Genomic DNA, 57,070 nt, shown 5'->3' with positions numbered 1-57,070 from the left:
CCTGGCCGTGCGAAGGATCGTCGCGGTCCTCGCCGCCGCGTTCGCCGCACCGGATGCCTCGCGTGCCCCAACCCCGATGCGATCTGAGGAGGTCACATGAACAGAACACGAGTCGCCTCAATGATCCAGGGTGGCCTCAACTGGGAAAGCTTGCCGCTCAAGCTCTTTGCGGGTGGCAACGCGAAGTTCTGGAATCCGGCCGACATCGACTTCTCCCGCGATCGCGAGGACTGGGAACGCCTGACCGACGACGAGCGCCACTACGCGACCCGGTTGTGCGCCGAGTTCATCGCCGGCGAGGAATCGGTGACCCAGGACATCCAGCCGTTCATGGCCGCCATGCGCGCCGAGGGCCGGCTCGGCGACGAGATGTACCTGACGCAGTTCGCCTTCGAGGAGGCCAAGCACGTCCAGGTGTTCCGCATGTGGCTGGATGCCGTCGGCGTCACCGACGACCTGCACCCGTTCATCGACGATGTCCCGACGTATCGCGCGATCTTCTACGAGGAGCTGCCGCAGTGCCTGAGCGTGCTGGCCGACGATCCGTCGCCGGCCGCCCAGGTCCGTGCGTCGGTCACCTACAACCACATGGTCGAGGGGATGCTCGCGCTGACCGGCTACTACATCTGGCACAAGATCTGTGTGGAGCGCGGCATCCTGCCCGGCATGCAGGAGCTGGTACGCCGTATCGGCGACGACGAACGCCGCCACATGGCCTGGGGCACCTTCACCTGCCGGCGGCACGTCGCCGCGGACGACGCCAACTGGGGCGTGTTCGAAACGCGGATGAACGAGCTGATGCCGCTGGGACTGCGGCTGATCGAAGAGGGCTTCGCCCTTTACGACCCGATGCCTTTCGGTCTGTCGACGGAGGAGTCCATGGCCTACGCCTCGGACAAGGGGATGCGCCGCTTTGGCACCATTGCCAGCGCCCGCGGGCGTCCGCTCGGCGAGATCGACCTCGACTACTCGCCGCTGCAGCTCGAGGACACCTTCGCCGAGGAGGACCAGCGGGCCCTGGCCAGCGTGTAACGGCACCAAGACCACGGGTGTGGGCCTTCGGTACGAAAATTACGGACGTCCGCAGGCCCCGCTCTCGGCGCGAAGGCTATTCGACCTTGGTGCCCCCACCGGAATCACCGCTTTCGGGTTGGCCCACCCAGACGGTCTTGGCGTTGCAGAATTCGCGGATGCCCAGGCCGGCGAGTTCGCGGCCGTAGCCGGAGCGTTTGATGCCGCCGAAGCCCAGCTCGGGGTAGGACACCGTCATGCCGTTGATGAAGACCTGGCCGGCCTCGATCTCGTCGATGAAACGCTGCTGCTCGGCCTCGTCGTTGGTCCAGGCGTTGGACCCCAGCCCGAAGGTGGTGGCGTTGGCGATCTCGATGGCTTCGTCGATGCTGGCGGCGCGGTACATCGAGGCGACCGGGCCGAATACCTCCTCGGTGTAGAGGGCCATGTCCTTGCCGATCTCGGTGACCACGGTCGGCGGGTAGAACCAGCCCGGCCGGTCGGGAACCTCGCCACCCAGCCGCAGCTTGGCGCCGGCCGCGACGGCGTCGTCGACCTGCTTGGCGATCTCGTCGCGCCCCGATTCGGTGGCCAGCGGGCCCACGTCAGTGTCCGGGTCGGTCGGGTCGCCGACCTTGAGCGCGCTCATGCGTTCGACGAACTTGTCGACAAAGGCGTCGTAGATGTCGGTGTGCACGATGAACCGCTTGGCGGCGATGCAGGATTGACCGTTGTTCTGCACGCGGGCGGTCACCGCGGTCTTGACCGCCTCGTCCAGGTCGACCGACGGCATCACGATGAACGGGTCGCTGCCGCCGAGTTCGAGCACGGTCGGCTTGATCTCGTCGCCGCAGATCGCCGCGACGGATTGGCCGGCCGGCTCGCTGCCGGTCAGCGTGGCCGCGGCCACGCGCGGGTCGCGCAGGATGCGCTCGACCGCGCTGGACGACACGAGCAGCGTCTGGAAGCAGTCGGGCGGGAACCCGCCGCGGGCGATGACATCGGCGAGATACAGCGCCGTCTGGGGCACGTTGGAGGCGTGTTTGAGCAGTCCGACGTTGCCGGCCATCAATGCCGGGGCGGCGAACCGCACCGCCTGCCACAGCGGGAAGTTCCACGGCATCACCGCCAGCACCACTCCCAACGGCTGGTAACGCACGAAGGCCTTTTTCGCCCCGACCTTGTCCGCCTCGGCCGGTTCGTCAGCCAACAGCTGCTCGGCGTTTTCGGCGTAGTAGCGAAAACCCTTGGCGCACTTGAGCACTTCGGCCTTCGCCGATTTCAGGGTCTTGCCCATCTCCAGGGTCATCATGGCCGCGACCTCGTCGGCCTCCTGCTCCAGCAGGTCGGCGGTCGCCGTTGCCCATTCGGCACGCTGGGCGAAGGTGGTGTTGCGGCGGTAATCCTTGAACCGTGCGTACGCCCGCGCGATCGCGGCGTCGACATCGTCATCGGTCGCGGAGGTGAAAGTCTTGACTGTCTCACCGGTGGCCGGGTTGATCGTCGCGATTGACACGCTGACATCCTTCCCTTGCTGTCTTTTCTCTGTCTTTTCGCCAAGGTGACAAAACGTTCAACACCTAGCCTGCCACTATCGTTCCCTATAGGGAGGTGGCGGATGAGCACTGCGGCTCAGCTGATTGTCAAATGCCTGCAGAATGAGGGGGTTGCCGTCGTCTTCGGCATCCCCGGGGAGGAGAACATCCGGTTCGTCCAGGCGCTGGCCGCGTCCGGCATCCGCTACATCCTGACCCGGCACGAGCAGGGCGCGGCCTTCATGGCCGAGATGTACGGCCGGGTGACCGGACGCGCCGGGGTGGTCTCGGCGACCCTGGGGCCCGGCGCGATCAACATGCAGCTGGGCGTCGCCGACGCCACCACCAACAGCACCCCGCTGGTCGCGATCTCGGCACAGGTCGGACAGGACCGCGAATACAAGGAGTCCCACCAGTACGTCGACCTGGTGTCGATGTACGCGCCGATCACCCGATGGTCGGCCCCGGTGCCGACCGCACGGGCCATACCGGAGATGGTCCGCAAGGCGTTCAAGGTCGCCGAGACCGAACGGCCGGCCGCCGTGTACCTGGCGGTGCCGGAGCACATCGACGAGGACGACGCCGATTACGAGCTGGAGCCGTTGCCGCGCAACGTGGTTCGTGCCGACGCGCCGGCCGCTCGACAGGTGGCGCGGGCCGTCGATATCCTGCGGAGCGCGCAACGTCCGGTGCTGTTGGCCGGGCACGGGGCCGCGCGCAGCGACGCGACGGCGGCGTTGGTGCGCTTCGCCGAGGAACTCGGGATCCGGGTTGCCAACACCTTCCACGGCAAGGGCGTGATGCCCGACGATCACCCCAACAGCATCGGGACCGTGGGGTTCATGCGGCACGACTACGTCAACTTCGGGTTCGACAACGCCGACGTGGTGATCGCCGTCGGCTACGAGTTGCAGGAGTTCGACCCGGTCCGGATCAACCCGCAGGGCGACAAGAAGATCATCCACATCCATCGCTTCCCGGCCGAGGTGGACGCCCATTACTCGGTCAGCGTCGGCATCATCGGGGATATCAGCGACTCGTTGAACCAGCTGGCCGACGCGCTGTCGGGTTGCAGCTTCGACGGCGCCGAGGTGCCGGGATCGGGTTTGTTGGACGAGGAATTCGCTCGGGGGCAACAGGATTCACGATATCCGCTGGCCCCGCAGCGCGTCGTCGCCGACACCCGGGCGGCGCTGGGTCGCTCCGACGTGGTGCTGGTCGACACGGGTGCGACCAAGATGTGGATGGCCCGGCTGTATCCAACCTTCGAGCGCAATACCTGCCTGATCTCAAATGGGTTGTCCACCATGGGTTTCGCGCTGCCCGGCGCATTGGGTGTGCAGCTGGCGCAACCTGACGTCAAGGTGCTGGCGGTGGTGGGTGACGGTGCCTTCCTGATGAACTCGCAGGAGATCGAAACGGCGGTGCGGGAGAAGATCCCGCTGGTCGTGCTGATCTGGGAGGACGGCGGCTACGGTCTGATCGAGTGGAAGATGGACCTTGAACTCGGCGAGCATCACTACGTGCGTTTCGGTAATCCCGACATCGTGCAATATGCGCAAAGCTTCGGCGCCAAGGGGTATCGGATCTCTCACGCCGACGAGCTGCTGCCGACGTTGCGGGCCGCGCTCGACGACGACGGGGTGTCGCTGATCTGCTGCCCGGTCGACTACTCCGAGAACCTGCGGCTCACCGACCGCCTCGGCGAGCTCGACGAAACCCTATAGGGCGCTGCGTTTTAGCCAGGGCCGCCAGCGATCAATGCTGCCTGGTCCGGTCGGTCGCGGCAGAGGACGATGTCGACCGCATCCCAGGACAGTACGCGCTCAACTCTGTACGCAACGTGCGGTGCCTGCCGGATCGAAGCGCCCGAAGCGGGCCTGCCGCTAACAGCTAAGAGCCTTGTCCTATCAAACTCGGTCAGCGCCAAGAGCTTTCGCTCATTCGATGCGGGCGTCGCAGGATCGACGCAACCGCACCCATCGCGAGATTGGGCTATCGTCGGAGATACAGCTGGTCGAAAAGAAGCCGCGTGACAACCGGTTTGCACCACTCGAGGGGAGAGGCTATGGACGCATTGCCGGGCGTTGACCTCACTGGCAATTTGGCCGGTGACTTGCACGGGGTGTTACGCGAGGCCGCGCGGCGCGGCCCGTTGGCCAGGGATGAGATGACTGGGGCCATTGTCGCGCTGCGCCAGCGCGATGTTGAGCTATTGGTGCGTGACAAGCGGCTCAACGGCATCGGCTTGACGTTGTTCGACATGATGGGCATCACCGACGGGCCGTTACGGGATTGGTATGCCCGGTTGATGTTTACCACCGAGGGCGACTATCACCAGCGGATGCGAGCACTCGTCTCGCGTGCCTTCACGCCGCGGGCCGTCGCCGCGCTGCAGGATAGCGCGGCACAGCTGGCCGCCGCGGCGATCACGTCGGCCGGCCAGAGCGGGGATATGGTTCCCGCCGGTGCGGCCGTGGCGGCCGGATTGACCTGCCGTCTGCTCGGGGTGCCAGATGGCGATGTCTCGATGTTCGCGCGCTGGGCGGACGCCCTGAGCCCGGTCTTCTTCGTGATGACCCCGGAGCAGATCGATGATGCGACGCGCGCTGTGGTGGAGTTGCAGGGCTACGTTCGCGACCTGATCGGTCGGCGCCGCGGGGCCCCCGGATCAGATCTGATTACCAGCCTGCTCGACGCCGAGGTCGAAGGGCAACGGCTTACCCATGACGAAACGGTCGTCATGATCTCTAACCTGCTTGTGGCAGCGCACGATACGACTGGAAGTCAAATTCCCTGCAGTATCCTGGTCGCCCTGCGGCACCGCGACCAGCTGGACGGCGTTGCGGAGGATTCGGCGCGTCTTTCCGCGGTCGTCGCCGAGACGATGCGGATGGAACCCAGCGTCCCCCTGATTCCTCGCACTGCCGTTGCGCCGATCGATTTGTATGACACGGTCATCCCCGCCGGAGCGATGGTGTTTCCGTGCATTGCCGCGGCCTGTCGTGACGAGTCGGCATGGGAGGATCCCGATCGGTTCCATCCCGATCGCTTCATCCGCCCGGGGACCCCGAGACCACTGAATTTCGGTGCCGGCACGCACTATTGCCTGGGTACCGCGCTTGCGAAGCTCGCAGTGGAAGAGTGCATACGGGCGGTGTTGGCAGAAGTGCCGCCGCTGTACCTAACCGAGGATCCCGCTGCCATACCGTGGCGACAGGTGCTGGGTCGTAGTCCAACCCGACTCCTGGTCGGTTCCGAGCGGCCGGCCTTACGGTAAGGAGCCCAGACATCAACATCGACGACTACCTGGGCCTGTTCGGCGAACCCGGCGCTGCGCTCACCGAAACGGCCTGGGTTGCCCACGCCAACGAGAACTTGACGCCCAACCTCGCGGCGTTGAACGCGCGGTTTCTCGACGGGTCCCGAGATGAGCGCTGGTTGCGGATGTCGTACGAACCCGGCCCCGGGGCATACAATTTCGCGCAACTCAGCGGTGGGTCGATGGCCGAGATGCTGGATCAGACGGCCACCCATTGCGGCTCGCTCGCCACGGGATGTCCCTGCCCGACGCTGAGCATGTCGGTGACGATCCTGCGCGCGGGAACGGCGAAAAGCTATGTGGCGACGGGCCGGATCTTAAAGCTGACGAAGACCAACGCCGTGCTGGGCGCTGACCTCGATGACGATTCCGGCCGCCGGATCGCCACGATCACGGTGGTGTCCCAGCTCATCACGGACCTCGGCCGGCTAGGTTAGCGAACGGACGTCGGCGGAACGTACTGGCCCACCAGCGTGCGGTGCCACCACGCCCGGTCGCGCCGCAACTCGGCCGGTGAGGTGAACCGGTACGCAAACAGTCGCGCCCGCACGTACTGCGGCGGGGCGTCCGGGAACGGGTTGTGCCGCAACAGCCGCAGCGTGGGGCGGTCGTTGCGCAGCAGGCGCTGCATAAACGGCGCCAGCCACGGTTGGGCGTACCCCGGCGAGATTGCGGCGAACCACATCAGCCAGTCCAGCCGCAGGTGATACGGCGCCCACTGGCGGGGTAACCGGGTCACCGTGCCGGGCTTGCCCTTGAACTCGTATTCCTTCCAGACGGTCTGCGGGCTGATCCGGGGTTCGCCGGTACCCTCGATGACCACCTCGTAGCGGGTCCGGCCGATGGTGCCGAACGCGCCATAGGTGTTCACCAGATGAAAGGCATTGAACGACATGTTCATTCGCTGCTGGCGAGACAGCATGTTGCGCACCGGCCAGTATGTCAGGATCAGCATTGCGCCGGCGACCGCGGACACCAGGGCGACGAACCACGGCGGTGACGCCGCCGGCGGCGCATGCCCCGGTATCGGCAACAGCCGCGCCACCGCGGCGTCGTCGATCGCGCTGAATGCCAGCACGATCGTCACCCAGTTCAGCCAGGCGAAATTGCCCGACAGCACCAGCCACAGCTGCGTGACGACGACGATCACCGCGGCCACGCTGGCCACGGGTTGCGGCGCGAAGAGCCCGAACGGCACCACGAGTTGCGCAAAGTGATTGCCCGCCACTTCGATCCGGTGCAATGGTTTCGGCAGGTGGTGGAAGAACCAGCTCAACGGACCCGGCAGCGGCTGGGTCTCGTGGTGGTAGTACAGACAGGTCAGATCGCGCCAGCAGGGGTCGCCGCGCATCTTGATCAATCCCGCGCCGAACTCGACCCGGAACAACAGCAGCCGCGCCAGCCACAACGTCAACATCGGCGGCGCGACCCGGTCGTTGCCGAGAAGGACCATCAGGAATCCGGTTTCCAGCAACAACGATTCCCACCCGAACGAATACCACGCCTGCCCGACGTTGACGATCGACAGGTACAGCGTCCACACCGTCAGCCACAGCACCATCGCCGCCCACAGCGGGACCAGGTCGGCCGCCCCGAGCGCAATCGCCGCCGACAGCGCCGCACCGCACCAGCACACACCCGCGAACAGCCGGTCGGAATAGTACAGCTGAAAGATGCTTGGTACTCGCCAAAATGACTGCCGCGCCAGGTACTTGGGTACGGGCAGCATTCCGTCGGCACCGATCAACGCCCGGAATTGTCTGGCCGCGGCGACGAACGCAATCAGGTAGATGACCGCAATCCCGCGTTCCAGCACGAATCTGCCCACCCAGTAGTCGGGTGCAGAAAACCATCCCATGGCCATCACTCCTTGGGCGCCCGAAATGTCAGTCGCCGGGTGCCGCACCTCGCCGCCTGGGCAGCACGACCGCCGACGCGGCGACGGCGGCGACCGAAATCAGCGCGAGCAGTTGCACACTCGCAGAATGCCCGGCATAGCCGTCGACCGCGCGCCACGGGTGTCGCGACAGTGCCGCTCCGGCCAGAATCAGCCCGCCGGATGCCGCCGCGACGGCGGTCCGATCGCGCCATCGGTCATGGCGCCGCAGCGCGTAACCCAGGCCCAGCATGCCCGCGACCACCACGACGCCGGCCACTCCGGCGATCAGCGCCGCGGCCGCCGCGACGGCGACGGCGGCCCAGGGGCCGGGGGACCAGGGCGTCGCCGGCGGATCGTCCGAACGTCCCCGCCGGGTGCGCCACGACGCCAGCAGCGTCAACAGCGGCAGCAGCGCCAACCCGAAGGCCAACCCGGCCCGGTACAGGCCGTTGGACGCGAACGTCAACGTGATGGTGCCGGGATCTCCCGGCGGCACCAACCAGCCTTGCTGCCAGCCGTTGACGGCCACCGGAGTCAGCCGGGTCCCGCTGCCGGTGCGGGCCGCCCAGCCCGGGTTGATGCTTTCGGGGATCACCAGGACCCGCGAGCGGGCCGAGGCCGCGGCGCGCACCTCGCGGTGATCGGGACCCCACCGCTGGGTCACCGCTGCTGTCCTGGAACCGCCTGCGGCGCTGGGCAATTCGGCCAGACCGGTGGCCAGCAGTTGTGCCCCGTCGACGACGAATGCAGCGCCGGGGCTGACCAAGAATTCCTGCTGGCCGGTCGGCAGCGCGATCGGGTTGCGATCGCACGGCGCGACGGGAACCGGCGCCCCGTCGAGCAACGCGGCCGCCGTGGTGCGGATCGAGGTGTGCACGAACCTTCCGGCGACCGCGATCACCGGGCCGTGGTCGCAGTCGACGACGATTTCACGCGACCGGTTGCGGGCCGCGTCGGCGGGGGCGACGGGATGGCCGTCGGTGCCGAGCACCGCGATCTCGGCCAGGCCCGGCGGCTTGAGCTGGTCGAACCCCAGCGCGTTGCGGTCGATGATGTCTTGCCAGTCCAGCAGGCTGACCGTCACGGTGTCGGTCACCCGGGACCGCAACGGCAGCGTCGCAGCGGCGCCGTCATCACCGGGCAGCACTTGGCGAACCTGCGGGCCGTCGCCGAGGTCGACAGCCACCATCGTCGGCCGGGCGGGCAATGTCGAGCGGCTCGGCAGCAGCCGCAGCCCGGTGACCTCGGTGGGGCGCGGCAGCGTCAACGTCAGCGTGGGCGCCGTCTTGTGTTGCACCACCCGTTGCGGCGCGGTCCAGGCCGTGGCCGGGTCGCCGTCGGTGGCCGCGAACGCCGAACCGAGGATGTCGACGGTATCGGAATCACCTTGGGCGCGAACGGTATTCGGCTCAGCGACCAGGTCGGCCAGCTTGGGGCCCTGCCGCGGGCGGACCCACACCCGCGGTGTCACCGCCACCGGCGTGGGCACGGTCAGGGTGCGGCTGAAGTTGACCGGCTCCTCCGGGGCCAACGACATTGACGGCGCGCAGCGCACGCTGTCGGCCGCGGCCGCGCAGCCGGGCCGGCCGAGTAATTCCGAGCCGAGGTCCCAGCCCGCGATCGCCGAGCCCGGCGGCGGCCCCGGCACCCGCACGGTGTGCCGCAGGTCGACCGGGTGCGCGAACCCGGAGGCGTCGTACTGGGTGATGGACAGGTCGGTGATGCCGAACTGCACTCCGCTGGATCCGTCGTCGGTGCCGGCGGCGGTGATCCGCACCCAGGGGGTTTCGCCGTAGGGCAGTGCGGCGGTCAGCGGCGTGCCGGGCTGGTCGAACCGCAGCGTGGTGCTGCCGGTGGCGGTGTCGATCACGATGCGGCGAACCTGGGAGCCGACGGCGGTGGCGCTGGGGGTCAGGGTGATTGCTGCGTTGGTCACCGGGTGGTCGAAGGTGACCTGCAGCCATTGCCCGACGGCGGATTGCAGCGCGTTGGTCACCCAGGCCGTGGCCGGGTCGCCGTCGACCGCCGCCGCGGGGGAGGTCGCCGGTGCGACGTCGGGCATGGCGGTGGAGTCCGAGGACGAACTCGATGCCGTGATCCGCCCGCCGTTCCAGCCGCCGACGACCGGGGCGGCGCCGGGGACCGGATAGTCCGGCACTCGGTTGAAGGTATGCCTGCTGTCGCCGTCGGCCCGCACCGCCGACGCATGCTCGTCGACCCGGCCGTAGTCGGTCTCGCGCGCCACCGGGGTGTCGGTGACGGTGACCGCGGCACCGGGGGGCAACGGCAGGCCGGCCGCCCGGGCGTCGGCGGTCATCAGCACCGGACCCAGCGGCGGCTGGCCGAGCAGTCGGCGCCGCTCGTCGAGGCGCAGCAGCACTTCGGGCCCACCGTCGACGCGGGCCAGCCCATCCGCGTCGGCAAAGTAGGGCGCGCCGGGTGCGCCGGGTATCGACACGCGGTAGATCTGCACCGCGGGGTAGCGCGGGCGCAACCCGCTGTCGGTGACGAACCCGGTCACCGTACCCGGGCCCACCGGCTCGCCGAACTGTGCCACCTTCTGCAGTCGTGGGGAGCCGTCGATCGCGCGGTGCACCAGGATCGGGCGGGCCGACCGCGACGAGTCCGGATCCAGATCGTTGCGCACTACGACGTACGAAATACCTTGGCGGGCAAGGGTATCCGCGAGGCCGGCGGACGGAATCCCGGCGGCGAAGAGCCGCTGCACCGAGTCCAGCGCCCGGATGGTCTGCGGCGGCGTCAGCGGGATGGAGTCGCGCACGCCCCATGGGCTGGTGCCGAGTACCTGGAGTGGTTCGTCGTGCGTGGTGCCCCAAACCTGGGTGGCGAACGGAGCACCGGGAACCACCAGCACGCGGCCGGGGGGCGGCCCGCCGGCAGGCGCGGCGTTGTGCGTGCTGAGCCAGTCGGCGGCGTCGTGCCAGTAGCGCGGGATGGCGTCGAACGTGCCCGGCGGTGTGAGCCGGGCGGTCCACGCCAGCGAGGTGCTGACCATCAGTGCGGTCAGCACCACCACCGTCACGGCGACCCGTTTGTCGCGCTCGGGATGGGCGAACGCAGGCAACCACTGTGCTCTTGGCGCGCTGCCCGGAAGCGGCACTCGGCCCAGCAGCTCGGCGACACCGAGCACAATCGGGATGCGGATGACCGATTCCAGCTTGTGCACGTTGCGCAGCGGCGCGCCCGCGGCGTCGAGAAACAGTTGCACCTGATGGGCCAGCGGCGAACCCAGCCCCCCGGAGTAGCCGACGGCCATCAACACCACCCCGACCAGCAGCATCGTCGCCAGCCGTCCGCGCGCCGGCATTCGCGGGCTGGCCAACCCGGCCAGCCCGGCGGCGGCGACCAGGCAGGTCGCCAGGATGGCCGCGGACCCGGTCACCAGCGGGGCGCCCGCGGTCGCGGTGGGCGCCACGAACGGGGTCCAGCTGTCGGTCCCGCGCAGCATCTCGACCAGCGAGGACCACTGCGTCGTCACCCCGGAAGACTCGATGAAATCAAGGAATGGGGGGCTGACGTTGCGCAGCAGGACCAGCGCCACCACCCACCACAGCATGGCCAGCGCCAGGCTCACCGCCCACCACGCGGTGTAGCGCCACCACACCCGGTTGGGCCGGTGGCACGCCCACCAGATCACGGCCGGCAGACAGCCGGCCAGGGTGGCGATCGCGTTGACCGCGCCCATCAGCGCGACGGCCAACCCGGCCTGCGCGGCCAGCGCGCGCACCGAGCGGCGGCCGCGGGCTTGCAAAGCCAGGATCGTGGGCAGCAACACCCAGGGTGCCAGCATGATCGGCAGCGTCTCCGAGGAGATGGATCCGAGGGTGGTCAACACCCGCGGGGACAGCGCGAACGCGGTCGCGCCGATCAGCCGCGACGTCGGACTGCCGATCCCCAGCGTCTCGGCGACCCGCAGCACGCCCCAAAAACCCACCGTCAGCAGCAGCGCCCACCACAACCGCTGCGTCATCCAGCCCGGTACCCCGAGCAGATGACCGATCAAGAAAAAGGTGCCGTGCGGAAACAGGTAGCCGTAGGCCTGGTTCTGGGTCTGCCCGAACGGCAGCTCGCTGTTCCACAGGTTGGTCGCGCGCAGCAGGAAGCGCACCGGGTTCGCGGTGAGGTCGAGTTTGGTGTCGGGCGAGATCTGCCCGGGCGATTGGGCGAACGTCAACGCCAGCGAGATCGCGCCGACCAACAACAGCCAACGGCGGGACACGGGTGTGGCCGGCGAGCTCGGGGCGGATTCCGGGGCTGCCGCTAGCGCGTCTTGCGGTGGTGACGACCCGCTGCGCCCGGCTACGCCGCTAGCTACGGTTGCCGTATTCCACCCGGTTGAGCACTGACGACTGCGGATCGCCCCCGGGCAGTGGCGGCTTCGTGTCCTGTTGCACCATCAGGGTGACCCCGAAGATCGCGGCCGCGCCCAGCAGCAAACCAACCACCACGCTCGCGGCGGCGGGCGCAACGATCCGGTTCATCGGTCACTCCTCGGGTTTGGTGGATGTCACGGGGGACTACCCAAAAGTCAACCTAGCAGAACGGCCGTCACGGCCAGGGGATGCAATGTCCGTGCCAACACCGCTCGCCATAGTTGACCAAATACGGCCCGGTCGGGCTCCGGGTGGCCGGCGCGGCCGGCTCGTGCATCGTGCCGTGGTCCTGGACGGCCAGCGTGATGCCGACGGTGGCGGCGGCACCGATCATCAGGCCCGCCACCACCCCGGTGACCGCGGCCAGCGCAAACCCCGTCATCGCTGGCTCCTCCCTTGCCAGTCATTGGGTCCACGGTCAACCTAACCGCCGCTCGCCGCCACGGCGCGTCAGGTGGTGCCGCCCGGCGTGCCCACCGGCCGTGACAACATGTCCCGATGGCTTTTTCGCGCACCCTGGCCCTGCTGGCGGCCGTGTCGACGCTGGTGGCGGCCTGTGGTCACGACACCGCCCGGCCGCCCGCGTCCACGGCAACCAGCAAGCCCGCCGCCGCGCCGCCCGCACCCCAGGTCTGCGGCGACCCGACGGCCAAGCTGTCCACCCGCGACAAGCTGGCCCAGTTGCTGATGGTGGGCGTGAAGAACGCCGACGACGCCCGCGCGGTGGTCAACGGCTACCACGTCGGCGGGATTTTCATCGGCAGCTGGACCGACCTGGGCATCTTCCAGGGTCCGCTGGCCGACATCGCGGGCCAGGCCGGTCCGCTGCCGCTGGCAGTCAGCGTCGACGAAGAAGGCGGCCGGGTGTCCCGGCTGAAGTCGCTGATCGGCACGGCCCCGTCGCCGCGCGAGCTGGCCCGGACCCAGACCCCCGATCAGGTGCGCGCGCAAGCGAACGAACGCGGTAAGAAGATGCACGATCTGGGGATCACCATCGACTTCGCACCCGTCGTCGACGTCACCGACGAGTCCGACGACAGCGTGATCGGGGACCGCTCGTTCGGCGACAACCCCAAGACCGTCACCGACTACGCCGGGGCCTACGCGCAGGGGCTCCGCGACGCCGGGGTGCTGCCGGTGCTCAAGCATTTCCCGGGCCACGGCCACGGTTCCGGCGATTCGCACAAGGGCGGGGTCGTCACGCCGCCGCTGCCCGAGCTGATCAACGACGACCTGGTGCCCTACCAGACCCTGGTGACCCAGGCCCCGGTCGCGGTGATGATCGGCCACCTGCAGGTGCCCGGATTGACCGCCGACGACGAGCCGGCCAGCCTGAGCCCCGCCGCGGTCAAACTGCTGCGCGACGGCACCGGGTACGGCGGCCAACCGTTCAACGGCCCCATCTTCAGTGACGACCTGTCGAGCATGGCGGCGATCTCGGATCGCTACGGGGTGGCCGAAGCGGTGCTGCGGACCCTGCGGGCGGGCACCGATATCGCGCTGTGGGTCACCACCGACGAGGTGCCCGCGGTGCTGGATCGACTCGAAAAGGCTTTGGCCGCAGACGAACTGGCGTTGCCCTCGGTGAATCAGGCGCTGCTGCGGGTGGCCACGATGAAGGGCCCTGGTCGGTCGTGTGAACATTGACCCGCAGCTCGATCGTTACCCTGGAGTCGGATAAGCGGCTTGAAAGGTACAGCGATGGCAGGTGGCACCAAGCGGTTACCGCGCGCCGTGCGGGAACAGCAGATGCTCGACGCCGCCGTGCAGATGTTCTCGGTCAACGGCTATCACGAGACCTCGATGGACACCATCGCGGCCGCGGCGGAGATCTCCAAGCCGATGCTGTATCTGTATTACGGCTCGAAAGAGGACTTGTTCGGCGCCTGCCTGAACCGCGAAATGACCCGCTTCATCGACGCGGTGCGCGCCGACATCGATTTCACCCAAAGCCCACGGGACTTGCTGCGCAACACGATTGGGTCGTTTTTGCGTTATATCGACGCCAACCGGGCGTCCTGGATCGTGATGTACACCCAGGCGATCAGCTCGCAGGCCTTCGCGCACACCGTCCGGGAAGGCCGTGAGCAGATCATCGAGTTGGTCGCGGGTCTGGTGCGGGAGAACAGCCGCACCCCGCGTACCGACGCCGAGCACCAGATGATGGCGGTGGCGCTGGTGGGGGCCGGGGAGGCGATGGCGAATCGGCTGTCCACCGGCGACATCGACGTCGACGAGGCGGCCGAGCTGATGATCGACCTGTTCTGGCACGGTCTGCGCGGGGTGCCCGAGAAGCAGGAAGCCGGGCCCGCCCAGCGGCCCGCGTCCTAACGGGGGCCGGCGCGCTGCTCGCGGGCTAGATTCGTGCCGTGGTCCGCTCGCCCGCCAGCTCATCGGGTCGTAACGTCGACTTCTTCTGCGCGGTCGTCATCGTCGGATTGCTGGCAGGCGTGGCCGGGTTGTCGACAACGTTCGTGCTTCGTTTCATTCAGCACCTGACCTACAACTACAGTTTCGGCGCCCTGCTGGCCGGCGTGACCGGCAGCAGCCCGGTGCGTCGGGTGCTGGGGCCGATGGTGGGTGCCGCGCTGGCGGGTCTGGGTTGGTGGCTGCTGCGGCGTCGGGCCGAGGTACCGCCCCTGGCCGGTACCATCGCCGCCCACGGGCCGATACCGCGGCTGGCGTGGAGTGTCGACGCCATGCTGCAGGTGCTGCTGGTCGGCTCGGGGGCGTCGTTGGGCCGGGAGGGGGCGCCGCGCCAATTCGCCGCGGCGCTCGGTGATTTCGGGACCGGATGGTTGCGGCGGTTGGATTCCCGCGACCGGGAGATCCTGCTCGCCTGTGCGGCCGGGGCCGGTCTGGGCGCGGTGTATGCCGTGCCGCTGGCCGGGGCCTTGTTCTCCGCCCGCATCATGCTCAACACCTGGCACCCGCGCGCGCTGGGCGCGGCGTTTCTCACCTCGAGCCTGGCCGTCGCGATCGGCTCGGCCAGCACCGGTGATCACGCCAACCTGGACTGGCCGATCGGGGAGTCCACCTATTTGCTGACGGCGCACGGGCTGTTGGTGGCCCCGTTCGCGCTGGCGGTGGGCCTCGCCTTCAACCGTCTGATGGCGGCGGCGCGGCCGGCGCGGGAGCCGCGTGGCTGGATGCTGATTCCCGCCCTGGCGGGCGCCGGGCTGGTCATGGGCATCTGCTCACATTGGCGGCCCGAGTTGCCGGGCAACGGCCGCAGCATCCTGACCGTCAGCCTCGCCAGCGGACTCACCCTCGCCGCGGCGGCGGCGATCCTGTTGCTGAAGCCCCTGCTGACCGCGTTGTTCCTGCGGGCCGGTGGTGCCGGCGGGTTGCTCACGCCGTCGCTGGCCACCGGGGCGGCGACCGGTGCGCTGCTGGTGCTGACGATCAACTGGATGGCCGGAACAGACCTGCACGTTCCGGCGGTCTCGCTGGCGGGGGCCGCCGGGGTGCTCGCGGTCACCCAGGGCTCGCCGATCTGGGCCGCGATCTTCGTCTGGGAGCTGGCCCGGCCGCCGCTGTGGCTGTTCTTGGTGTTCCTGATGACCTCAACCGGTGCACACGGGCTGAACAGGCTGCTGAGCGTTCGGGTGCTCAAGCGTGACGAACGAGTCGGCTGACCCGGCCGCTACAGCGGCTCGACGGTCCCGGTCAAGTGCGGGTACCCCTTGGCGATGTTGCGCAAGGACAACTCGAAGCGCTGATGATCTTTCTCGTCGATGTACAGGCCCGCGGTCGCCGGCAGGATGAGCGGCTTGCCGAACCGGGCCGAGTACCGCACCGCGTCCGGGAGCCGGGCTTCGATGTTTGCCAATACCGCTGCGGCGCTGAACATTCCGTGTGCGATGACGGTCGGGAACCCGAAGAGTTTGGCGGCTATCGGGTTGGTGTGGATTGGGTTGTGATCACCCCCGACGACGGCGTAACGGCGGATCTGGCCCGGGGTGACGCGCAGCACGGCGCCCGGCGGCGCAATCTTGGGCTGTTTCTGCGGGGGTGGTTTGGGCTCGTCGGACAGGCTGGTGCGCTGCTGATGCAAAAAGGTTGTCACCTGGTGCCAGGCGGTCTCGTTGCCGACTTCGACGTCGGTGACCAGGTCGACCAGCAGGCCCTTGCGGTGCTCACGCAGATTCTCGGCGCGCACCCGCACCCCGACGGTGTCCGTGACCGCGATCGGCCGATATTGCGTGATGTGGTTTTCGGTGTGCACCGAACCCATTGCGGCAAAAGGAAAGTCGAACCCTGTCACCAACGACATCAGCGCCGGAAAGGTCAACGCGAAAGGGTAGGTAAGCGGCACGTTGTTGCCGAAGCGTAATCCGGTGATCGCCGCGTACTCGGCCACGTTGGTCCGGTCGATCGGCAGTTCCTCGACGGTCACCGTCCGGCTGGGCAGCTGGTCGGTCCGGGGCACCACGGGTAGTGCCCCGGCGGCCGCGCGCAGCATGTTCCGCAGCCCGCTGGGTTGATTCATCGCGTTCTCCTCGAGCTTCGCCTGGCTTGTCAGGCGCCCAACATTGCCTGGCCGCAGACGCGAATGACGTTGCCCGTCACCGCATTCGACGCTGGGCTGGCGAAGTAGGCGATGGTCTCTGCGACGTCGACCGGCTGGCCGCCCTGCAGCAGCGAGTTCATCCGGCGGCCCACCTCGCGGGTGGCGAGTGGGATCGCCGCGGTCATCTGCGTCTCGATGAAGCCCGGTGCCACGGCGTTGATCGTGATGCCTTTCTCGTAGAGCTCCGGTGCCAGCGCCTGGGTCAAGCCGATCATCCCGGCCTTGGTGGTGGCGTAGTTCGTCTGCCCGCGGTTGCCGGCGATGCCGGCCATCGACGACAGCCCGATCACCCGGCCGCCCTCGCCGATGCTGCCGTTGCCGACCAGACCCTCGGTAAGACGTTTCGGGGCAAGAAGATTGACCGCCAATACCGCGTCCCAGCGGGCGTCGTCCATGTTCACCAGCAGCTTGTCCCGGGTGATGCCGGCGTTGTTCACCAACACGTCGGCGCGTCCGGCGTAGTGGTCGCGCAGGTGTTCGGTGATCTTGTCGATCGCGTCCGCGGCGGTGACGTCGAGCCACAGCGCGGTTCCCCCCACCCGGCTGGCGGTCTCGGCCAGGGCCTCGGCCGCAGATTCCACGTCGATCGCGACGACGCGCGCACCGTCGCGGGCGAACACCTCGGCGATCGTTGCGCCGATGCCGCGCGCGGCACCGGTGACGATCGCGACCTTGCCGTCCAGTGGCCGGTCCCAGTCGGCCGGCGGGGTGGAATCGGCGGCCCCCAGGTAGAACACCTGGCCGTCGACGTACGCCGACTTCGCCGAAAGGATGAACCGCATGGTCGATTCCAGGCCCGTGGCGGCCGGTTTGGCGTCCGGTGACAGGTAGACCAGCGCGACGGTGGAGCCGTTGCGCAGCTCTTTGCCCAGCGACCGGGTGAAGCCTTCCAGCGCGCGCTGCGCGATCCGCTCGTCGGTGCTGGCCGCGGCGTCGGGGGTGGTGCCGACGACGACGACGCGCGCGCAGTGGCCCAGGTTCCGCAGCAGCGGGGTGAAGAAGTCGTGCAGCGCCTTGAGGCCGTCCGGCGTGGTGATGCCGGTTGCGTCGAACACCAGGCCGCCGAACTTGTCGGCCCAGCGGCCGCCCAGGTTGTTGCCGACCAGGTCGTAGTCGCCGCTCAGCGCGGCCCGCAGCGGCTCGACGATCCGGCCCGGCTGCTCCTGCGGGCCGCCGATCAGCAAAGACCCCGCCAGCGGCGGATCGCCGGGAGAGTAGCGGCGCAGATTCTCCGGCTGCGGGACCCCGAGTTGCTTCGCGAGGAAAGATCCGGGGCCCGAGTTGACCACTTGTGAGAACAGGTCGGAGGGACGATTGGGAGCCACTGAGCTGCCTTCCGTTGTCTTTCTGAGTCGAACATGTCGGACAAACCAACGGTATCGGGGACGAACTTACTGCAGAGTAAGAACAGTCGGTAGTATGGGTGCCAACGGCCAATCCCCCATACTGATAACCGGAGATGAACGTGGCCCCTGCAAGTTCCCAGACAACTGACCAAGCAGCTCAGACAAGTTTGAACTCCCGGCGGCGCGTCGCCGTGCTGGGCGGCAATCGCATCCCGTTCGCGCGGTCCGACGGCGCCTACGCCGAAGCGTCCAACCAGGACATGTTCACCGCGGCCCTCGGTGGGCTAGTGGATCGGTTCGGGCTGAAGGGCGAGCGCCTCGGCGTGGTCGTCGGCGGCGCGGTGCTCAAGCACAGTCGCGACTTCAACCTCACCCGCGAGTGCGTGCTGGGATCCCAATTGTCTTCGTATACACCGGCATTCGACATCCAACAGGCCTGTGGTACCGGCCTGCAGGCGGCCGTCGCGGCCGCCGACGGCATCGCCTCCGGCCGCTACGAGGTCGCCGCCGCGGGCGGGGTGGACACCACGTCCGACCCGCCAATCGGCCTGGGCGACAACCTGCGCCGCCAGTTGCTGAAGTTGCGGCGGTCGAAGTCCAACGTGCAGCGGCTCAAGCTGCTCGGCACGCTGCCCGCGGCGCTGGGCATCGAGATCCCGGCGAACAGCGAGCCGCGCACGGGGCTGTCAATGGGCGAGCACGCGGCCATCACCGCCAAGCAGATGGGCATCAAGCGGGTGGATCAGGACGAACTCGCCGTCGCCAGCCATCACAACATGGCCGCCGCCTACGACCGCGGGTTCTTCGACGACCTCGTCACTCCCTTCTTGGGGCTGTACCGCGACGACAACCTGCGTGCCAACGCCAGCGTGGAGAAGCTCGCCTCGCTGCGCCCGGTCTTCGGGGTGAAGGCCGGCGACGCCACGATGACGGCGGGCAACTCCACTCCATTGACCGACGGCGCCTCGGTCGCCTTGTTGTCGACCGAGCAGTGGGCGGCCGATCACTCGCTGCCCGTACTGGCCTATCTGGTCGACGCGGAGACCGCCGCCGTCGACTACGTCAGCGGCCGCGACGGCCTGCTGATGGCCCCGACCTACGCGGTGCCGCGGCTGCTGGCCCGCAACGGCCTGAGCTTGCAGGACTTCGACTTCTACGAGATCCACGAGGCCTTCGCGTCGGTGGTGCTGGCACACCTACAGGCGTGGGAGTCCGAGGAGTACTGCAAGGAACGGCTGGGCCTGGACGCGGCTCTGGGCTCGATCGACCGGTCGAAGCTGAACGTCAACGGTTCTTCGCTGGCCGCCGGACACCCCTTCGCGGCCACCGGCGGACGGATTCTCGCGCAGGCCGCCAAACAACTTGCCGAAAAGAAGAAAGAGGCGAACAAGGGTGGGGCGCCGCTGCGCGCGCTGATTTCCATCTGCGCCGCGGGTGGCCAGGGTGTGGCCGCGATTTTGGAGACGTGACCTGCGCAGATGCCGTAAATCGGGCCATGGTTGCCGACTGTGGATGAAGTTGATCACAGCTGATTAGTAACGGCGGGGGATGGGTAGACGAAGAGCGGATTGTCCCGTGTTGTGGTCTGACCCCCCGACCCCGACGGCAACGCGGGGCATCCCAGGTTCGAGCGCCGGTACAAGTTACGGGCGTACGGAATAGGCCGCCGCTGGAGTGAGGGGATCCAGCGGCGGTCTTTTCGTTGTCGCCCACCCATGCAAAATCCCCCGCTTCTCGTCAAAGCGGGGGATTTGCGTGTGGCCGGACCGGATATGCGGCCTAGAAGCGGCTAGAACGCCGCCTCATCGAGTTCCATGATCTCGTTGTCCAGCGTTTCGATCACCTCGCGGGTGCTGGCCAACAGCGGCAGGAAGTTCTTCGCGAAGAACGACGCCACCGCGATCTTGCCCTCGTAGAAGGACCGCTCGGCGCCACTGGCACCGCCGTCGAGCGCCGCCACGGCGACCGCCGCCTGACGCTGCAACAGCCAGCCGATGACCAGGTCACCGACGCTCATCAGGAAGCGCACCGAGCCCAGCCCCACCTTGTACAGGCTGGTGACATCCTCCTGCGCGGCCATCAGGTAGCCGGTCAGCGTGGCCGCCATGCCCTGGACGTCGGCCAACGCCTTGGCCAGGTGCTCGCGCTCGGTCTTCAGCCGTCCGTTGCCGGACTCGCTGTCGACGAACTTCTGGATCTGCTCGGACACGTGCGCCAGGGCCACGCCCTTGTCGCGGACGATCTTGCGGAAGAAGAAGTCCTGCGCCTGGATGGCCGTAGTGCCTTCGTACAGAGAGTCGATCTTGGCGTCCCGGATGTACTGCTCGATCGGGTAGTCCTGCAGGAAGCCGGAGCCACCGTAGGTCTGCAGGCTCTCGGTCAGCTTGGCATAGGCCTGCTCCGACCCGACACCCTTGACCACGGGCAGCATCAGGTCGTTGACCCTGACCGCCAGCTCGGCGTCCACCCCGTGGATGGCCTCGGCGACCGCCGCGTCCTGGTAGGTGGAGGTGAACAGGTACAGCGCGCGCAACCCCTCGGCGTAGGCCTTTTGGGTCATCAGTGACCGGCGCACGTCCGGGTGGTGGGTGATGGTCACCCGCGGGGCGGTCTTGTCCGTCATCTGGGTCATGTCGGCGCCCTGCACCCGCTGCTTGGCGTAGGCCAGCGCGTTCAGGTAACCCGTCGACAGGGTGGCGATCGCCTTCGTGCCGACCATCATCCGGGCCTGCTCGATGACCTCGAACATCTGCGCGATGCCGTTGTGCACCTCGCCGACCAGCCAGCCCTTGGCGGGCACACCGTGCTGACCGAACGACAGCTCGCAGGTCGCGGAGACCTTCAAGCCCATCTTGTGCTCGACGTTGGTGACGAAGGCGCCGTTGCGCTCGCCGAGTTCACCCGTCTCGAAGTCGAACAGGAACTTCGGCACGAAGAACAACGACAGTCCCTTGGTGCCGGGGCCGGCACCCTCCGGGCGGGCCAGCACCAAGTGGAAGATGTTCTCGAACAGGTCACCCGAGTCGGCCGAGGTGATGAACCTCTTGACGCCCTCGATGTGCCAGGAACCGTCGTCCTGCTGCACCGCCTTGGTGCGGCCCGCGCCGACGTCCGAACCGGCGTCCGGCTCGGTCAGCACCATGGTGGAACCCCAGCCACGCTCGGCGGCCAGTACGGCCCACTTCTTCTGCTCCTCGGTACCGAGGTGGTACAGGATGTTGGCGAATCCGGCGCCGCCGGCGTACATCCAGACGGCCGGGTTGGCGCCGAGGATGTGCTCGTGCAGCGCCCACAACAGCGCCTTGGGGGCGGGCACGCCGCCGAGGGCCTCGTCGAGGCCGACCTTGTCCCAGCCACCCTCTTGGACTGCGCGGACGGATTTCTTGAACTCTTCCGGCAGCGTCACCGAGTGCGTCTCGGGGTCGAAGACCGGGGGATTGCGATCACCCTCGACGAACGACTCCGCGATCGGCCCCTCGGCCAGCCGGCTGATCTCGTTCAACATTTCAGTGGCGGTATCGACGTCGAGGTCGGTGTACTCGCCTTGGCCTAATGCCTTGTCAACGCCCAGCACCTCAAACAGGTTGAACACCTGGTCGCGGACGTTGCTTTTGTAGTGGCTCACTATTCTCCTCCTCGTTGAGAACGCCACGTGTGGTTGGGTACTTTGGGCTAAGTTACCCACCAGTAACACCGCTAAAATATCCCGCGGCGTCAGATCCGCGCAAGGGACTGTGACCTAAATTTCATTGCCTAATTAACCAACCGGTTGGCAAGTGCCTGCCAACGCCTTCGACGGCTCGTCTACCTGCGGCGATAATGGACACGTGACGGGTGAGGGAAGCGCTGCCGCGGTGCCGGTGGTGGATTTGCGGGCCGGTGCCGAGCAGCTGCGGGCGGGCCTGCGCGAAGCCGCACATGAGGTGGGTTTCTTCTACCTGACCGGCCACGGTGTGTCCGAGGCGTTGACCAACCGGCTGCTTGAGGCGGCCCGGAGCCTGTTCGCGCTGCCCGACGCCGACAAGGACGCCATGGCCATGGTGCGCAGCCCGCACTTCCGCGGCTACACCCGGATGGGTGGCGAGCGGACACTCGGCCGGGTGGATTGGCGCGAGCAGATTGATATCGGCCCCGAACGGCCCGCCATCGGCGGCCCGGGCAAGCCCGACTACCTCTGGCTGCAGGGTCCCAACCAATGGCCGGCGGCGTTGCCGGCGTTCCCGGGCCTCATCGCGGAGTGGGACGCCGCCCTGTCCCGGGTCGCCCGCGCGCTGCTGCGGCACTGGGCCGCGTCGCTGGGCAGCCCGCCGGATGTGTTCGACGACGCCTTCGCCGAGACGCCGGCCACCTTGATCAAGGTCATCCGCTATCCGGCCCGCGCGGCCACGGCTGACGGCGGCGACCCGCGGCGCCCGGCTTCGCCGCGCTTGCGATCGCCGCTGACGCAGGGCGTGGGGGCGCACCGCGACTCCGGGGTGCTGACGCTGCTGCTCGCCGAGCCGGGCAGCCGGGGCCTACAGGTGCGGCGGGGTGCGCCGCACGACGATTGGGTCGATGTCCCGCCGGTGGACGGGGCGTTCATCGTGAACATCGGCGAGCTACTCGAGGTCGCGACCAGCGGCTACCTGCGCGCCACCGAACACCGGGTGCAGCTCGACGAGCAAACCGGCGAGCGCATCTCGGTGCCCTACTTCTTCAATCCCCGGCTCGACGCCCAGCTGCCGGTGCTGTCGCTACCGGGCGAACTCGCCGCGTGCACCGACCGCTCCTGGAATCCGGCGCACAAGCCGTCCGATCCGATCTTCGCGGTCTACGGGCGCAACGCCTGGAAAAGCAGAGTGCGCGCCCACCCCGACGTCGCCGAGGCACACGGATACTCGGCAGGTAATGTCACACGAGCGAATTTGTCGTCGGCGACAAGGGGCGAGTGAAGTCCAGTGAACGCATCGAACAAGCTGACCGCTTCGACACTGCGTGAAGCTTTCGGGCACTTCCCGTCCGGCGTGGTGGCGATCGCCGCGGAGGTTTCCGGTGTCCGCGTGGGGCTGGCGGCCAGCACCTTCGTGCCCGTCTCGTTGGATCCGCCGTTGGTGTCCTTCTGCGTGCAAAACACCTCGACCACCTGGCCCAAGCTCAAGGACCTGCCGATGCTGGGCATCAGCGTGCTGGGCGAGGAGCATGACGAGGCCGCCCGCACCCTGGCCGCCAAGACCGGTGACCGGTTTGCCGGGCTGGAGACGGTGTCGCGTCGCTCCGGGGCGGTGTTCATCAAGGGCACCGGCCTGTGGCTGGAGAGTGCGATCGAGCAGCTGATCCCCGCGGGGGATCACACCATCGTGGTGCTACGGGTCAACGAGGTGACCGTCGACGCCGAGGTGGCGCCGATTGTCTTCCACCGCAGCGCATTTCGGCGCCTGACGCCGCACTGATTTCACGCGTCCGCTCGCGCCGAACGTGCTCTCCCGGTGCAACAGCGGCGGGCCAAAATCTCACCATCGGAGCACGTTCGGCGACAACGCGAAGGCTCGCGGCTAGCGCCGGAACAGCTTGTTGCCCAGCCAGACGATCGGGTCGTACTTGCGATCGGCCACCCGCTCTTTCATCGGGATCAGCGCGTTGTCGGTGATCTTGATGTGCTCGGGGCACACTTCGGTGCAGCACTTGGTGATGTTGCAAAAGCCCAGACCGTGCTCCTCCTGCGCGTCGTTGCGACGGTCGCGGGTGTCCAGCGGGTGCATCTCGAGTTCGGCGATGCGCATCAGGTAACGCGGTCCGGCGAACGACTTCTTGTTCTCCTCGTGGTCGCGCACCACGTGGCAGACGTTCTGGCACAGGAAGCATTCGATGCACTTGCGGAACTCCTGGGAACGCTGCACGTCCACCTGCGCCATCCGGTACTCGCCGGGCTGCAGGTCCTTGGGAGGCGCGAAAGAGGGGATCTCCCTTGCCTTCTCGTAGTTGAACGAGACGTCGGTGACCAGGTCACGGATCACCGGGAAGGTCCGCAACGGGGTGACGGTCACGGTCTCGTCCTCGTCGAACGACGACATCCGGGTCATGCACATCAGCCGCGGCTTGCCGTTGATCTCGGCCGAGCAGGATCCGCATTTGCCGGCCTTGCAGTTCCACCGCACCGCGAGGTCCGGCGTCTGTGTCTGCTGCAAGCGGTGGATGATGTCGAGCACCACCTCACCCTCGTTGACCTCGACGGTGAAGTTCTCCAGCGCGCCGCCGGCTTCGTCGCCGCGCCACACCCGCATCGTTGCGTTGTAGCTCATTAGCTCTCCGTCCTCGAGGTCCGTCCTGGGTGATCGGCCAGCTCTTCATCGGTGAAGTACTTCTCGAGCTCCGAGATCTCGAAGAGCTCCATGAGATCCGGTCGCATCGGCACCTGGTCTTGGCGGGTGATGGTGATCTCGGGAATGACGTCTTCGCTGTTGACGGCGCGGCACACCAGCAGGACCTTGCGCCACGCGGAGTCCATCCCGGGGTGGTCGTCGCGGGTGTGTCCGCCACGGCTCTCGGTGCGCTGCAGCGCCGCCTTGGCGATGCATTCGCTGACCAACAGCATGTTGCGCAGATCGATGGCCAGGTTCCAGCCCGGGTTGTACTGCCGGTTCCCCTCGACCTTGATGTTCTTGAACCGCTCGCGGAGTTTCACCAGCCGGTCCAGCGCCTCGGTGATCTCCTCCGCCTTGCGGATGATGCCGACGAGGTCGTTCATCGACTGCTGCAGCTCCAGCTGCAACGTGTACGGGTTCTCCGGGGTGGAGCCGTCGGTGGGTCCCTCGAAGGGGGCCAGTGCGCGTTGCGCCGCCGCCTCGATGGCGGCCTCGCTGACCGACGGCCGGCTGGCCAGGGCGCGCGCGTAGTCGGCGGCGCCCAATCCGGCGCGGCGCCCGAAGACCAGCAGGTCCGACAGCGAGTTGCCGCCGAGCCGGTTGGAACCGTGCATGCCGCCGGAGCACTCGCCGGCGGCGAACAGGCCGGCGACGGTGGCCGCTCCGGTGTCGGGATCGACCTCGACACCGCCCATCACGTAATGGCAGGTGGGCCCGACCTCCATGGGCTCCTTGGTGATGTCCACCCCGGCCAACTCCATGAACTGGTGGTACATCGACGGCAGCCGCCGCTTGATCTCGTCGGGCGTCAACCGAGAGGCGATGTCGAGGTAAACCCCGCCGTGCGGGGTGCCACGACCCGATTTGACCTCCGAGTTGATCGCGCGGGCGACCTCATCGCGGGGCAGCAGGTCCGGGGTGCGCCGGGCCGAGTCGTTGTCCTTGAGCCACTGGTCGGCCTCTTGCTCGGATTCGGCGTACTGGCCTTTGAACACCGGCGGAATGTAGTCGAACATGAAGCGCTTGCTGTCGGAGTTCTTCAGCACTCCGCCGTCGCCGCGCACACCCTCGGTGACCAGGATCCCCTTCACGCTCGGCGGCCAGACCATGCCCGTCGGGTGGAACTGGATGAACTCCATGTTGATCAGCGTCGCCCCGGCGCGCAGCGCCAGGGCGTGGCCGTCGCCGGTGTATTCCCACGAGTTGGAGGTCACCTTGAAGGACTTGCCGATGCCGCCGGTGGCCAGCACCACCGCGGGCGCCTCGAACACGACGAACCGGCCGCTCTCGCGCCAGTAGCCGAAGGCGCCGGCGATCCGCCCCTCGTCTCCGGAGCCGTCCTTGATCAGCTCGGTGATGGCGCATTCGGCGAACACCTTGATGCGCGCCTCGTAGTCGCCGAGCTCGGCGAAGTCCTCCTGCTGCAGCGAGACGATCTTCTGCTGCATGGTGCGGATGAGCTCCAGGCCCGTGCGGTCACCGACGTGGGCGAGCCGGGGGTAGGTGTGGCCCCCGAAGTTGCGCTGGCTGATCTTGCCGTCCTTGAGGCGGTCGAACAGCGCGCCGTAGGTCTCCAGCTCCCAGACGCGATCCGGTGCCTCTTTGGCGTGCAGTTCGGCCATCCGCCAGTTGTTGAGGAACTTGCCCCCGCGCATGGTGTCGCCGAAGTGCGTCTTCCAGTTGTCCTTGGGGTTGGTGTTGCCCATCGAGGCGGCGCAGCCGCCTTCGGCCATCACCGTGTGGGCCTTCCCGAACAGCGACTTGGTCACCACGGCGACCCGCAGGCCGCGTTCGCGCGCCTCGATGACCGCGCGCAAACCTGCGCCGCCGGCACCGATCACTACGACGTCGTAGGAGTGCCGCTCGACCTCAGCCATAAATCCCTCGCTAGCTCAATTCAGATTTTGTTTGAAATGGCTATTCAGCCAACAAATCTCGGGTCATGAATAGCGCCGCTGGCCACCAGTGCGATGTAGAAATCGGTGACCATCAGGGTGCCCAGCGTGATCCAGGCGAACAATTTGTGCCGGGTGTTGATGTTGCTGACCTGAGTCCAAATCCAATACCGCACAGGGTGCTTGGAGAAGTGCTTGAGCCGGCCGCCGGTCACGTGCCGGCAGGAGTGGCAGGACAGCGTGTAGATCCACAGCATGATGACGTTGCCGAGCAGGATCAGGTTGCCCAGGCCGAACCCGAATCCGCCGGGTCCGGTGTCGGAGTGGAACGCGACGATCGCGTCGTAGGTGTTGATGATCGAGATGATGCCGGCGATGTAGAAGAAGTACCGGTGGGTGTTCTGGATGATCAGCGGGAACCGGGTCTCGCCGGTGTAGTGGACACGGGGCTCGGCGACCGCGCACGCGCTGGGCGACTGCCACACCGTGCGGTAGTAGGCACCGCGATAGTAGTAGCAGGTCAGCCGGAAGAGCAGCAGAAACGGCAGCGACAGGGCCGCGTACGGCAGCCACCACACGTCGGGCAGGAACTGTGGCCAGATGTCGCCGGCCTCACCGCAGCCCTTGCTGACGCACGGGGAGTAGAACGGCGTCAGGTAGTGGTACTTGGGGACGAAGAAGTAGTTCTGCTGAAATGCCCGTGCCGTCGCGTAGATGATGAACGCGGCGAAGCCGAGGTCGATCCGCAGCGGCGACATCCACCAGCGGTCGGTGCGCAGAGTGCGTTGCTGGATCCTGGCGCGCGTCGGGGAAAAAACTCCGGACGCAGGACGGTTCGCCGTGGGTGCGCTCATCAAGTGTTCCTCTTCGAACGGGCTGTTGAACGAAGCTGTTGGTCGAAGGGTACACAGAGAGGCCCCCCGAATTTTCGGGGGGCATGGCTGTCAGGATCGGTGGTGGCCCCCGACGCCCTCGTCGTCGACATCGCGCCAAAAATCGCTGTCGTACTGGGTATCGGGAATGGTGATCTTTTCACCGGAGTGCTGCACCGTGGCGCGCGCCAAGTCCAATTCGGAAACATCGGAGTCGAGTAATTCGACATCGTTGAGGATCCGGTCGGCGTCGATGACGATGCGCCGCATGGCCGGGCTGTCGCCGTAGCGTGACCGCAGGGAGTTCACACACCGACGCAGGCCACCGATGAGATCGTGCAGTTCGGCGAGTTCAGTCGTGGTGGTCAAGAGATCTCCTAAATCCGACGGTGTCACAAATCACAATGTGTTTCTCGATACTATCCACTGCGCACCGATGGTGCCGGGCAGACGACTCGTCGGGGAACACGGAGCAAATACCCATGCCACGTCAGATCACGACCGCCGCGCGCGCGGCGGCGTTCCTGGAATTGCATCGGCCCGGGCACCCCGTCGTGCTTCCGACCGTGTGGGACGCTTGGTCGGCGCGTCTGGCGACGGGGGCCGGTTTTGCCGCCCTGACCGTCGGCAGCCACCCGCTGGCCGACTCGCTCGGCAAACGTGACAACGAAGGTATGTCGTTCGACGACGTGCTCGCCGGGGTCGCCCAGATCACCGCGGCGGTCGACGTGCCGGTGTCGGTGGACATCGAATCCGGCTACGGCCAATCCCCGCAACGCCTGATCGACGGGCTGCTCAGCGTCGGTGCGGTGGGCCTCAATGTCGAGGACACCGTGCACTCGGAGAACCGGCGGCTGCGATCCGCGCGTGAGCACGCCGATTTCGTCGCGGCGTTGCGGGCGGCCGCCGACGCCGCCGGGGTGCACGTGGTGATCAACGCGCGCACGGACCTCTTCCTGCGCGGGGATGCCGGCGGCGTGGATCTGGTCGAGCGCGCAATCGAGCGGTTGACCGAGGCCGCGGGCGCCGGCGCCGATGTGCTGTATCCGGTGGGGCGCCACGATCCGGAGACGTTGCGGCGCTTGGCGACTGAGCTGCCGCTGCCGATCAACGCGATCGCGCTGCCCGACCAGGACGATCCGGCGTCATTCGGCCCGTTGGGCGTCGCCCGGATCAGTTTCGGCCCGTTTTTGCAGGCCGCATTGTCGAGCCGGGCCACCGAACTGCTGGCGCGCTGGGGTTGAGCGGCTAAATCGCCTCCAGCATTCGGTGCGGTCGGCGCAGCGCTCGGCTGACCGGATCGTCGCCAGCCGAAGTCCGCAGGCGCCGGGGCGGATGCGTGATCAGATCGGCGACGTCGGGCGTCTGACCACAGCGATCGCAGCGGCCGTCGGAGTCGATGACGCCGTCGCAATCCGCATGCACATAGGTGCGCCGCCTTGGCTTTTCCACGTAATTCTCGTCGCCCCAGCTGATCATCGACCACAGCACCGGCCACAACCGATGGCCCTTGGTGGTCAGGGTGTAGTCACCGTCGTTCTTGGCCAACACGCCCTGGGCGACCAGTAGCGCCAACCGCTCGGATAGCACGGCCTTGGGGATGTTGAGGTGACTGCGGAAATCGCTGAAGCGCCGGACCCCGAAGAAGGCGTCGCGCACGATCAGCAGGGTCCAGCGCTCACCGATAATCTCCAAAGACCGCGCGATGGGACAGTTTTCGTTCGGATATTCGCGGGGAAGCGCCACCTGGTCATGCTACCCCTTGTTGGTTCATTCAATGAACCCTATACTCGAGAACATAAAGTTCATTCACCGAACCATCGCCGCGGGGCGCGACGAGGGCGATCCGAGGAGTGCGATGACAAGTAGCGTGAAAACGGCGAAGTATGACGTGGTGTCACACACCGTGAACCGCATCGACGTTGCCACCGGTGTCGAGTTCGACGAGTTCATCGCCGAGTTCGAGGCGGCCGCGCCGGTGGTCGACCGGGGCGTGGTGAGCGAGATCGCCAGTCGGGGCGGCACCTGGGACGACGTGCTTGCGGCGGCGGACGCCAACGCACCGCACGGCCTGATGGTTTACGGGAAGATCGACGTATTGCCGTTCTTTTCCATCGCCGGCCACACCACCAAAGCGGTGGAGTACTTGCTGGGCAACCACACGATCGCCGAGACGATGTTTCGTCATGACCCGAAGGCCATGCTGTATGCGCCATTACGACTGTTGATCCACGCTGACGCCGACGGCAACGCGGTGCTTACGATGGATCAGCCCAGCGCGGTGTTCGGCAGCCTCGGCATCACCGAGGTGACCGCGGTCGGCTACAGCCTGGATCGCAAGGTGGCAAACCTGTTGCGCGTGATCGGGATTGACGCCGACGAAGCGTTCCGCTGATGCCTTGAGACGCGACCGGCGAAGCCCGTGGGCTCCGCCGGCCGCGTGGTTGTTCGTCCGGCTTACTTGGTGATCGCGATGCGCTGCGCCTGCGTGCCGGCGTAGGCACCGGCCACGCGCACCGTTAACACACCGGCGTCGTAGGAAGCCGTGATGGCTTCGCGGGTGACGTGCGCCGGCAACTGGAACGAGCGGCGGAACGAGCCGTAGCGGATCTCCCGCACGGTGCGCCCGTCTTTGTCGTCGGCGAACTCGTCGCGGTGTTCACCGTGGATGACCAGCCGGCCCCGGTCGAGCTCGACGTTGACGTCCTTTTCGACATCGACACCGGGCAGCTCCAGACGTACCACCGCGTCGTCGCCGTCCTTGACGACCTCCGCAGCGGGGCTAAAACCACTGGCCGTGGGCTGGAACCAGTCGGCTACCGCGGCCGGTCCGAAGAAGTCGCGTAGCCATCGGTCGGTGTCCCAGGCCGGACGTGACCACAATGCGAGATTGCTCATGATCTCTCCTCGTTGCTTCCTTATGTTTGGTTGTGAATGTGCTGTGCCCGGCTCGCTGGTGGCCGGCTATACAGTGAAACTTGAGCGAACCACGCTTAAGTTCCACTCGACCGTTCGCCACCAGAGAACACACATCACACAGGAAGTTGTGAGGTGTGAGAGCCACGTCATACGCGCGATACATTGCGCGATTTTCAGTTAATTTCTTGCCTCTAATCTCTTGGCATGACCCCAACACCCAAGACGCAGGAGCACTGTGCTGCACGTCACTTGGTGGTGGTCGGGCATGGCATGGTCGGCCACCGACTGGTCGAGGCCCTGCGAGCCCGCGACGCCGAGGGTGCTTGGCGTATCACCGTTTTGGCCGAGGAAGCCGACGCCGCCTACGACCGCGTCGGACTGACGTCGTATACCGAAAGCTGGGACCGTGGGCTGTTGGCCCTGCCCGGCAACGACTACGCCGGTGACGATCGGGTGCGGCTGCTTCTGAACGCGCGTGTCACCGAAATCGACCGTGCGACAAAGTCGGTGGTGACTGCCGACGGCCAACGCTACGACTATGACACCCTGGTCTTGGCGACCGGTTCGTACGCTTTCGTTCCGCCGGTGCCCGGCCACGACTTGCCCGGATGTCACGTCTACCGCACCCTGGACGACCTCGACGAAATCCGTGCCGCCGCCGAGGCGGCGCGGGACGCCGGTCACGACGCGGCGGGAGTGGTGATCGGTGGCGGCCTGCTCGGTCTGGAAGCCGCCAACGCCTTGCGGCAGTTCGGCTTGCAGACGCACGTCATCGAGATGATGCCGCGACTGATGGCCCAGCAGATCGACGAGGCCGGGGGCGCGCTGCTCGCCAGGATGGTCTCCGAGCTTGGCATCCGTGTGCATGTCGGCACCGGCACCGAAGCGATCGAAATCGTCGAGCGCGCAGACGGTTCGGCGTCGACCCGGGTCCGGCTGACCGACGGCGACGAAATTGACGCCGGCCCGGTGATCTTCGCGGCCGGGATCCGGCCACGCGACGAGCTGGCTGCTGCCGCGGGCCTGACCCTCGGTGAGCGCGGCGGCGTGCTCACCGATCTTTCCTGCCGCACAAGCGATCCCGACATCTACGCCATCGGCGAGGTGGCCGCGATCGAGGGACGGTGCTACGGCCTGGTCGGGCCGGGCTACACCTCGGCCGAGGTGGTGGTGGACCGGCTGCTGGGCGGCGCCGCGGAGTTCCCCGAGGCGGATCTGTCCACCAAACTCAAACTGCTCGGCGTCGACGTCGCAAGCTTCGGTGACGCGATGGGCACCACCGAGAACTGCCTCGAGGTCGCCATCAACGACGCGGTCAATCGGACCTACGCCAAGCTGGTGCTCTCCGACGACGCAAAGACACTGCTCGGCGGCGTGCTGGTTGGCGACGCGTCCAACTACGGCGTCCTGCGGCCCATGGTCGGCAGCCAGCTGCCGGGCGACCCGCTCGCGCTGATCGCACCCGATCAATCAGGCGGCGGCGCTTCGGCTTTGGGTATCGGGGCGCTCCCGGACTCGGCGCAGATCTGCTCGTGCAACAACGTCACCAAGGGCGATCTGAAGTGCGCCATCGCCGACGGCTGCGGGGATGTTCCGTCGTTGAAGTCGTGCACCGCGGCCGGCACCTCGTGCGGATCCTGTGTGCCGTTGCTCAAGCAGCTGCTGGAAGCCGAGGGCGTCGAACAGTCCAAGGCGCTGTGCGAGCACTTCAGCCAGTCGCGCGCCGAGCTCTTCGAGATCATCTCGGCCACCGAGATCCGGACGTTCAGCGGCCTGCTGGAACGGTTCGGTCGCGGAAAGGGTTGCGACATTTGCAAACCGGTGGTCGCATCGATCCTCGCGTCGACCGGTTCGGACCACATTCTCGACGGCGAGCAGGCCGCGCTACAGGACTCCAACGACCACTTCCTGGCCAACATTCAAAAGAACGGCAGTTACTCCGTGGTGCCGCGGGTGCCCGGCGGCGACATCAAGCCGGAGCATCTGATCCTGATCGGTCAGATCGCGCAGGACTTCGGGCTCTACACGAAGATCACCGGCGGACAGCGCATCGACATGTTCGGCGCCCGCGTGGACCAGCTGCCCCAAATCTGGAAGCGGTTGGTCGACGGCGGCATGGAGTCCGGCCACGCGTACGGCAAGGCGTTGCGCACGGTGAAAAGCTGCGTCGGTACGGACTGGTGCCGTTACGGGCAGCAGGACTCGGTGCAGCTGGCCATCGACCTGGAACTGCGCTACCGGGGCCTGCGGGCACCGCACAAATTCAAGATGGGCGTCTCCGGCTGCGCCCGCGAATGCGCCGAGGCGCGCAGCAAGGACGTCGGCGTCATTGCCACCGAAAAGGGTTGGAACCTCTACGTCGGCGGCAATGGCGGCATGACACCCAAGCACGCCCAGTTGTTGGCCAGCGATCTCGACACCGAGACCCTGGTGCGCTACATCGATCGGTTCGTCATGTACTACATCCGCACCGCGGATCGGCTGCAACGCACCGCGCCGTGGGTCGAATCCCTGGACGGCGGCCTCGATCATGTCCGCGAGGTCGTCTGCGAGGACTCGCTGGGCCTGGCCCAGGAATTCGAGGCCGCAATGGAGCGGCACGTGCAGAACTACAAGTGCGAGTGGAAGGGCGTGCTGGAGGATCCCGACAAGCTTTCGCGGTTTGTCTCTTTCGTCAACGCGCCGGACGCAATCGATTCGACCGTGACATTCACCGAGCACGCCGGCCGCAAAATCCCGGTGTCGATCGGGATGCCGCGGGTCCGTTCTTAGAGGCTGGAGGGCTAGAGCGAGCATGACAATTCTCAACGACGTTCAGGTGTGGACCACCGCCTGCTCCTACGACCACCTCATCCCGGGCCGTGGCGTCGGCGTGCTGCTCGACGACGGCTCGCAGGCGGCACTGTTCCGCTTGGACGACGGATCCCTGCACGCCATCGGCAACATCGACCCGTTCTCCGGTGCGGCCGTGCTCTCGCGCGGCATCGTCGGTGACCGCGGTGGTCGCGCCACGGTGCAATCGCCAATCCTCAAGCAGGCGTTCGCACTCGAGGACGGTTACTGCCTCGACGACCCGCGAGTCTCGGTGCCCGTGTACCAGGTGCGTGTCACCGACGACGGTCAGATCCAGATCGGCCGGTTTGCCGGCTAGTCGATCTCGCCGACCAGGTACCGCTGCATCGTCGGCCCAATGGCGTCGACGAGGGCGTCCACCGACATGGAGTGCAACGGTTCGGAGCGCACCCCGTAGCGCATGATGCCGAGGCCGACCAGTTGTGAGGCGCACAGCGATGCGCGCACGGCAGCCTTGTCCGCGCCCAGCAACTTCAGCATCGGGCCGAAAATCGGTCCGATGAAGGCACTTTGCACGACCTCCGCGGTCTTCGCCATTCCGGTGGAAGCGATGGCACCGGCTGCGAAGGGTCCGCCGCCGGCGGCGTCCCAGGTGGTGATCAGCATGTACAACGTTCGGCGGCCGACCTGGTTGACCCCGCCGGTGATGATGCGATCAATGAATTCCGGTGTGCCGAACGGCAACCGCAACATCTTCGCTACCGGATCACGTAGCCCACGCGATGGCTCTTCGCGACGGGGCATGTTGCCAGGATCACTCGTGTGCGGTCAAAGATCAAGCATTACCCGTGTCGGCGCGCCCAGCCGGTAGTGGCGCATCGGGTGCCGGGCGGCCGGCACGGCCCGGCGGAACCGGTTCGCGACCAGCCGGGCCAGCCGCGGATGCGTCCCCAACGGGCGGCTGACCACGTCGGCGCCGCAGTCCTGTAGCCGCTCCTGGAACAGCCCGTCGGCAAGCAGGTAGGACGCGATCGCGACGCGTCGCGCCCCCTGCGCCCGGGCCATCGCCACGGCCTGGCGGATGTCCGGGTCGCCGGTGGCCGCGAAGCCCAGCGTCACGCGCGATCCGGTCAGCGCCGACAGCAGCGTGGCGGTGGTGTGCAGGTCTCTGCGGGCGATCGGGTCCGATGTACCGGCCGCGCCGAGGATCACCGAATCACGTGGACGCCAACCCGATTGAGCCAGTTGATCGGCGACGATACGTGCAATCTCGCCGTCCGGACCCAGGGCCGCGGTGACGACGACATCCGGATGTCCGCTGGCCGCGACGTGATTGGGCACATCGGTGCGCACGTGATAACCGCGGGACAGGAACGCCGGCACCACGATGGCGCGCTGGCTGCCGGCGGCCGAAAGCACCTCGCTGGGGGTGGGTCCCAGGACGTCGACGAAGGCGACCCACACCGTTCTGCCCAGCAGAACGCTCACCTGCGTGGCCAGATCGCCGATCATCGCGACGCCACCGGGTCGGCGCGTCCCGTGTGCGGCAAGAATCAGGCTCACGACACACCCGCCGGCTCATCGATTGCCAGCCGATAACCGCGCTTGACGACGGTCGCGACAATGTTTTTGTCGCCCAACGCTGTTCGCAGGCGTAACACCGCGGTGTCGACGGCGTGCGGGTCGTTGCTGTTGCCCGGCAGCACCCGTAGTAGATCGCCGCGGGCCACCACGTCACCGGGACGCTGGGCCAGCGCGCGCAGCACCGCCATCCCCGATCCGGACAGCGATTGCACCGACCCGTCGACCAGGACGCAGTTCCCGCGGATCTCGACCACGTGTCCGGCGGCCCGCACGGTCGACGACCCCAGCAGCGGAAGCTTCTCGGCGATGTGACGAGCCAAGGCGCCCAACCGCATCCGTTCCGGTGCCGAGGTCGGAATTCCCTTGCGGTGCAACGGCTGCGCCGTCACCGGGCCGACGCACATCGCATGCACCTCGGTGCGCAGCGCCTCGATCACCTGGGCCTCGATGTTCAAGTCGCGGCTGCGTTCCAGGACGGCCGCCGCGGCCGGCGCCGAGGTGAAGCTGACCGCGTCGAATTGCCGGCGGGCAATGCCGGTGACCAGTTGATCGAAGTTGCCGCCCATGGGGGTGGACTTCCAGCGGTACACCCGGATGGGCACCACATCGGCGCCCGCGGCGCGCAGCCCGCCGATGAATTCCGGGAACGGATCCCACGCATCGGCAGCGCCGTGTAACTGGACCGCGATCCGCTGGCCGCTCACCCCGGATTCGAGCAGATACCGGAGCAGCTCTTGGGAGGATTCGGATTTCGGTGACCACTCCTCGTGCAGACCCGCGGCGCGCAGGGCGCCGGTCGCCTTCGGGCCCCGCGCCAGCACCCGCGCGTTGGACAACGAGGCGATCAGCTGGTTGGACAGTCCCCAGCCCTCGGCAGCGGCCACCCAGCCGCGAAAGCCGATGCCGGTGTGGGCCACCAGGATATCGGGCGGATCCGCGATGACGGCTTCGGTAGTGCTTTGCAGTTCTTCATCTTCGGGCAACGCGATCATGTTGATCGCGGCGGCGCTGGATACCTCGGCGCCCTGCCGGCTCAATAATGCGCACAGCTCTTCGGATCGGCGCGAGGACGTCACCGCTACCCGGTAACCGGTGAGCGGCGCCGAGTCGGGCCGGTCCATACGACCTGTGTAGGCCCGCGACGTTTCGGCGATGTTACCCGGCGATTGCTGGCGCATTGCTCGCGTTGCGGTAGTCATCACACTCGCGCCGGTTCGGCGTCGAGGGCCGGGTTCTTCGGGCTCGCCGCCCCGGCGGGACGGCGCACATACACCGTCCACGTCAGCGCCGCGGCCACGACGTAGGACACCAGGAACAGCCAGTAAGCCGACGTCTCGGTCCCGCTGTGCAGGTAGGACTCGCGCAGCGCCAGGTTGATGGCGACGCCGCCGAGCGCCCCGACCGCCGAGCAGATCCCGATCAACGAGCCCGACTTCGCCCGCGACCAGTCTCGGCGCTCGGCCTCGCCGACGTCCAGCGAACGGCTGCGCGCCTCGAAGACGGACGGGATCAGTTTGAATACCGATCCATTGCCCATGCCGGACAAGACGAACAGCGCCAGAAACGCGACGACGGAGCCGATCAAAGCGATGGATGTGGTGCCGCCGTGGCGGTCGTCGAACGTGCTGAGGCCCACCAGCAGGCCGGCCGCCGCAATCATGCCGCCGAGGACGCCGAGGGTGACTCGGCTGCCGCCGCGCCGGTCCGCCAGCCGGCCCCCGTAAATCCGCGACAGCGAACCGAACAGCGGTCCGACGAAGGCGATTTCGGCCGCGTGTAGCGACGCGGCGGCAGCGCTTTGGCCGTCGGCCACAAAGTTCACCTGCAACACCTGGCCGAAAGCGAACGAGAATCCGATCCAGGAGCCGAAAGTGCAGACGTAGAGCAAGGAAATCAGCCAGGTGTCGCGCTCGAACAGGATCGAGCGCATGTGGTTGAGCTCGATGCGGTGCTCGAGGTTGTCCATGAACAGCGCCGCGGCGATGCCGACGACGGCCAGCAAGACCAGGTAACCGGCGCATACCCAGTAGGGGGCTTGGTGTCCCGCGGTGGCCAGCGCCAGCAGGCCGACCAATTGGATGCCGGCGACGCCGAGGTTTCCGACGCCGGCGTTCACCGCCAACGCGGTGCCCTTGAGACGCTGCGGGTAGAACGCGTTGACGTTGGCCAGCGATGCCGCGTAGTTGCCGCCGCCGAGGCCGGTCAGGGCCGCGCACACCAGGTACGGCCACAGCGGCAGCCCGGGATTGGCCAACAACACGATGGTGCCCGCCGTCGGGATCAGCAACACGAACGCGGAAAAGACGGTCCAGTTACGGCCGCCGAACCTGGCGATGCCCAGGGTGTAGAAGATCCGCGCGCACCCGCCGACCAGGGTCGCGACCGCGCCCAGCAGCAACTTGTCGCTGGCACCGAAGCCGTACACGGACATCGGCATGAACAGTGCCATCACCGACCACAGGGTCCAGATCGAGAAGGCGACGTGATCGCCGGCGATCGTGCACAGCAGATTGCGGCGGGCGATCCTGTTGTTGCCGGCTGCCCAAGCGGCGGTGTCCTCTGGATTCCAGTCCGTGATCCGGTGCGTGCGGCCCATGCGATCTGTACCTTTCGTGACGGAGCGGTCGAATCGTCTGGGCGTCAAGCGGCTCCCCGTGACGGAATGAGCTGCGGTGAGTCTGACTTTGAATGCCCTTGCGGCCGCCCCGAATTGAAAGAGGACGCCGTGCGTTGTTCCGATGCTCACATTCGGAACCGAACTCCGTCAACTCATTTCGGCCTATTTCCCCTGTAAGTTGAATCCTAGTTATCTGGCAGAAACCTGAACGGAATTTGCTGATGGAAAGTCACAGCTCAGAGCGGTGCGGACGACAATACGGGCGGGCCCAGACGAGGTAGTCGGCGACCACAGCAGCCCGTCACCGAATTCGAAGTGAGGTGCAATACATTTCGCGTCGACGGAGATTTTCTCATTGAATTTGTCCAGCGTCGGGCTACACGTGTGCCAGCGCTGCGGTCTCGCTCGGTGTGATGACCTCGACCGGGCGGCGGATGTACACCGCCCAGGTCAGCACCGCGGCCGCGACGTAGCAGAACATGAAAGCCCAGAACGCCGATGTTGCGGTACCGCTATGCAGATACGACTGGCGCAGCGCGAGGTTGACGCCCACACCGCCCAGGGCGCCGATGGCGCCGGCCACGCCGATCAGCGCGCCGGACATGGACCGTGACCACTGTCGGCGCTGCGCCTCGCCGATCTGCAGCGCGTGGCTGCGCGCCTCGAAGATCGACGGGATCATCTTGTACACCGAACCGTTGCCGATGCCGGACAGGATGAACAGCGCGACAAATCCGATCACGTAGCCGACCATCGTCGCCGGTGGCGTCCGGTGCGCGCCGTGGCCGCCGAAAGTGCTTGCGGCGACGAGGATTCCCGCGGCCAGGATCATCGAGCAGAAGACGGCGAGGGTGACCCGGCCGCCGCCGATGCGGTCGGCCAGCTTCCCGCCGTAAACGCGCGACAGTGACCCCAACAACGGCCCCAGGAAAGCGATCTGGGCGGCGTGCAGCGACGCCTGCGCTGTGTTCTCTCCGCTGCCGAGAAAGTTCATCTGCAGCACCTGGCCGAACGCGAACGAGAAGCCGATGAACGAGCCGAAGGTGCCGATGTATAACAGCGCGATCACCCAGCTGTGTGGTTCGCGCAGCACCGCCCGCATGGTGTCCATCTCGATCCGGTATTGCGGCAGGTTGTCCATGTACAGCGCCGCGCCGATGCCCGCTATCGCAAGCAGCACAAGGTAAATCGCGCACACCCAGTACGGCTGGCGCGCGCCCGCGGTCGCGATCACCAGCAGCCCGACCAGTTGGATCAGCGGCACACCGAGGTTGCCGCCGCCGGCGTTGACCGCCAGTGCCCAGCCCTTCAGTCGCTGCGGGTAGAAGGCGTTGATGTTCGTCATGGACGACGCAAAGTTGCCACCTCCCAAGCCGGCCAGCGCGGCGCACAGCAGATACGGCCAGAGCGGCAGACCGGGGTGGGCCAACAGTCCGATGGTGCCCACGGTCGGGATCAGCAGCACCACCGCGGAGAACACCGTCCAGTTGCGGCCGCCGAACTTCGCGGTGGCAAAGGTGTAGGGGAAGCGCAGGCATGCGCCGACGAACGTTGCGATGGCGCCCAGCAAGAACTTGTCGCTTGCGGAGAACCCGTAAACCGACGCTGGCATGAACAACACCATCACCGACCAGATTGACCAGATCGAGAAACCGATGTGTTCGGCGAACACCGACCAGATCAGGTTGCGGCGGGCAATCTTGTCGTTGCCGGCCTCCCAGGCCGCGGTGTCCTCCGGGTCCCAGTCCGAAAGGACATGCGAACGGCCCAGCGAGATTTTCATGGGACTCCAATCGTCATCGCTCTTGCCGATCACGGTAGGAATCCTTTGTTGCCCGGGCGATGCCCGCAGTGTCCCGGGCGTGAATTTCCGCTCACCCATCCCGCGGTGGCCATGTGAGGGCGCTCAACGCGTGTGGCGCACACCACAACAATGGGGCCGACCACGTTGCAGAATCACAGCGTACTCGACCGCACTGTGATGAATCACGTTGTCAATAACGAGATTTCGACCACACCGGGGGCTACCAGACGTCGCCGGCGCGCCAATCGCACATCAATTCCGCCGACGTGTCCAGACTCGTCACGATCGGCAGGACGAACAACGTCGCGTCGTCGTCGGGCGTGCGCACTCGACCGGTCGGGGTCAGCACCGACGTGGGGCCCCGCCACGGTAACCAGCCGCGCGCCACGAAAAGGTCGCGGGCCGGCAGCGACGAACTCGAGGCGCCCATTTGATACGCGCCCCGCATCACCTGCTCGATCCCGTCCAGTAGGGCGTGCGCGAGTCCCCGGCCGCGATGGTCCTCACGCACCGCGACCCCTTCGACATAACCGCAGCGCAGCGCGGTGCCCTCGTAAAACAGTCGACGTTGCACCACTGCGGCGTGGCCGATGATCGCGCCGTGATCCCAAATCAGGGCGTGCATGCCGCCGAGGGTGTGCTCCCAGTCCTGGTCGCTGAAATCACCTGCGAACGCATCGGTGACCATCCGGTGGATGCGTTCCCGAGTGTCGTTGTCGAGATCGGCGGTATGGACCAGGCGGGCGGTGTGTACCTGGGTGTGCACACCCCATGTCTACCGTCTTATCGCCGCGCCCGCATCAGGAGAGCGCCGCGCCGGCGTGAGCGTGGGCTCCGAACGGCCCGCGGGGTCGCGCCCAGTGCAGCCGCACGTGCTGGCCCGCGCGCACCTGGGCGACCTTGTCGACGTCCTCGTCGATGACCACGCCGATGACGGGGTAGCCCCCGGTGATCGGGTGGTCGGGGCCCAGGATTACCGGTAATCCGTTGGGCGGCACCTGGATTGCACCTCGAGTGGTGCCTTCGCTGGGCAATTGCCGGTCCGGGACGCGGTATTGCAGCGGGCGGCCCAGCAGCCGCATCCCGACCCGGTCGCTGCGGTCGGATGCCACCCAGTCGGTGTGCACCAGGACGTCGGGATCGACGAACCAATCGTCGCGCGGTCCGGGAACCACCAACAGCTCGACGGTGTCGCCGGTGATGGCCGCCACGGGCGCCTGATCGAGTTCGGGGTACCGCTCGGTGTGCTGGCCGACCGGCAACTGGTCCCCGGCCGACAGCGGCGCGGGACCGATCGCCGACATCACGTCGTAGCTTCGCGAACCCAACACCGGCTCCACGCAGATGCCGCCGCGCACCGCCAGATAGGTCCGCAGGCCCGCGCGCGGGGTGCCCAGCGAAATTACTTCGCCGTCCCGGACGTGGTGAATGCTGTTGGTGCCGAACTTGATTCCGTTGACCGACGGGTCGGTGTCGGCACCGGTCACCGCGATGTCGAGGTCGCCGCCGCGTACCCGGGCCGCGAAACCGCCAAACGTCACTTCGATGGTCGCGCGGTCGTCGGGGTTGGCGACCAGCCGGTTGGCCAGTTTGTGCGCACGGCGGTCGGCGGCGCCGGACCGGCCGACGCCGAGGTCGGCCTGACCGACCCTGCCCAGGTCCTGGACGACGGCGAGCGGACCGGTACGCAGAATTTCGAGGGTGGTCATGTGTCCTCCGCTACGCGGCCCGGAATTGAACCCACATGCCGCGCGTCAGCAAGGCGGGATCGGGTCGCTGCAGATCCCACAGAACCGCGTCGGTGCGACCGATCAGTCGCCAGCCGCCGGGGGATTGGCGCGGATATATCGCGCTGAACTCGCCGGCCAGGGCAACCGCTCCGGCGGGCACCGAGGTCCGCGGTTCGGAGCGGCGTGGCACTTGCAGCCGCGCGTCGCCGTCGACCAGGTAGGCGAAACCCGGTGCGAAACCGGTGAATCCGACCCGCCACAACGTTGCGGTGTGGGCGTTGATGACCTGTGCGGTGGTCAGCCCGGTGAGGGCGGCGACTTCGGCGAGGTCCGGACCGTCATACACGACGTCGATCACGACGTCGGCACGGCGCGGCCCGGAAGTCGGCGTCTCCGGGACGACGCGGAGTTTGCGTAGCCGGTGGCGGACGACGCCCTGGTAGCGCGGACCGTCCAGTTTGACCAGCACCGTGCGGGCGGCCGGGACGATGTCGAGCACTCCGGGCAGCGCCGCCGCGCGCAGCGCGTCGGCCCATGCCAATACCTCGGCGGTGCTGCCACATTCGACCAGCAGCGCCTGGTCGCCGTAATCGAGAACGACGTGGCCGTCAAGTTCGGCCGGCGGCTCGGTGGGAAGATCCGTCACGCTCATTACCCGACGGTAACTTCGGCATCGGGGCAGCCGAAAGGGGGCGGAGCGGGATTTTCGAGCACTGCCAGAGGTGCCTTACCGAACACTCAAAGAGCGGGCGCTAACCCAGGATTTTGCCGATTTGTGGCGGCAGCTGATCGGCGACGACCGGGTAGCTCAGCACCGAGGCGAACGCGATCGCACCGGCCTGGTCCTTGGTGGTGAAGACGTGCCGGTTCTGTGCGGTCGCCTGCGATCCCGCAATCTCGGGGTCGGCGAGCAGCGCCTTCTGCTGGTCCGGATTCTCGGTCGTCCAGATGAGCACGTCGGCGGAGTCGAGTACCGCTTTGGTCTGATCGCGCGGGATGACGGCGCGGTGACCGGTGACGAAGGGCTTGATGCTGTCGGCGATGACCAATCCCATCTGGTTCAAGAAGTCGGTCTGCCAGCCCGCCGCGGTTGCCACCACCGAGCCCTGAAACAGGCTGCCCTGCAACAACAGTGCCTTCTTGGTTTGCCACTGCGGGTGGTTCTGCGCGACGGCGGCGAATTGCTTGTCGACGCCGTCGATGAGCGTTTTCATCTGGTCGGCCGCAAACACCGCGGTGCCGATCGCGGTGGCCTGGTCTTTCCACGGCTCGAAGAAGGCGTCGCCGCCGGACTGGGCGATCGTGGGGGCGATCTCGGACAGCTTCTGGTAGGTGTCGGCATCGACGCCGGCGTTGATGGCCACGATCAGGTCCGGCTTGAGACTGGCGATCTGATCGACCGGAATTCCGTTGTCCAGGTTCAACATCACCGGCTGCGCCCCACCGAGTTTGGCCTGGGCCCAGGGCCACACACCGAACGGCTGGTCACCGAACCAGTTGGTCACCGCGACCGGCACGACGCCGACCGCGAGCAAGTCGTCTTGCTCGGTGAAGCCGGCGCTGACCACTCGCTTGGGCGGCGCTTTGATCACGGTCTTGCCGAACAAATGGGTGATCGTCACGCCTTCGGAACTCGGGGAGTTCGACGTCTGCTTGGGCGACGAGCACCCCGCTAGGGGACCCGCCACCCCGGCTGCGGCGGCGGCAGCGGCGAGCTGCAGGAACCCCCGCCGATTCCATCCCTGTCGCATCGCGTGAGAGTATCGCGTCCGCGACGCTGACCTGCAGCGACCGTGCCATTCCGGTGCTCCGCCGGGCCGCTACCGCTGCTGAGGTTTCTCCCACGGGCTGTAGTCGGCGATCAGCTCCTCCTGCGCGGGGCGCTGGCCGACCGGCACGTGCTGCAGGTTGATCCGGATCCGGTACCAGATCGAGCTCGGCCCACGCATCCCGTCGACCAGCACGTCGGCCGGCCACAACCGCTCGGACGCGGCGGGATGGCGAGCCCGCCAGGTGTCCAGCGCGGCCATCGCCTCGTCTTTGGTCTTGGTCCGGGCGATCTCGATCAGCGGCTTGGACGACTGCCGCCTGCCGTCGGCGTGCTTCCCCGCGCCCCGCGGTGCCTTCTCGGGCGGGCCGAGCTCCTCGGCCAGCATCAGCAGGCGGTCCAGCTCCCCCGCCGCGTCGTCGATCCCCTCCCACGGGTCGCCGATCGCGGGGAACCGATCCGGCACGGTGGCGATCGTGAACGCCTCCGGCCGGCAGTCGGCGACCTCGTCCCAGTGCAGCGGCGTGGAGACCCGAGCATCCGGAGTGGCCCGCACCGAGTAGGCCGATGCGACCGTGCGGTCCTTGGCGTTCTGATTGAAGTCGACGAACACGCCCTCGCGTTCTTCCTTCCACCAGCGGCTGGGCGCCGCGTCGGGCGCGCGCCGCTCCACCTCGCGCGCCACTGTCTGGGCCGCCAGCCGGACCTGACGGAATTCCCAGCGCGGCGTGATCCGGGCGTAGATGTGAAACCCCCGGGAGCCGGACGTCTTCGGCCAAGCCACCAGGCCGTAGTCCTCGAGCACCTCGCGGGCCACCTGGGCCACCTCGACGATTCGTTGCCATTCGACCCCGGGCATCGGGTCCAGATCCACCCGCAGTTCGTCGGGATGGTCGAGGTCGCTGGCGAGCACGGGATGCGGGTTGAGGTCCACGCACCCTAAGTTGATCGCCCAGGCGAGTCCGGCGGCGTCGTGGATGACGGCTTCCGCCGCCGAGGTGCCGCGCGCGTAGTGCAGTTCGGCGACGTCAACCCAGTCCGGCCGGTTTGCCGGCGCCCGCTTCTGGAACACCGCCTCGACCGCGATGCCCTTGACGAAGCGTTTCAGGATCATGGGCCGGCCTGCGACCCCGCGCAACGCTCCCTCGGCCACCGCGAGGTAGTAGTGCACCAGATCCAGCTTGGTGAATGGACCGGTCCCATCATGAGCGTCGAACACCACCCGGTCCGGGTGGGTGATCGTGACGTCGTGTCCGGCAACCTCCAATGACACCGGGCCGGTCATGGGATCCATCGTAATTCTGGAAGATTTTCTGGCCTCGTTGCGACCCGCGTCACATAGGGTGAGGCTATGCCTAACCTTCCTGGCCTTCCCGGGCAAGCCGTTGCCAAGCTCCAGCAGTACGTGGAACGCGGCTCGGCCGAGTTGCACTACGTGCGCAAGATTTTCGAAGCAGGAGCGTTCCGGCTAGAACCGCCACAAAATTACGCCGCGCTGGCCTCCGACATCGTCAAATGGGGCGAGTTCGGCATGCTTCCGGCGCTCAATGCCCGCCGCCACCCGGACCGCGCCGCGTGCATCGACGAGGAGGGCGAGTTCAGCTACCGCGAGCTCGACGAGGCGGCCCACGCGGTGGCGAACGGGTTACTCGAACGGGGCGTCAAGGGCGGCGACGGCGTGGCGATCCTGGCGCGCAACCACCGCTGGTTCTTGATCGCCAACTATGGCGCCGCCCGCGTCGGCGCCCGCATCATCCTGCTCAACAGCGAATTTTCCGGACCGCAGATCAACGAGGTCTCCGAGCGCGAGGGCGCCAAGGTGATCATCTATGACGACGAGTACACCAAGGCCGTCAGCAAAGCCGAGCCGGACCTGGGCAAGTTGCGGGCGCTGGGTGTCAACCCGGACAGCGACGAGCCATCGGGCAGCACCGACGAGACGCTTGCCGACCTGATCAAGCGCAGCAGCAAGGAGCCGGCTCCCAAGGCCACCAAGCATGCGTCGATCATCATCCTGACCAGCGGCACCACCGGCACCCCGAAGGGCGCCAACCGCAGCACCCCGCCCACGTTGGCGCCGGTCGGCGGGATCTTGTCGCACGTTCCGTTCAAGGCGAACGAGGTCACCTCGCTGCCGGCACCGATGTTCCACGCGCTGGGTTATCTGCATGCCACGATCGCGATGTTTTTGGGCTCGACGCTGGTGCTGCGGCGCAAGTTCAAGCCGCCCCTGGTGCTCGAGGACATCGAAAAGCACAAGGTGACGGCGATGGTCGTGGTCCCGGTGATGCTGTCGCGCATCCTCGACACCATCGAGAAGATGGACTCCAAGCCCGATCTGTCCAGCCTGAAGATCATTTTTGTGTCCGGGTCGCAGCTGGGCGCCGAACTGGCCACCCGCGCGCTGAAGGACATCGGCCCCGTCATCTACAACATGTACGGCTCGACGGAGATTGCCTTCGCCACCATTGCCCGGCCCGAGGACCTGCAGAAAGACGCGGCGACGGTCGGACCGGTCGTCAAGGGCGTGAAGGTCAAGATCCTCGACGACAACGGCAACGAGTTGCCGCAGGGTGAGGTGGGGCGCATCTTCGTCGGCAACGCCTTCCCGTTCGAGGGCTACACCGGCGGTGGCCACAAGCAGATCATCGACGGCCTGATGTCGTCGGGCGACGTCGGCTATTTCGACGAGCACGGGCTGCTCTACGTCAGTGGGCGTGACGACGAGATGATCGTCTCCGGCGGCGAGAACGTCTTCCCCGCCGAGGTCGAAGACCTAATCAGCGGCCACCCCGACGTTGTGGAGGCGACCGCGATCGGTGTGGAGGACAAGGAGTGGGGTCACCGGTTGCGTGCGTTCGTCGTCAAGAAGGGCGACGCCGATCTGGACGAGGACACCATCAAGGGATACGTGCGTGACCACTTGGCCCGGTACAAGGTGCCGCGGGAAGTGATCTTCCTCGACGAGCTGCCGCGTAACCCGACGGGCAAGATCCTCAAGCGCGAGCTGCGCGAGATGCAGATCGACTAGCGGGCACTAACGGCGGTCTTGAATGGCCCGGATGATCTGATCCGAGAGCTTGGGATCGGCCAACAGCTGGTCGATCAGCGCGGTGAGTACCTCCTGACCGGTGACGCGGGCCACGCCGAGCCGGTCGGCGGCCTCGCGCTGCCAGATGTCGAGGGCACGGTGGGTAGTGGCCGGCAGGTCGACGGTGCGACGGGTGCGCTGGATCCGCGGGGATGACGGATCGGCCTTGCGTGAGCGCGGGTCTGCCGCGTCGTCGACCAGGCGCTGGGGGCGGAGCTGGCGGAAACCCGTGATGCGCTCGGTTGGTGCCGCATCTCCCGGGGGCGTCGAGGCAGATACCCGCGCGCGGAATGTTCCGGCGCTGGGCCCGATGTGGCCGGGGTTGAAGCTCACTGGGCGACCGTCCTCCCGTGGGGGCGCCAATCAGTAGATCAGTGCTTCCGTGGCGCGTTGTCTACTGATTGTCTCACTGACGCCAGCGTAAGTCGCGTCGCGGGGAGAGCGGGTTTTACCGCGCGCGACGGGACCGTCACGGCGCGGTGACCTGGAAATTCCCTAAATTAGCTGCACGAGTATGTCGCAAACTGTCAGGCGGGTCCCGGTTAAAATCAATTCGAGGTCTTGACACGCCGTCTCAATCCATTATCGTGGCCGGGGTCAACAATAATAAATTCGATGAATCAACTCCAGTAGCCATTTACTGAGAAGGCACGATACTGAGCTCAGTACATCAGTACAGGTCCGGTAAGCTCGGCATATCACTGGCTACGCCGATACTGACCTCAGTAACCGCGACGCTCCTGAATTGTGTAATTCAGGAATATCGCAAAAGAAATTATCCAATACTGATTAACGGAATTCAGGAAACCCAGAAAAACAGAGACTGTCAAGGAATTCACAGCGAGAAATATTGCTATTCCCATTGTTTGCCTAGCAATTTATGCGTAGCGTTCGAGATGTCGGGGAACTGAGGTCTCGGAAGGAGCTCACCACAATGATGTCACTGCGATCGACGATGTCACTGCGATCGATGCGAGGCGCGGCCGCTGGGGCGGTCGGCGCCGGTGCGATAGCCGGAGCGATGCTGTTCGGCGGTGTCCCGGTGGCGCAGGCCGCACCGGCGCCCGCTCCCGCCACGACTTTCGAAGCTGTCGGACCGCACGGCGGCTTACCGCTGGGCCCGGGGCCCGGCTTGCTTCCGGAGCGGCCCGGCGGCCACGGCTGGGGTGGCCATGGTTGGGGCCATGGCGGCTGGGGCCGCGGCGGTGGCTGGGGTCATGGCGGCTGGGGTCACGGCTGGGGTCACGGCTGGGGCCACGGTTGGGCCGGCCACGGTGGCTGGGGCCACGGGTGGCGCCCCTGGTGGTGAGCCGCCTCGAGCGTGCGGTCGGCCGGCCTCGTCCTGCCAGAGTTATAGGTCGGCCGATCCGCATTGGGGGGAAACCACGCCGGTCTGACGTGCCCGAGTCGGCCGCAGACCGGCGTGGCCCACCCGAATCAAGTCGTCCATGCCGACCCGAGACCGGCCTCGGGTCGGCATGGATCTGTCTACGGGTCGCGCGGCAGGCCCAGTAGCCGCTCGGCGATGATGTTCAGCTGCACTTCCGATGTCCCGCCATAGATCGTGGTGGCCCGGCTGGCCAGCAGGTACTGGCCCCACTTGCCGGGCAGTTCCTCGGGATCGCCGATCGCGGCGTCGGTGCCGAACGAGGACACGGCGAACTCCGCATAGCCCTGCCCGGTGCGCATCGACAACAGCTTCGAGATTGCCGCGGACGGCATGGCCCGATCCGGTGCGCCGCCGGCCAGTGTGAGCAGCGTCGACCGCAAGTTGAGCAACTTGACCGCGTGGCCCTCGGCGATCAGCTGGCCCGCCCGGTTCTGCGCCACCGGATCGAGATGACCGTCGCGAACGAATTCGACGAACTGCGGAAGGGTCGCTAGGAAATTCGCGTCGCTGCTGCCGATCGAGACCCGTTCGGCGGTCAGCGTGTTGCGGCTGACCTCCCAGCCCCGGTTCACCTCGCCGAGCACACACTCATCCGGCACGAACACGTCGTCGATGTAGACCGTGTTGAACATCGCGTTGCCGGTGAGCTCACGCAGCGGCTTGACCGTGACGCCCGCACTGCGCATATCCAGCAGGAAGTAGGTGATGCCGTTGTGCTTCGGAGCGTTGGGGTCGGTGCGGGCCAGCAGGGCGCCCCATTGCGAGTATTGCGCGGCGGTGGTCCATATCTTTTGGCCGGTGATGCGCCACCCCCCGTCGGCCCGGGTGGCCTTCGTGGTGAGTCCGGCCAGGTCCGATCCGGCGCCCGGCTCGGAAAACAGCTGACACCAGATCATCTCGCCGCGGAAGGTCGGAGGCAAAAACCGCTGCTTTTGCTCCTCGGTGCCGAACGCCACGATCGACGGGATGATCCAGGCGGCGATGCCGACCTGGGGCCGCTTGACCCGGCCGCTGGCGAATTCCTGCGCGATGATGATCTGTTCGACGGGGCTGGACGCCCGGCCCCACGGCTTGGGGAGATACGGCAGCACCCAGCCGCCCTCGGCAAGAGCCACGGCCCGTGGCCCGCGCTCCATGGCCTTGAGCGCGGCGACTTCCTCGCGGATGTCGTCGCGCAGCTTCTCGGTCTCCGGGTCCAGGTCGATGTCGACCGCGCGCATCCCGGTGGTCGTCGCGGTATTGACCACCTTTTGCGGGTAGTCCGAGCGGCGGCCGAAGCAGGCGTTCAGCATCAGCGCGCGGCGGTAGTACACGTTGGTGTCGTGTTCCCAGGTGAAGCCGATGCCGCCGTGCACCTGAATGCAGTCCTGGGTGCACCGCTGCGCGGCGGCCGGCGCCAGCGTCGCGGCCACCGCCGCCGCGAACTCCACCCCCGATGCGACCACGTCCCAACCGTTCTGGCTGGCCTCGTCGAGCGACCGCGCCGCGTCCCATACGGCCGCGGTGGCCCGCTCGGTGTCGGCGATCATCTCGGCGCACTTGTGCTTGATGGCTTGGAACTGGCCGATGGGCCGGCCGAACTGCTCGCGGATCTTGGCGTACTCGGCGGCGGTATCGGTCGCCCAACGCGCCACCCCGATCGCCTCCGCCGACAGCAGCGTGGACATCAGCGCGTATGCGGTGGTCATGGTCAACCTGCTCAACAGCACGTCGTCACCCACCTCGAGTGCCTCGGCCCGCACGTGCGCGATCGGGCGCAGCGGGTCGAGGCTTTGCACCGGCTCGATTTCGACCTGGTCGGCGTCTAGCACCACCCATTCGTCACCGCTGTCGATCGCCACCGGCAGCACCAGCACCGATGCCTGCGCCGCGGCGGGTACGGCGCGGACCTCGCCGCGGATCACCAGCACGTCACCCTTGCGGGTGGCGGTCAAACCGGAATCCAGCGCGTAGGCGCCGATGGCGGCGCCGGACGCCAGCTCGGCCAGCACCTTGGCGGTGGGGTCGTGCGCGGCAATGAGGGCACTGGCGATCGCCGACGGGACGAACGGCCCGGGTACGGCGCCGTAGCCGAACTCGGCCAGCACGATGGCCAGCTCCAGCAGGCCAAATCCCTGCCCGCCAACCGACTCCGACAGGTGGACGCCCTGCAAGCCTTGCTCGGCGGCCGGCCGCCAGTACGACGGCGGGTTCTCGATCGGGGTCTGGGTCGCTGTTGCTGTTTCTAGGGTCGCGTGCAGCAGCTCCGACGGCGCGACGCGCGCCACCAGAGATCGCACCGAGTCGGCCAACTGTTGATGCTCGGGGTTTATTGCGATCGGCATTGGTCGCCTTCCCATGCGTCCGGGGCTCGTTTCGGCCAAGCACTCCCAATCTAATAACTGGTCGGTTGGCTGACCATCGGGGTTACCAGCTGCGCCAAGGGCTCGCCGTCGCGCAGCCGACGGCAATTCTGCACCGCTTCGATCATGTAGCGGCGCATCGTGTCGGCCGTGTACCAGGTGACGTGCGGCGTCAGCACCGCGTTGTCCAATTCGAACAGAGGGTTGTCCGGCGCCACCGGCTCGTCCTCGAACACGTCGAGGCCCGCGGCGGCCAGCCGCCCGTCCCGCAACGCCGCGACGAGGGCCCTTTCATCGACGATTGGGCCCCGCGAGGTGTTGACCAGCACCGCCCTGGGTTTCATGCCGGCGATCGAATCCTCGTCGAGCAGGTGATGGGTCTTTTCCGTCAACGGCAGGTGTAGCGAGACGATGTCGCTGACGGCCAGTAACTCGCGCAGCGGCAGCCAGCCGGGCTGACCGTCGTCGCGGGTGCTGGTGTGCACCACGGTGGCGCCCATCGACGCGACGATCTCGCCGACCCGTTTGGCGATGTTGCCGTAGCCGACCAAGCCGACGGTGCAGCCCCCGATGTCGCGGACGGTCTCGCCCAGTTCGGGATCGAGCGGCCAGCCGCGGCCTTGTCGGGTAGCTCGGTCCAGGGCCGGCAACTTACGCAGCGCCGCCAGCATTAGCAGCACCGTGCCCTCGGCCACGGAGGGCGCATTCGCGCCGGGCATGTTGGCGACAGCGATGCCGAGCTCGATCGCGGCGTCGACGTCGATGGTGTTGACCCCGGCGCCGAGTTTGTGCACCAACCGCAGCCGTTCACCGCGCCGTAAATCATCGCCTGACAACGGGCGTAGTACATGCCAAATTACGTCGGCCTCGGGTAGCTCGCGATAGAAGGTGGTGTCGTCGTCGGCGGCACACCACCGGATGTCGAGCCAATCTGCTTCGGCTGCAAGAAATTCGAGAACTTTGTTACCTGGTACAAAATGCGCGAGAACTCTCAACGCCACCGCTTGCTGATCCACCTGGCGATGGTATCCGCTTGCTCGCTGCGCGCGCCGGGGGTGGTGAAGTAGTGATCGGTGTCGATCGACGTCCGTGATTTGTCGGAGCTGGCGAGCGCGTCGTAGATGCGTTGGGCGTCAGACGGAAACACCCCGGTATCCGCCTCGGCGTTGATCACCAACGCGGGACAGTTGATTCGCTTCAGATGTGGCTCGGCCCGCGTTTGCGCCACCCGCAAACTCCACATGCTCAGCCAGCTGCGCAGGGTGCAGGACGCCGCGATGCCCCGCGCGGACCGGTTGGCTTTTGCGGGCACGCCCGCGTAGCAGAGGTTCGGTGTCCGCCTGGTGGGTTCGATGCCGGGATCAACCATGCGGGGATCGGCCCAGGTCCGCATGACCGAGAAGGGGCGATCCGAAAACCCTGCAGCGCGAACGCGTTTGAGTTCGGTCTCGACCCAGTCGGTGATGGCGTGGTTGCGCGCAGTCTGCGCCGAACGGTAGCGGGCAAGGAAGTCCGCCGAGTATGGGGGACCGTTGATCTCGTTGAACAAATCGAGAGTGGGATCGGTGGCAACGGGATCGTTCTCGTCGACGACGGCAGCGTCCATCCACGCGGTCAGCACCTCCGGCCGGCCCGGGTGCGCGGCGGTGGCCACGTAGCCGTCCGCGGGTGGCAACTCGGTGAGCCCGGTCGCCGGCCGCATCCCTGGCAGCGGAGTCACATTCGGGTCGACGGCTTGTGACTGATAAGCGGACATCAACGAGCCTCCTCCAGAATTCCCAAGCAGGACAACGGTATCCACATCTTGGACCTCGCGCAGCCAGCGCACCCCGACGCCGATGTCGACCAGGGCGTGATCGAGCAGGAAGTTGGTCTCGAAGCCGCGGAACCTGGTGTTCCAGCCGAGAAACCCGACACCGCGGATGGCCATGTAGTCGGCGAGATAGTGCTCGGAGAAGTCGATTTGGTAGTGGGTGGCGATCATGGCCACCTTCGGCTTGCGTCCCACCCCGCGGTGGTACAGCCCTTGGCACGGATGTCCGCCCGCGCCGGCGCGTCCGGCCGTGGGCGACGGCAGGCCGACGAACTCTCGGATGACTCCCGCATTGCCGCCGTCGGGTGTCATTTCAGCGACCTTCCTTCGCATAGATCGCCCGGTAGTAGATGTTGGACAGGGTTCGGATGCACGCCTGGTCGTCCGCATCGCCGCAGTTGGGCCCGCTGAGTTGGGCGTAACAAAACTGGTTGAACATCGCCACGATCGCCTCGGCGATCAGGCGCGGGTCGTCGTGGGCACAGTGTCCCTCCTGTTGCGCACGCCTGACCGTCTCGGCAATGAAAGAGATTGGGATTTCGCATATTTCGGCCCAATATTGGGCGAAATCATCGTTGACCATGGCCAGTTGCGACACGCTGATCACTTCGGCGAGGCGGTTGCGGTAGGTGTGCCAGTGCGCCGCGGCCGCCTCGTGGGCGCGCTGGCGGTTGGACAGCCCGTGCCCGGTGACCGAACGCGCGCGCTCGTTGGCCTCGTCCCGAAAACGCAGGGCCCATTGGCGGACCATCGCCTCTTTCGAGTCGTAGTAGTTGTAGAAGGAGGCCGCCGAGCGGCCCGCCTCCGCGGCAATGTCGGCGATGGTCGTTGCCAGGATTCCTTTGCGTGCGATCACCCTTCGCGCGGCGGCGTCGATCGCGGCCCGTGTCCGCCGGCCCCGGTGGGTCGGGAACTCGGCCGGTCGGTTATCGGCGCCCGCCGTGATCGGCATCCTCGTTACCCCCTAGAGCGGAACTGAATCTGATGTTAGATTCAGTTTGCATCTGGGCAGGCCCACATTCAACGGGGGAGCCACGACATGATCAAGCCGCACAACGTCAACCGCGAATTCGAACTCGGCGGGATCAACCACGTTGCGCTGGTGTGTTCCGATATGGCCCGCACCGTCGACTTCTACAGCAACGTCCTGGGCATGCCGCTGATCAAATCGCTGGATCTGCCTGCGGGTGCGGGGCAGCACTTCTTCTTCGACGCCGGCAACGGCGATTGCGTCGCATTCTTCTGGTTCGCCGACGCACCGGACCGCGTGCCCGGCATCTCCTCGCCGGGCGCCATTCCCGGAATCGGGGACATCACCAGCGCGGTCAGCACCATGAACCATCTCGCCTTTCATGTGCCGGCCGAGAAATTCGACGCCTACCGGCAGCGGCTGAAGGACAAGGGCGTGCGGGTCGGGCCGATCCTCAATCACGATGAGAGCGACATGCAAGTGTCCGCGACGCTGCATCCCGGCGTGTATGTGCGCTCATTCTATTTCCAGGATCCCGACGGCATCACGCTGGAGTTCGCTTGCTGGGTCAAGGATTTCGATGCGACCGACACGCCGGCCGTGCCCAAGACGGCGGCGGACCGCCGGCCCGTGGAGCACGTCGTAGGCTGATCGGCAAGACCACTGCCGAGCCGGGGGGTGTATGTTGACCGACGGCATTTGACTGATGAGCAGATCGCGGCGCTGACTGCCGCGCAGCGGCGCGATCTGATCACCCGGCTGGAGGCGCCACTGAGCGATGTGATCGATCCGGTGCTGCTGGCGCGAATGCGGCGGATCCGGCTGGGCCTGATGATCGGCGGCTCGGTCGCGATGATCCCCTGGTTGATCTATCTCGCGATGACGTTGCCGGACAGCTATATTGCGCGCAACTGGGTGCTGACCTGGGTGGGATTCGATGTCCTGCTGGTCGGATTCATGGTGGCGACAGCGGTTTTCGGCTATCTGCGGCGGCGGATCCTGATGCTCGCGGCCTTCACCTCGGGCGTGCTGTTGATCTGTGACGCCTGGTTCGACCTGATGACCGCGGGGCCCGACGACATCTGGCTGTCGTTGATCACCGCGCTGGGCATCGAGGTGCCGTTGGCGAGCTTCATGATTCGCGGTGCGCAACGCATCATGCGTCTCACGATGATGAGGCTGTGGCTCCTGGATCCCGGGATGCGGCTGTGGCAGGTGCCGCTGTTTCCGTGACGCCGTACAGCCGCGGATGGGCGAGTTCGTCGAGCAGCACCGCCAGTTGATCGACGAGCTGGTCAGGGTCCAGCGCGATGTCGCCCGCCAGCCACGCGCTGATCATCTGACCGACCCCGCCGACCGCGAAGTGCGCGCCGGCCTTCATGCCGATGTTTGCCGGCATCTGCAGCATGTCGCTGGCATGCTGGCCCAGCAGCATCGCGAACAGGGCGGTGGACTCGGCGCGCTTGCGGACGATCACCGGGTCGGCCAGCTGGGTGCTGAACAGTAGCCGGCCGATCCGGGTATCTCCGGCGATGGTGCGCACGATGTTTGCCATACCGGCGCGAGACTGTTCGGGTACCGGCACCGAGGCCACCGCGGCCTGGGTGGTGGCGGCCAGTTCGGCGATCACGGAGTCGAACACGGCGCCGACGAATCCGTCTCTATCGCTGAAGTTTTCGTAAAAGTAGCGGGGCGTCAGATTCGCCCGGGCGCATGCGGCGCGCACCGTCACCGCCGCGGTGTCCTGGTCGCTGCCCAACAGGTCGAGTCCGGCGGCGAGCAGCCGGCCGCGGCGCTCGGACAGTCGGATGGCGGCCTCGACGCCGCGATAGCGACGTTCCGCCGAGGGTTCGGCCATGGTTTCCATCTTGACACCGCCCCGATGCCCGGACAATATCAGGAAACAGTCGTTATCACATTTTGCGCGACTCAGAGCGCCGGGAGGTTTGTCCGATGACGATCCGCGACGCGGTGCACCGGCCCATTCCGCATGTCGAACGCCCGATGGCCGACCCGCCCCGGCCGTACCCGGCCCGGCGCCCCCAGCGGGTGGCCCGGGACTACGGCCTGATGGGTGTGGCGCTGCTGGCCGGCCCGGCCAACGTGATCATGGAGCTGTCGCTGCCCGGCGTCGGCCACGGCGTGGCGGAAAGCCGGGTCGAGAGCGGTCGCATCGATCGTCATCCGATCAAACGGGCGCGCACCACGTTCACCTACATCGCGGTCGCCAATGCCGGGACCGATGCGCAGAAGGCCGCCTACCGCCGCGCGGTGAACAAGTCGCACGCGCAGGTGTATTCCACCGCGGACAGCCCGGTGCAGTACAACGCGTTCGATCCCGAACTGCAGTTGTGGGTGGCCGCTTGCATCTATAAGGGCGGCATCGACGTCTACCGCACCTTCGTCGGCGAGCTGGAGGAGGCGGACGCCGACCGCCTGTACCGCGAGGCCATGGCGTTGGGCACCACGTTGCAGGTGCCGGCGGAAATGTGGCCGGCGGATCGAGCGGCGTTCGATACCTACTGGCAAGAGTCGCTGAACAAGGTGCACATCGACGACACCGTTCGGGAATTTTTGTATCCGATCGCTGCCGGCCGCATTCGTGGGGTGCGGCTGCCCCGCCCCCTGCAACGCCGACTGGACAGCTTCAACCTGTTGATCACCACCGGCTTTCTGCCGCAACGGTTTCGCGACGAGATGCGGCTGCCCTGGGACGCGGCCATGCAGCAGCGCTTCGACCGCCTGATGACGGTGCTGGCCGGCGTGAACCGACGGTTGCCGCGGACCATCCGGCAGTTCCCGTTCAACTGGATGCTCTGGGACCTGGATCGCCGGATCAAATCGGGACGCCCGTTGGTCTAGCGGGCGGCAGGCTGGTATACCAGGTCATTGTTGATAACGACAATCGTTTTCAGTACTCTCTTGCTCTTGACAGCCCCATATTTATTAAGCCCGAGGAGTTGCCGTGATGCCAGCTGGCGAAGTTGGTCAGGTTCGCTGTAACTGGTTGTGGGCGGCGGCTTAGCATGACCGCGCCGATTTGGATGGCCGCACCGCCGGAGGTGCACTCGGCGTTGCTGAGCAGCGGTCCGGGGCCCGGCTCGTTGCTGGCGGCCGCGGCGGCGTGGGACTCTTTGAGCACTGAGTACGCCTCAACTGCAGAAGAACTCAGCGGCCTGTTGGCGGCGGTCCAGGCGGGGGCATGGCAGGGGCCGAGCGCCGAGTCGTATGTGGCCGCGCACGCGCCGTATCTGGAGTGGCTGGCGCAGGCCAGCGCGGACAGCGCCGCGACCGCGGCGCTACACGAGACGGCGGCGGCCGCCTACACCGCAGCGCTGGCAGCCATGCCAACCCTGCCGGAGCTGGCTACCAACCACGTCGTCCACGGGGTCTTGGTGGGGACGAATTTCTTTGGCATCAACACGATTCCAATCGCACTCAACGAGGCCGACTACGCGCGGATGTGGGTTCAGGCCGCCACCACGATGACGACCTATCAAGCCCTCTCCGATGCCGCGCTGGCGGCCACTCCGCCAGCCGACCCGCCGCCGCAGATCCTGAAAGCCCCTGACGACTCGGGAGACACGGGAGACGACGAAGAATTCCCCGACCCCACGGTCGACAACCCGTTCAACCAGTTCCTTGCGCAGATTCTGCGGTGGTTCGGAATCGATTGGAATCCGAGCCAAGCGACGGTCAACGGGATCCCGTATGACGAGTACACCAACCCGGGCCAGCTAATTTTCTGGATTGTTCGAGCGCTGGAATTGCTCGAGGATTTCGAGCAGTTCGGTCAGTACCTGCAAACAAATCCGGCGTTGGCTTTTCAGTACATCGCTTTCCTCGAAGCGGTGGACTGGCCTACTCACATTGCCGAAATCGCGAGCTGGCTGTCGAGCGCGCCGCAGTTGCTGCTGGTCCCGGTCATCGCCGCGGTTGCCCCGCTCGGGGCCATCGGCGGGCTGGGCGGGCTGGCCGGGCTGGCCGGAATCCCCCATCTTGCGGTTGTCCCGGCCCCTCCACCCGCCGCGTCGGCGCCGCCCGCGTTGGCGCCGGTGCTCGGGACAACCCCGATCGCCGCCCCGGCCGCGGCCCCGGCCACGGCATCGACGCCCGCCCCCACTCCGGCCGCAAGCACAGTGGCCAGTCCGGCGCCATCGGCACCGCCGGCCACTGGTAGCGCGCCTTTTGTCCCCCCCTACGTGATCGGCCCCCCGGGCATCGAGTCTAAGACCGGAACCAGCGCCGCCGCGGCCGCAGGCGCGAAAAAGAAAGCTCCGGAACCCGATTCGGCCGCGGCGGCGGCCGCAGCGGCGCGTGAGGCGGTGCGGGCTAAGCGCAGGCGAAAGGCGCGGCAACGGGGATACGGCGAGGAGTACATGGACATGAACGTCGACGTCGACCCGGACTGGGTCGAACCTGCCGGCCCTGCTGCGGTGGCCTCGGACCAGGGCGCCGGAAACCTGGGCTTCGCCGGTACGGCACACAAGCAAACCGCGAGCCCCGCTGGGTTGGCCACATTGGCCGGTGGCGAGTTCGGCGGCGACCCGCAGTCGCCGATGATGCCGGGCACTTGGGACACAGGCGACGCCCCTGCGGAAGGTGAAGAGTTACAAGACAACAGCTAACTAATCTAAGGGCCAACACTGGCGGGAGGTCAAGTCCAGGGACGTGGTGTAGGACGTCGTCGTGTGATTCTTCGAGTTTGGTGGTTCAGGCGGTCAGGGCCGCCGGGGTGGCCTCCTGTTCTGTCGGTGAGTCCTGGTCGTTTCGGGATTTGCTCAGGACGTCGAGGCCGAGGTAGCGCCTGGATTCGGCCCATTCGTCGTGTTGTTCGGCCAGCACGGCCCCGACGAGGCGGATGAGTGCGTTGCGGTCGGGGAAGATGCCGACGACGTCGGTGCGCCGGCGGATCTCCTTGTTCAGCCGCTCCTGGGGGTTGTTGGACCAAATCTGACGCCAGATCTGCTTGGGGAACGCGGTAAACGCCAGCAGGTCCGCCCGCGCGGATTCAAGGTGTTCAGCCGTCTTTGGCAGCTTGTCCTCCAACTCAGCTATTATCCGGTCATATTGTGCGGCAA

At 66.8% G+C, this 57,070-nt stretch carries 52 protein-coding genes (1 of these 52 cut by a window edge); 21 read left to right on the top strand and 31 right to left on the bottom strand.

The genetic code is table 11. The features are described 5' to 3' along the window. Both AWC25_RS11420 and AWC25_RS11415 read left to right on the top strand, forming a co-directional pair. Positions 1-100, top strand: partial view of a TetR/AcrR family transcriptional regulator gene (locus tag AWC25_RS11420; protein ID WP_069399921.1) — the final stretch only. The gene continues 590 nt to the left of window position 1, outside the view; only the last 100 of its 690 coding nucleotides appear in the window; its start codon lies off the left edge, out of view; its stop codon occupies positions 98-100. Next, positions 97-1,032: a R2-like ligand-binding oxidase gene (locus AWC25_RS11415; RefSeq protein ID WP_069399922.1), complete on the top strand. Its 936-nt coding sequence runs from the start codon at positions 97-99 to the stop codon at positions 1,030-1,032. Before AWC25_RS11420 ends, AWC25_RS11415 begins: the two co-directional genes overlap by 4 nt. A gap of 76 nt (positions 1,033-1,108) precedes the next feature. Here AWC25_RS11415 and AWC25_RS11410 read toward each other — a convergent pair whose 3' ends face one another. After that, complete coding sequence (locus AWC25_RS11410) at positions 1,109-2,527, bottom strand: NADP-dependent succinic semialdehyde dehydrogenase (protein WP_069399923.1); 1,419 nt, start codon at positions 2,525-2,527, stop codon at positions 1,109-1,111. A 102-nt stretch (positions 2,528-2,629) separates the two neighbouring features. Between AWC25_RS11410 and AWC25_RS11405 the strand changes: the two genes are divergently transcribed. The 3 genes from AWC25_RS11405 to AWC25_RS11395 all read left to right on the top strand — a co-directional run bounded on the left by AWC25_RS11405 (position 2,630) and on the right by AWC25_RS11395 (position 6,305). Continuing rightward, a complete protein-coding gene (locus AWC25_RS11405) occupies positions 2,630-4,273 on the top strand; it encodes an acetolactate synthase large subunit (RefSeq protein ID WP_069399924.1) in 1,644 nt (547 codons plus the stop codon). A 398-nt stretch (positions 4,274-4,671) separates the two neighbouring features. Beyond that, positions 4,672-5,826, top strand: a complete 1,155-nt coding sequence (locus AWC25_RS11400; protein ID WP_158089739.1) for a cytochrome P450 — start codon at positions 4,672-4,674, stop codon at positions 5,824-5,826. A 167-nt stretch (positions 5,827-5,993) separates the two neighbouring features. After that, positions 5,994-6,305, top strand: a complete 312-nt coding sequence (locus AWC25_RS11395; protein ID WP_069399926.1) for a PaaI family thioesterase — start codon at positions 5,994-5,996, stop codon at positions 6,303-6,305. Here the strand turns inward: AWC25_RS11395 and AWC25_RS11390 are convergent. The 4 genes from AWC25_RS11390 to AWC25_RS11375 all read right to left on the bottom strand — a co-directional run bounded on the left by AWC25_RS11390 (position 6,302) and on the right by AWC25_RS11375 (position 12,523). After that, the gene (locus tag AWC25_RS11390; protein ID WP_085166836.1) at positions 6,302-7,726 is read right to left on the bottom strand and encodes a lipase maturation factor family protein; all 1,425 of its coding nucleotides are present in this window, start codon (positions 7,724-7,726) and stop codon (positions 6,302-6,304) included. The two genes, AWC25_RS11395 and AWC25_RS11390, sit on opposite strands and share 4 nt — an antisense overlap. A gap of 28 nt (positions 7,727-7,754) precedes the next feature. Further along, positions 7,755-11,987, bottom strand: coding sequence for an alpha-(1->3)-arabinofuranosyltransferase (locus AWC25_RS11385; protein ID WP_085166801.1), 4,233 nt, complete (start codon positions 11,985-11,987; stop codon positions 7,755-7,757). Between the two features lie 88 nt (positions 11,988-12,075). Further along, positions 12,076-12,249 (bottom strand): DUF2613 domain-containing protein, encoded by a 174-nt coding sequence (locus AWC25_RS11380; protein ID WP_003874046.1) that lies wholly within the window; start codon positions 12,247-12,249, stop codon positions 12,076-12,078. Between the two features lie 67 nt (positions 12,250-12,316). After that, positions 12,317-12,523, bottom strand: a complete 207-nt coding sequence (locus tag AWC25_RS11375) for a DUF2613 family protein (RefSeq protein ID WP_069399928.1) — start codon at positions 12,521-12,523, stop codon at positions 12,317-12,319. A 116-nt stretch (positions 12,524-12,639) separates the two neighbouring features. Between AWC25_RS11375 and AWC25_RS11370 the strand changes: the two genes are divergently transcribed. Genes AWC25_RS11370 through AWC25_RS11360 form a run of 3 tightly spaced genes read left to right on the top strand, consistent with a single transcriptional unit; the run spans position 12,640 to position 15,779 of the window. After that, positions 12,640-13,788, top strand: a complete 1,149-nt coding sequence (locus AWC25_RS11370; RefSeq protein ID WP_069399929.1) for a glycoside hydrolase family 3 N-terminal domain-containing protein — start codon at positions 12,640-12,642, stop codon at positions 13,786-13,788. 54 nt (positions 13,789-13,842) lie between these two features. Next, entirely contained in the window at positions 13,843-14,472 is a 630-nt protein-coding gene (locus AWC25_RS11365; RefSeq protein ID WP_069399930.1) for a TetR/AcrR family transcriptional regulator, read from the top strand. A 38-nt stretch (positions 14,473-14,510) separates the two neighbouring features. Then, entirely contained in the window at positions 14,511-15,779 is a 1,269-nt protein-coding gene (locus AWC25_RS11360; RefSeq protein WP_085166800.1) for a chloride channel protein, read from the top strand. A gap of 8 nt (positions 15,780-15,787) precedes the next feature. Here the strand turns inward: AWC25_RS11360 and AWC25_RS11355 are convergent, their stop codons facing one another. Both AWC25_RS11355 and AWC25_RS11350 read right to left on the bottom strand, forming a co-directional pair. Next, positions 15,788-16,633 carry a MaoC/PaaZ C-terminal domain-containing protein gene (locus AWC25_RS11355; RefSeq protein ID WP_069399932.1) on the bottom strand — a complete coding sequence of 282 codons (846 nt, stop codon included), beginning with the start codon at positions 16,631-16,633 and terminating at the stop codon, positions 15,788-15,790. Positions 16,634-16,662: 29 nt separating this feature from the next. Continuing rightward, complete coding sequence (locus AWC25_RS11350) at positions 16,663-18,039, bottom strand: 3-oxoacyl-ACP reductase (protein WP_069399933.1); 1,377 nt, start codon at positions 18,037-18,039, stop codon at positions 16,663-16,665. A gap of 134 nt (positions 18,040-18,173) precedes the next feature. Between AWC25_RS11350 and AWC25_RS11345 the strand changes: the two genes are divergently transcribed. Beyond that, positions 18,174-19,529 (top strand): acetyl-CoA C-acetyltransferase, encoded by a 1,356-nt coding sequence (locus AWC25_RS11345; protein ID WP_069399934.1) that lies wholly within the window; start codon positions 18,174-18,176, stop codon positions 19,527-19,529. A 320-nt stretch (positions 19,530-19,849) separates the two neighbouring features. On the opposite strand, the gene AWC25_RS11340 is transcribed toward AWC25_RS11345, so the two are convergent. Continuing rightward, positions 19,850-21,685, bottom strand: coding sequence for an acyl-CoA dehydrogenase (locus tag AWC25_RS11340; protein WP_085166799.1), 1,836 nt, complete (start codon positions 21,683-21,685; stop codon positions 19,850-19,852). Between the two features lie 202 nt (positions 21,686-21,887). On the opposite strand from AWC25_RS11340, the gene AWC25_RS11335 reads away from it, so the two are divergent. Next, on the top strand, positions 21,888-22,991 hold the full coding sequence (locus AWC25_RS11335; RefSeq protein WP_232326965.1) for an isopenicillin N synthase family dioxygenase: 1,104 nt from the start codon (positions 21,888-21,890) through the stop codon (positions 22,989-22,991). Between the two features lie 6 nt (positions 22,992-22,997). Further along, entirely contained in the window at positions 22,998-23,489 is a 492-nt protein-coding gene (locus AWC25_RS11330; protein WP_069399936.1) for a flavin reductase family protein, read from the top strand. A gap of 102 nt (positions 23,490-23,591) precedes the next feature. Here AWC25_RS11330 and AWC25_RS11325 read toward each other — a convergent pair whose 3' ends face one another. From AWC25_RS11325 to AWC25_RS11310, 4 genes are all read right to left on the bottom strand, one after another. Continuing rightward, the gene (locus AWC25_RS11325; protein ID WP_069399937.1) at positions 23,592-24,338 is read right to left on the bottom strand and encodes a succinate dehydrogenase/fumarate reductase iron-sulfur subunit; all 747 of its coding nucleotides are present in this window, start codon (positions 24,336-24,338) and stop codon (positions 23,592-23,594) included. Then, positions 24,338-26,278 (bottom strand): fumarate reductase/succinate dehydrogenase flavoprotein subunit, encoded by a 1,941-nt coding sequence (locus AWC25_RS11320; protein WP_069399938.1) that lies wholly within the window; start codon positions 26,276-26,278, stop codon positions 24,338-24,340. Before AWC25_RS11320 ends, AWC25_RS11325 begins: the two co-directional genes overlap by 1 nt. A 44-nt stretch (positions 26,279-26,322) precedes the next feature. After that, the gene (locus AWC25_RS11315) at positions 26,323-27,150 is read right to left on the bottom strand and encodes a hypothetical protein (protein WP_069399939.1); all 828 of its coding nucleotides are present in this window, start codon (positions 27,148-27,150) and stop codon (positions 26,323-26,325) included. A 90-nt stretch (positions 27,151-27,240) separates the two neighbouring features. Further along, positions 27,241-27,537, bottom strand: a complete 297-nt coding sequence (locus AWC25_RS11310) for a hypothetical protein (RefSeq protein WP_069399940.1) — start codon at positions 27,535-27,537, stop codon at positions 27,241-27,243. A 113-nt stretch (positions 27,538-27,650) separates the two neighbouring features. On the opposite strand from AWC25_RS11310, the gene AWC25_RS11305 reads away from it, so the two are divergent. Next, on the top strand, positions 27,651-28,412 hold the full coding sequence (locus AWC25_RS11305; RefSeq protein ID WP_069399941.1) for an isocitrate lyase/PEP mutase family protein: 762 nt from the start codon (positions 27,651-27,653) through the stop codon (positions 28,410-28,412). 4 nt (positions 28,413-28,416) lie between these two features. On the opposite strand, the gene AWC25_RS11300 is transcribed toward AWC25_RS11305, so the two are convergent. After that, positions 28,417-28,914 carry a winged helix-turn-helix transcriptional regulator gene (locus tag AWC25_RS11300; RefSeq protein ID WP_069399942.1) on the bottom strand — a complete coding sequence of 166 codons (498 nt, stop codon included), beginning with the start codon at positions 28,912-28,914 and terminating at the stop codon, positions 28,417-28,419. A gap of 112 nt (positions 28,915-29,026) precedes the next feature. Between AWC25_RS11300 and AWC25_RS11295 the strand changes: the two genes are divergently transcribed. Then, the gene (locus tag AWC25_RS11295) at positions 29,027-29,563 is read left to right on the top strand and encodes a DUF302 domain-containing protein (RefSeq protein ID WP_084229266.1); all 537 of its coding nucleotides are present in this window, start codon (positions 29,027-29,029) and stop codon (positions 29,561-29,563) included. A gap of 62 nt (positions 29,564-29,625) precedes the next feature. Here AWC25_RS11295 and AWC25_RS11290 read toward each other — a convergent pair whose 3' ends face one another. Beyond that, positions 29,626-30,066 (bottom strand): Hsp20/alpha crystallin family protein, encoded by a 441-nt coding sequence (locus tag AWC25_RS11290; RefSeq protein WP_069399943.1) that lies wholly within the window; start codon positions 30,064-30,066, stop codon positions 29,626-29,628. 225 nt (positions 30,067-30,291) lie between these two features. Here AWC25_RS11290 and nirB point away from each other — a divergent pair, with 225 nt between their 5' ends. Together nirB and nirD are read left to right on the top strand one after the other, a co-directional pair. Next, entirely contained in the window at positions 30,292-32,859 is a 2,568-nt protein-coding gene (gene nirB / locus AWC25_RS11285) for a nitrite reductase large subunit NirB (RefSeq protein ID WP_085166798.1), read from the top strand. 22 nt (positions 32,860-32,881) lie between these two features. Next, entirely contained in the window at positions 32,882-33,238 is a 357-nt protein-coding gene (nirD, locus tag AWC25_RS11280; protein WP_085166797.1) for a nitrite reductase small subunit NirD, read from the top strand. Here the strand turns inward: nirD and AWC25_RS11275 are convergent. The 10 genes from AWC25_RS11275 to AWC25_RS11230 all read right to left on the bottom strand — a co-directional run bounded on the left by AWC25_RS11275 (position 33,235) and on the right by AWC25_RS11230 (position 43,677). Then, entirely contained in the window at positions 33,235-33,684 is a 450-nt protein-coding gene (locus tag AWC25_RS11275; RefSeq protein WP_085166796.1) for a TetR/AcrR family transcriptional regulator, read from the bottom strand. The genes nirD and AWC25_RS11275 overlap by 4 nt on opposite strands. Before the next feature lie 24 nt (positions 33,685-33,708). Beyond that, positions 33,709-34,443, bottom strand: coding sequence for a sirohydrochlorin chelatase (locus tag AWC25_RS11270; protein ID WP_085166795.1), 735 nt, complete (start codon positions 34,441-34,443; stop codon positions 33,709-33,711). Next, complete coding sequence (locus tag AWC25_RS11265) at positions 34,440-35,585, bottom strand: uroporphyrinogen-III synthase (RefSeq protein WP_069399948.1); 1,146 nt, start codon at positions 35,583-35,585, stop codon at positions 34,440-34,442. The genes AWC25_RS11270 and AWC25_RS11265 overlap by 4 nt, the downstream gene beginning before the upstream one ends. Positions 35,586-35,662: 77 nt before the next feature. After that, positions 35,663-37,060, bottom strand: coding sequence for a nitrate/nitrite transporter (locus AWC25_RS11260; protein ID WP_069399949.1), 1,398 nt, complete (start codon positions 37,058-37,060; stop codon positions 35,663-35,665). Between the two features lie 397 nt (positions 37,061-37,457). Next, a complete protein-coding gene (locus tag AWC25_RS11255) occupies positions 37,458-38,852 on the bottom strand; it encodes a nitrate/nitrite transporter (RefSeq protein WP_142278798.1) in 1,395 nt (464 codons plus the stop codon). 253 nt (positions 38,853-39,105) lie between these two features. Then, positions 39,106-39,651 carry a GNAT family N-acetyltransferase gene (locus AWC25_RS11250; RefSeq protein ID WP_085166794.1) on the bottom strand — a complete coding sequence of 182 codons (546 nt, stop codon included), beginning with the start codon at positions 39,649-39,651 and terminating at the stop codon, positions 39,106-39,108. A 34-nt stretch (positions 39,652-39,685) separates the two neighbouring features. Further along, positions 39,686-40,594, bottom strand: a complete 909-nt coding sequence (locus tag AWC25_RS11245) for a 5-oxoprolinase/urea amidolyase family protein (RefSeq protein ID WP_069399951.1) — start codon at positions 40,592-40,594, stop codon at positions 39,686-39,688. A 10-nt stretch (positions 40,595-40,604) separates the two neighbouring features. After that, a complete protein-coding gene (locus AWC25_RS11240; protein ID WP_069399952.1) occupies positions 40,605-41,267 on the bottom strand; it encodes a 5-oxoprolinase subunit B family protein in 663 nt (220 codons plus the stop codon). Positions 41,268-41,367: 100 nt separating this feature from the next. Continuing rightward, positions 41,368-42,366 (bottom strand): ABC transporter substrate-binding protein, encoded by a 999-nt coding sequence (locus tag AWC25_RS11235; RefSeq protein WP_085166793.1) that lies wholly within the window; start codon positions 42,364-42,366, stop codon positions 41,368-41,370. Positions 42,367-42,435: 69 nt separating this feature from the next. Continuing rightward, entirely contained in the window at positions 42,436-43,677 is a 1,242-nt protein-coding gene (locus tag AWC25_RS11230; protein ID WP_085166792.1) for a DNA polymerase domain-containing protein, read from the bottom strand. 57 nt (positions 43,678-43,734) lie between these two features. Between AWC25_RS11230 and fadD2 the strand changes: the two genes are divergently transcribed. After that, positions 43,735-45,414, top strand: coding sequence for a long-chain-fatty-acid--CoA ligase FadD2 (fadD2, locus tag AWC25_RS11225; RefSeq protein ID WP_085166791.1), 1,680 nt, complete (start codon positions 43,735-43,737; stop codon positions 45,412-45,414). A 6-nt stretch (positions 45,415-45,420) separates the two neighbouring features. Here fadD2 and AWC25_RS11220 read toward each other — a convergent pair whose 3' ends face one another. Beyond that, a complete protein-coding gene (locus tag AWC25_RS11220) occupies positions 45,421-45,807 on the bottom strand; it encodes an ATPase (protein ID WP_085166790.1) in 387 nt (128 codons plus the stop codon). A 601-nt stretch (positions 45,808-46,408) separates the two neighbouring features. Here AWC25_RS11220 and AWC25_RS27150 point away from each other — a divergent pair. After that, complete coding sequence (locus tag AWC25_RS27150) at positions 46,409-46,783, top strand: hypothetical protein (protein WP_198166631.1); 375 nt, start codon at positions 46,409-46,411, stop codon at positions 46,781-46,783. A 179-nt stretch (positions 46,784-46,962) separates the two neighbouring features. Here the strand turns inward: AWC25_RS27150 and AWC25_RS11210 are convergent, their stop codons facing one another. The 4 genes from AWC25_RS11210 to AWC25_RS11195 are packed head-to-tail and all read right to left on the bottom strand — an operon-like array spanning position 46,963 to position 51,971. Further along, complete coding sequence (locus AWC25_RS11210; protein ID WP_069399957.1) at positions 46,963-49,188, bottom strand: acyl-CoA dehydrogenase family protein; 2,226 nt, start codon at positions 49,186-49,188, stop codon at positions 46,963-46,965. A gap of 50 nt (positions 49,189-49,238) precedes the next feature. Next, positions 49,239-50,222: a 2-hydroxyacid dehydrogenase gene (locus tag AWC25_RS11205; RefSeq protein WP_069399958.1), complete on the bottom strand. Its 984-nt coding sequence runs from the start codon at positions 50,220-50,222 to the stop codon at positions 49,239-49,241. Then, positions 50,198-51,331, bottom strand: coding sequence for an alpha/beta hydrolase (locus AWC25_RS11200; RefSeq protein WP_069399959.1), 1,134 nt, complete (start codon positions 51,329-51,331; stop codon positions 50,198-50,200). The genes AWC25_RS11205 and AWC25_RS11200 overlap by 25 nt, the downstream gene beginning before the upstream one ends. A 1-nt stretch (position 51,332) precedes the next feature. After that, a complete protein-coding gene (locus AWC25_RS11195) occupies positions 51,333-51,971 on the bottom strand; it encodes a TetR/AcrR family transcriptional regulator (protein ID WP_069399960.1) in 639 nt (212 codons plus the stop codon). Positions 51,972-52,058: 87 nt separating this feature from the next. Between AWC25_RS11195 and AWC25_RS11190 the strand changes: the two genes are divergently transcribed. Both AWC25_RS11190 and AWC25_RS11185 read left to right on the top strand, forming a co-directional pair. Next, the gene (locus AWC25_RS11190) at positions 52,059-52,640 is read left to right on the top strand and encodes a VOC family protein (RefSeq protein ID WP_069399961.1); all 582 of its coding nucleotides are present in this window, start codon (positions 52,059-52,061) and stop codon (positions 52,638-52,640) included. 48 nt (positions 52,641-52,688) lie between these two features. Next, a complete protein-coding gene (locus AWC25_RS11185) occupies positions 52,689-53,222 on the top strand; it encodes a hypothetical protein (RefSeq protein ID WP_084229273.1) in 534 nt (177 codons plus the stop codon). On the opposite strand, the gene AWC25_RS11180 is transcribed toward AWC25_RS11185, so the two are convergent. Beyond that, positions 53,155-53,847, bottom strand: a complete 693-nt coding sequence (locus AWC25_RS11180) for a TetR/AcrR family transcriptional regulator (protein WP_372513402.1) — start codon at positions 53,845-53,847, stop codon at positions 53,155-53,157. The genes AWC25_RS11185 and AWC25_RS11180 overlap by 68 nt on opposite strands. Before the next feature lie 95 nt (positions 53,848-53,942). On the opposite strand from AWC25_RS11180, the gene AWC25_RS11175 reads away from it, so the two are divergent. Then, positions 53,943-54,851 carry an oxygenase MpaB family protein gene (locus tag AWC25_RS11175; protein ID WP_085166789.1) on the top strand — a complete coding sequence of 303 codons (909 nt, stop codon included), beginning with the start codon at positions 53,943-53,945 and terminating at the stop codon, positions 54,849-54,851. A gap of 164 nt (positions 54,852-55,015) precedes the next feature. Next, on the top strand, positions 55,016-56,617 hold the full coding sequence (locus tag AWC25_RS11170; protein WP_069399965.1) for a PPE family protein: 1,602 nt from the start codon (positions 55,016-55,018) through the stop codon (positions 56,615-56,617). A gap of 85 nt (positions 56,618-56,702) precedes the next feature. Here the strand turns inward: AWC25_RS11170 and AWC25_RS11165 are convergent. Beyond that, on the bottom strand, positions 56,703-57,070 hold a 368-nt coding region (locus tag AWC25_RS11165; RefSeq protein WP_211281040.1), incomplete at its 5' end, for a transposase.

Source organism: Mycobacterium sherrisii, from assembly GCF_002102355.1.
GTDB lineage: Bacteria > Actinomycetota > Actinomycetes > Mycobacteriales > Mycobacteriaceae > Mycobacterium > Mycobacterium sherrisii.
This window is presented reverse-complemented; position numbering and strand designations above follow the sequence as displayed.

Excerpts from the sequence above, each read along its gene's own strand:
- AWC25_RS11415 (WP_069399922.1), top strand. The coding sequence starts at position 97 with ATGAACAGAACACGAGTCGCCTCAATGATCCAGGGTGGCCTCAACTGG.
- AWC25_RS11405 (WP_069399924.1), top strand. The coding sequence starts at position 2,630 with ATGAGCACTGCGGCTCAGCTGATTGTCAAATGCCTGCAGAATGAGGGG.
- AWC25_RS11395 (WP_069399926.1), top strand. The coding sequence starts at position 5,994 with ATGTCGTACGAACCCGGCCCCGGGGCATACAATTTCGCGCAACTCAGC.
- AWC25_RS11390 (WP_085166836.1), bottom strand. The coding sequence starts at position 7,726 with ATGGGATGGTTTTCTGCACCCGACTACTGGGTGGGCAGATTCGTGCTG.
- AWC25_RS11380 (WP_003874046.1), bottom strand. The coding sequence starts at position 12,249 with ATGAACCGGATCGTTGCGCCCGCCGCCGCGAGCGTGGTGGTTGGTTTG.
- AWC25_RS11375 (WP_069399928.1), bottom strand. The coding sequence starts at position 12,523 with ATGACGGGGTTTGCGCTGGCCGCGGTCACCGGGGTGGTGGCGGGCCTG.
- AWC25_RS11370 (WP_069399929.1), top strand. The coding sequence starts at position 12,640 with ATGGCTTTTTCGCGCACCCTGGCCCTGCTGGCGGCCGTGTCGACGCTG.
- AWC25_RS11365 (WP_069399930.1), top strand. The coding sequence starts at position 13,843 with ATGGCAGGTGGCACCAAGCGGTTACCGCGCGCCGTGCGGGAACAGCAG.
- AWC25_RS11355 (WP_069399932.1), bottom strand. The coding sequence starts at position 16,633 with ATGAATCAACCCAGCGGGCTGCGGAACATGCTGCGCGCGGCCGCCGGG.
- AWC25_RS11345 (WP_069399934.1), top strand. The coding sequence starts at position 18,174 with ATGAACGTGGCCCCTGCAAGTTCCCAGACAACTGACCAAGCAGCTCAG.
- AWC25_RS11325 (WP_069399937.1), bottom strand. The coding sequence starts at position 24,338 with ATGAGCTACAACGCAACGATGCGGGTGTGGCGCGGCGACGAAGCCGGC.
- AWC25_RS11320 (WP_069399938.1), bottom strand. The coding sequence starts at position 26,278 with ATGGCTGAGGTCGAGCGGCACTCCTACGACGTCGTAGTGATCGGTGCC.
- AWC25_RS11315 (WP_069399939.1), bottom strand. The coding sequence starts at position 27,150 with ATGAGCGCACCCACGGCGAACCGTCCTGCGTCCGGAGTTTTTTCCCCG.
- AWC25_RS11305 (WP_069399941.1), top strand. The coding sequence starts at position 27,651 with ATGCCACGTCAGATCACGACCGCCGCGCGCGCGGCGGCGTTCCTGGAA.
- AWC25_RS11295 (WP_084229266.1), top strand. The coding sequence starts at position 29,027 with ATGACAAGTAGCGTGAAAACGGCGAAGTATGACGTGGTGTCACACACC.
- AWC25_RS11290 (WP_069399943.1), bottom strand. The coding sequence starts at position 30,066 with ATGAGCAATCTCGCATTGTGGTCACGTCCGGCCTGGGACACCGACCGA.
- nirB (WP_085166798.1), top strand. The coding sequence starts at position 30,292 with ATGACCCCAACACCCAAGACGCAGGAGCACTGTGCTGCACGTCACTTG.
- nirD (WP_085166797.1), top strand. The coding sequence starts at position 32,882 with ATGACAATTCTCAACGACGTTCAGGTGTGGACCACCGCCTGCTCCTAC.
- AWC25_RS11275 (WP_085166796.1), bottom strand. The coding sequence starts at position 33,684 with ATGCCCCGTCGCGAAGAGCCATCGCGTGGGCTACGTGATCCGGTAGCG.
- AWC25_RS11265 (WP_069399948.1), bottom strand. The coding sequence starts at position 35,585 with ATGGACCGGCCCGACTCGGCGCCGCTCACCGGTTACCGGGTAGCGGTG.
- AWC25_RS11260 (WP_069399949.1), bottom strand. The coding sequence starts at position 37,060 with ATGGGCCGCACGCACCGGATCACGGACTGGAATCCAGAGGACACCGCC.
- AWC25_RS11245 (WP_069399951.1), bottom strand. The coding sequence starts at position 40,594 with ATGACCACCCTCGAAATTCTGCGTACCGGTCCGCTCGCCGTCGTCCAG.
- AWC25_RS11240 (WP_069399952.1), bottom strand. The coding sequence starts at position 41,267 with ATGAGCGTGACGGATCTTCCCACCGAGCCGCCGGCCGAACTTGACGGC.
- AWC25_RS11235 (WP_085166793.1), bottom strand. The coding sequence starts at position 42,366 with ATGCGACAGGGATGGAATCGGCGGGGGTTCCTGCAGCTCGCCGCTGCC.
- AWC25_RS11230 (WP_085166792.1), bottom strand. The coding sequence starts at position 43,677 with ATGGATCCCATGACCGGCCCGGTGTCATTGGAGGTTGCCGGACACGAC.
- fadD2 (WP_085166791.1), top strand. The coding sequence starts at position 43,735 with ATGCCTAACCTTCCTGGCCTTCCCGGGCAAGCCGTTGCCAAGCTCCAG.
- AWC25_RS27150 (WP_198166631.1), top strand. The coding sequence starts at position 46,409 with ATGATGTCACTGCGATCGACGATGTCACTGCGATCGATGCGAGGCGCG.
- AWC25_RS11210 (WP_069399957.1), bottom strand. The coding sequence starts at position 49,188 with ATGCCGATCGCAATAAACCCCGAGCATCAACAGTTGGCCGACTCGGTG.
- AWC25_RS11200 (WP_069399959.1), bottom strand. The coding sequence starts at position 51,331 with ATGACACCCGACGGCGGCAATGCGGGAGTCATCCGAGAGTTCGTCGGC.
- AWC25_RS11195 (WP_069399960.1), bottom strand. The coding sequence starts at position 51,971 with ATGCCGATCACGGCGGGCGCCGATAACCGACCGGCCGAGTTCCCGACC.
- AWC25_RS11190 (WP_069399961.1), top strand. The coding sequence starts at position 52,059 with ATGATCAAGCCGCACAACGTCAACCGCGAATTCGAACTCGGCGGGATC.
- AWC25_RS11180 (WP_372513402.1), bottom strand. The coding sequence starts at position 53,847 with ATGGCCGAACCCTCGGCGGAACGTCGCTATCGCGGCGTCGAGGCCGCC.
- AWC25_RS11175 (WP_085166789.1), top strand. The coding sequence starts at position 53,943 with ATGACGATCCGCGACGCGGTGCACCGGCCCATTCCGCATGTCGAACGC.
- AWC25_RS11170 (WP_069399965.1), top strand. The coding sequence starts at position 55,016 with ATGACCGCGCCGATTTGGATGGCCGCACCGCCGGAGGTGCACTCGGCG.